At 63.5% G+C, this 54,397-nt stretch carries 58 protein-coding genes, 1 tRNA gene and 1 pseudogene (1 of these 60 cut by a window edge); 34 read left to right on the top strand and 26 right to left on the bottom strand.

All coding sequences use genetic code 11. The features are described from left to right. Positions 1-381, top strand: partial view of an alpha/beta fold hydrolase gene (locus FHX11_RS28680; protein ID WP_246781190.1) — the final stretch only. It extends 531 nt beyond the left edge of the window; only the last 381 of its 912 coding nucleotides appear in the window; its start codon lies off the left edge, out of view; the stop codon is at positions 379-381. A gap of 29 nt (positions 382-410) precedes the next feature. Here FHX11_RS28680 and FHX11_RS28675 read toward each other — a convergent pair whose 3' ends face one another. Continuing rightward, positions 411-1,301: a LysR family transcriptional regulator gene (locus tag FHX11_RS28675; RefSeq protein WP_184364380.1), complete on the bottom strand. Its 891-nt coding sequence runs from the start codon at positions 1,299-1,301 to the stop codon at positions 411-413. A gap of 98 nt (positions 1,302-1,399) precedes the next feature. Between FHX11_RS28675 and FHX11_RS28670 the strand changes: the two genes are divergently transcribed. Next, positions 1,400-2,149 (top strand): sulfite exporter TauE/SafE family protein, encoded by a 750-nt coding sequence (locus FHX11_RS28670; RefSeq protein ID WP_184364378.1) that lies wholly within the window; start codon positions 1,400-1,402, stop codon positions 2,147-2,149. 9 nt (positions 2,150-2,158) lie between these two features. Here the strand turns inward: FHX11_RS28670 and FHX11_RS28665 are convergent, their stop codons facing one another. After that, positions 2,159-3,466: an MFS transporter gene (locus tag FHX11_RS28665; RefSeq protein ID WP_184364376.1), complete on the bottom strand. Its 1,308-nt coding sequence runs from the start codon at positions 3,464-3,466 to the stop codon at positions 2,159-2,161. Between the two features lie 105 nt (positions 3,467-3,571). On the opposite strand from FHX11_RS28665, the gene FHX11_RS28660 reads away from it, so the two are divergent. Further along, complete coding sequence (locus FHX11_RS28660; RefSeq protein WP_184364374.1) at positions 3,572-4,030, top strand: helix-turn-helix domain-containing protein; 459 nt, start codon at positions 3,572-3,574, stop codon at positions 4,028-4,030. A 378-nt stretch (positions 4,031-4,408) separates the two neighbouring features. Here FHX11_RS28660 and FHX11_RS28655 read toward each other — a convergent pair whose 3' ends face one another. Continuing rightward, the gene (locus FHX11_RS28655; RefSeq protein ID WP_184364372.1) at positions 4,409-4,783 is read right to left on the bottom strand and encodes an ArsR family transcriptional regulator; all 375 of its coding nucleotides are present in this window, start codon (positions 4,781-4,783) and stop codon (positions 4,409-4,411) included. 107 nt (positions 4,784-4,890) lie between these two features. On the opposite strand from FHX11_RS28655, the gene FHX11_RS28650 reads away from it, so the two are divergent. Continuing rightward, positions 4,891-6,114, top strand: a complete 1,224-nt coding sequence (locus tag FHX11_RS28650; protein ID WP_246781189.1) for an MFS transporter — start codon at positions 4,891-4,893, stop codon at positions 6,112-6,114. Between the two features lie 82 nt (positions 6,115-6,196). Here FHX11_RS28650 and FHX11_RS28645 read toward each other — a convergent pair whose 3' ends face one another. After that, on the bottom strand, positions 6,197-7,303 hold the full coding sequence (locus FHX11_RS28645) for an aldo/keto reductase (protein ID WP_184364371.1): 1,107 nt from the start codon (positions 7,301-7,303) through the stop codon (positions 6,197-6,199). Between the two features lie 135 nt (positions 7,304-7,438). Here FHX11_RS28645 and FHX11_RS28640 point away from each other — a divergent pair, with 135 nt between their 5' ends. Further along, the gene (locus FHX11_RS28640; RefSeq protein ID WP_184364368.1) at positions 7,439-8,353 is read left to right on the top strand and encodes a LysR family transcriptional regulator; all 915 of its coding nucleotides are present in this window, start codon (positions 7,439-7,441) and stop codon (positions 8,351-8,353) included. Positions 8,354-8,423: 70 nt separating this feature from the next. Here FHX11_RS28640 and FHX11_RS28635 read toward each other — a convergent pair whose 3' ends face one another. Next, the gene (locus FHX11_RS28635) at positions 8,424-9,152 is read right to left on the bottom strand and encodes an NIPSNAP family protein (RefSeq protein WP_184364366.1); all 729 of its coding nucleotides are present in this window, start codon (positions 9,150-9,152) and stop codon (positions 8,424-8,426) included. A 95-nt stretch (positions 9,153-9,247) separates the two neighbouring features. Between FHX11_RS28635 and FHX11_RS28630 the strand changes: the two genes are divergently transcribed. Further along, positions 9,248-9,874 (top strand): TetR/AcrR family transcriptional regulator, encoded by a 627-nt coding sequence (locus tag FHX11_RS28630; protein WP_184364364.1) that lies wholly within the window; start codon positions 9,248-9,250, stop codon positions 9,872-9,874. A gap of 34 nt (positions 9,875-9,908) precedes the next feature. On the opposite strand, the gene FHX11_RS28625 is transcribed toward FHX11_RS28630, so the two are convergent. Beyond that, on the bottom strand, positions 9,909-10,370 hold the full coding sequence (locus FHX11_RS28625) for a MarR family transcriptional regulator (RefSeq protein ID WP_184364362.1): 462 nt from the start codon (positions 10,368-10,370) through the stop codon (positions 9,909-9,911). A 91-nt stretch (positions 10,371-10,461) separates the two neighbouring features. Between FHX11_RS28625 and FHX11_RS28620 the strand changes: the two genes are divergently transcribed. From FHX11_RS28620 to FHX11_RS28595, 6 genes are all read left to right on the top strand, one after another. Further along, positions 10,462-10,875: a hypothetical protein gene (locus tag FHX11_RS28620; RefSeq protein ID WP_246781188.1), complete on the top strand. Its 414-nt coding sequence runs from the start codon at positions 10,462-10,464 to the stop codon at positions 10,873-10,875. Between the two features lie 158 nt (positions 10,876-11,033). Next, complete coding sequence (blh, locus tag FHX11_RS28615) at positions 11,034-12,329, top strand: bifunctional sulfur transferase/dioxygenase Blh (protein WP_184364358.1); 1,296 nt, start codon at positions 11,034-11,036, stop codon at positions 12,327-12,329. Beyond that, positions 12,329-12,664, top strand: a complete 336-nt coding sequence (gene bigR / locus FHX11_RS28610) for a sulfite-sensing transcriptional repressor BigR (protein ID WP_184364681.1) — start codon at positions 12,329-12,331, stop codon at positions 12,662-12,664. Before blh ends, bigR begins: the two co-directional genes overlap by 1 nt. After that, on the top strand, positions 12,661-13,068 hold the full coding sequence (locus FHX11_RS28605) for a YeeE/YedE family protein (RefSeq protein ID WP_184364356.1): 408 nt from the start codon (positions 12,661-12,663) through the stop codon (positions 13,066-13,068). The genes bigR and FHX11_RS28605 overlap by 4 nt, the downstream gene beginning before the upstream one ends. Beyond that, entirely contained in the window at positions 13,065-13,505 is a 441-nt protein-coding gene (locus FHX11_RS28600; RefSeq protein ID WP_184364354.1) for a YeeE/YedE family protein, read from the top strand. Before FHX11_RS28605 ends, FHX11_RS28600 begins: the two co-directional genes overlap by 4 nt. Further along, entirely contained in the window at positions 13,505-14,278 is a 774-nt protein-coding gene (locus tag FHX11_RS28595) for a sulfite exporter TauE/SafE family protein (protein WP_184364679.1), read from the top strand. The genes FHX11_RS28600 and FHX11_RS28595 overlap by 1 nt, the downstream gene beginning before the upstream one ends. Before the next feature lie 117 nt (positions 14,279-14,395). On the opposite strand, the gene FHX11_RS28590 is transcribed toward FHX11_RS28595, so the two are convergent. Further along, positions 14,396-14,485, bottom strand: a tRNA-Ser gene (locus tag FHX11_RS28590). Between the two features lie 231 nt (positions 14,486-14,716). Here FHX11_RS28590 and FHX11_RS28585 point away from each other — a divergent pair. After that, the gene (locus FHX11_RS28585) at positions 14,717-15,034 is read left to right on the top strand and encodes a hypothetical protein (RefSeq protein ID WP_184364352.1); all 318 of its coding nucleotides are present in this window, start codon (positions 14,717-14,719) and stop codon (positions 15,032-15,034) included. Between the two features lie 17 nt (positions 15,035-15,051). On the opposite strand, the gene FHX11_RS28580 is transcribed toward FHX11_RS28585, so the two are convergent. Then, a complete protein-coding gene (locus FHX11_RS28580) occupies positions 15,052-15,357 on the bottom strand; it encodes a hypothetical protein (RefSeq protein WP_184364350.1) in 306 nt (101 codons plus the stop codon). Between the two features lie 59 nt (positions 15,358-15,416). Here FHX11_RS28580 and FHX11_RS28575 point away from each other — a divergent pair, with 59 nt between their 5' ends. The 8 genes from FHX11_RS28575 to deoA all read left to right on the top strand — a co-directional run bounded on the left by FHX11_RS28575 (position 15,417) and on the right by deoA (position 23,380). Further along, entirely contained in the window at positions 15,417-16,412 is a 996-nt protein-coding gene (locus tag FHX11_RS28575) for a BMP family ABC transporter substrate-binding protein (RefSeq protein ID WP_184364348.1), read from the top strand. A gap of 82 nt (positions 16,413-16,494) precedes the next feature. Next, positions 16,495-18,006: an ABC transporter ATP-binding protein gene (locus tag FHX11_RS28570; RefSeq protein ID WP_184364346.1), complete on the top strand. Its 1,512-nt coding sequence runs from the start codon at positions 16,495-16,497 to the stop codon at positions 18,004-18,006. Between the two features lie 7 nt (positions 18,007-18,013). Continuing rightward, complete coding sequence (locus FHX11_RS28565) at positions 18,014-19,117, top strand: ABC transporter permease (RefSeq protein WP_184364344.1); 1,104 nt, start codon at positions 18,014-18,016, stop codon at positions 19,115-19,117. Positions 19,118-19,127: 10 nt separating this feature from the next. Next, entirely contained in the window at positions 19,128-20,099 is a 972-nt protein-coding gene (locus FHX11_RS28560; protein WP_184364342.1) for an ABC transporter permease, read from the top strand. Positions 20,100-20,102: 3 nt separating this feature from the next. Then, the gene (locus FHX11_RS28555) at positions 20,103-20,495 is read left to right on the top strand and encodes a cytidine deaminase (protein ID WP_184364340.1); all 393 of its coding nucleotides are present in this window, start codon (positions 20,103-20,105) and stop codon (positions 20,493-20,495) included. Further along, positions 20,492-21,292 carry a purine-nucleoside phosphorylase gene (locus FHX11_RS28550; RefSeq protein ID WP_184364338.1) on the top strand — a complete coding sequence of 267 codons (801 nt, stop codon included), beginning with the start codon at positions 20,492-20,494 and terminating at the stop codon, positions 21,290-21,292. The genes FHX11_RS28555 and FHX11_RS28550 overlap by 4 nt, the downstream gene beginning before the upstream one ends. Positions 21,293-21,294: 2 nt before the next feature. Further along, a complete protein-coding gene (gene deoC / locus FHX11_RS28545; protein ID WP_184364337.1) occupies positions 21,295-22,068 on the top strand; it encodes a deoxyribose-phosphate aldolase in 774 nt (257 codons plus the stop codon). Positions 22,069-22,072: 4 nt separating this feature from the next. Beyond that, positions 22,073-23,380, top strand: coding sequence for a thymidine phosphorylase (gene deoA / locus FHX11_RS28540; protein ID WP_184364334.1), 1,308 nt, complete (start codon positions 22,073-22,075; stop codon positions 23,378-23,380). A gap of 5 nt (positions 23,381-23,385) precedes the next feature. Here the strand turns inward: deoA and FHX11_RS28535 are convergent, their stop codons facing one another. The 7 genes from FHX11_RS28535 to FHX11_RS28505 all read right to left on the bottom strand — a co-directional run bounded on the left by FHX11_RS28535 (position 23,386) and on the right by FHX11_RS28505 (position 28,862). After that, complete coding sequence (locus FHX11_RS28535) at positions 23,386-23,916, bottom strand: TIGR02281 family clan AA aspartic protease (RefSeq protein WP_184364332.1); 531 nt, start codon at positions 23,914-23,916, stop codon at positions 23,386-23,388. 127 nt (positions 23,917-24,043) lie between these two features. Beyond that, on the bottom strand, positions 24,044-24,673 hold the full coding sequence (upp, locus tag FHX11_RS28530) for a uracil phosphoribosyltransferase (protein WP_184364330.1): 630 nt from the start codon (positions 24,671-24,673) through the stop codon (positions 24,044-24,046). A gap of 122 nt (positions 24,674-24,795) precedes the next feature. Continuing rightward, positions 24,796-25,764, bottom strand: a complete 969-nt coding sequence (locus FHX11_RS28525; RefSeq protein ID WP_184364328.1) for an adenosine deaminase — start codon at positions 25,762-25,764, stop codon at positions 24,796-24,798. Further along, a complete protein-coding gene (locus tag FHX11_RS28520) occupies positions 25,761-26,981 on the bottom strand; it encodes a phosphopentomutase (RefSeq protein WP_184364326.1) in 1,221 nt (406 codons plus the stop codon). The genes FHX11_RS28525 and FHX11_RS28520 overlap by 4 nt, the downstream gene beginning before the upstream one ends. A gap of 136 nt (positions 26,982-27,117) precedes the next feature. Further along, complete coding sequence (locus FHX11_RS28515) at positions 27,118-27,696, bottom strand: TadE/TadG family type IV pilus assembly protein (RefSeq protein ID WP_184364676.1); 579 nt, start codon at positions 27,694-27,696, stop codon at positions 27,118-27,120. Positions 27,697-27,710: 14 nt separating this feature from the next. After that, positions 27,711-28,331, bottom strand: a complete 621-nt coding sequence (locus FHX11_RS28510; RefSeq protein WP_184364324.1) for a TadE/TadG family type IV pilus assembly protein — start codon at positions 28,329-28,331, stop codon at positions 27,711-27,713. A 153-nt stretch (positions 28,332-28,484) separates the two neighbouring features. Next, positions 28,485-28,862, bottom strand: a complete 378-nt coding sequence (locus FHX11_RS28505) for a pilus assembly protein N-terminal domain-containing protein (RefSeq protein WP_246781196.1) — start codon at positions 28,860-28,862, stop codon at positions 28,485-28,487. Between the two features lie 452 nt (positions 28,863-29,314). Between FHX11_RS28505 and FHX11_RS28500 the strand changes: the two genes are divergently transcribed. From FHX11_RS28500 to FHX11_RS28455, 10 genes are all read left to right on the top strand, one after another. Next, positions 29,315-29,506, top strand: a complete 192-nt coding sequence (locus FHX11_RS28500; protein WP_184364320.1) for a Flp family type IVb pilin — start codon at positions 29,315-29,317, stop codon at positions 29,504-29,506. Positions 29,507-29,597: 91 nt separating this feature from the next. Then, on the top strand, positions 29,598-30,098 hold the full coding sequence (locus FHX11_RS28495; RefSeq protein WP_184364318.1) for a prepilin peptidase: 501 nt from the start codon (positions 29,598-29,600) through the stop codon (positions 30,096-30,098). Between the two features lie 178 nt (positions 30,099-30,276). After that, positions 30,277-31,089 carry a Flp pilus assembly protein CpaB gene (gene cpaB / locus FHX11_RS28490; protein WP_184364316.1) on the top strand — a complete coding sequence of 271 codons (813 nt, stop codon included), beginning with the start codon at positions 30,277-30,279 and terminating at the stop codon, positions 31,087-31,089. A gap of 14 nt (positions 31,090-31,103) precedes the next feature. Beyond that, positions 31,104-32,603: a type II and III secretion system protein family protein gene (locus tag FHX11_RS28485; RefSeq protein ID WP_184364314.1), complete on the top strand. Its 1,500-nt coding sequence runs from the start codon at positions 31,104-31,106 to the stop codon at positions 32,601-32,603. Between the two features lie 52 nt (positions 32,604-32,655). Further along, positions 32,656-33,369: a CpaD family pilus assembly protein gene (locus FHX11_RS28480; RefSeq protein WP_184364311.1), complete on the top strand. Its 714-nt coding sequence runs from the start codon at positions 32,656-32,658 to the stop codon at positions 33,367-33,369. 37 nt (positions 33,370-33,406) lie between these two features. Next, positions 33,407-34,678, top strand: coding sequence for a CpaE family protein (locus tag FHX11_RS28475; protein ID WP_184364309.1), 1,272 nt, complete (start codon positions 33,407-33,409; stop codon positions 34,676-34,678). Between the two features lie 81 nt (positions 34,679-34,759). Beyond that, the gene (locus tag FHX11_RS28470) at positions 34,760-36,238 is read left to right on the top strand and encodes a CpaF family protein (RefSeq protein ID WP_184364307.1); all 1,479 of its coding nucleotides are present in this window, start codon (positions 34,760-34,762) and stop codon (positions 36,236-36,238) included. Between the two features lie 10 nt (positions 36,239-36,248). Continuing rightward, positions 36,249-37,256 carry a type II secretion system F family protein gene (locus FHX11_RS28465; RefSeq protein ID WP_184364305.1) on the top strand — a complete coding sequence of 336 codons (1,008 nt, stop codon included), beginning with the start codon at positions 36,249-36,251 and terminating at the stop codon, positions 37,254-37,256. A gap of 19 nt (positions 37,257-37,275) precedes the next feature. Continuing rightward, complete coding sequence (locus tag FHX11_RS28460; protein WP_184364303.1) at positions 37,276-38,259, top strand: type II secretion system F family protein; 984 nt, start codon at positions 37,276-37,278, stop codon at positions 38,257-38,259. A gap of 144 nt (positions 38,260-38,403) precedes the next feature. Then, positions 38,404-39,048 (top strand): LysE family translocator, encoded by a 645-nt coding sequence (locus FHX11_RS28455; protein ID WP_184364301.1) that lies wholly within the window; start codon positions 38,404-38,406, stop codon positions 39,046-39,048. Positions 39,049-39,052: 4 nt separating this feature from the next. On the opposite strand, the gene FHX11_RS28450 is transcribed toward FHX11_RS28455, so the two are convergent. After that, positions 39,053-39,880 (bottom strand): tetratricopeptide repeat protein, encoded by an 828-nt coding sequence (locus FHX11_RS28450; RefSeq protein ID WP_184364298.1) that lies wholly within the window; start codon positions 39,878-39,880, stop codon positions 39,053-39,055. A 146-nt stretch (positions 39,881-40,026) separates the two neighbouring features. On the opposite strand from FHX11_RS28450, the gene FHX11_RS28445 reads away from it, so the two are divergent. The 3 genes from FHX11_RS28445 (at position 40,027) to FHX11_RS28435 (ending at position 42,753) form a co-directional block, all read left to right on the top strand. Next, positions 40,027-41,418, top strand: a complete 1,392-nt coding sequence (locus tag FHX11_RS28445; RefSeq protein WP_184364296.1) for a M17 family metallopeptidase — start codon at positions 40,027-40,029, stop codon at positions 41,416-41,418. Positions 41,419-41,536: 118 nt separating this feature from the next. Then, complete coding sequence (locus tag FHX11_RS28440) at positions 41,537-41,887, top strand: MarR family winged helix-turn-helix transcriptional regulator (protein ID WP_184364294.1); 351 nt, start codon at positions 41,537-41,539, stop codon at positions 41,885-41,887. Between the two features lie 11 nt (positions 41,888-41,898). Next, positions 41,899-42,753 carry an NlpC/P60 family protein gene (locus FHX11_RS28435; RefSeq protein ID WP_184364293.1) on the top strand — a complete coding sequence of 285 codons (855 nt, stop codon included), beginning with the start codon at positions 41,899-41,901 and terminating at the stop codon, positions 42,751-42,753. 14 nt (positions 42,754-42,767) lie between these two features. On the opposite strand, the gene FHX11_RS28430 is transcribed toward FHX11_RS28435, so the two are convergent. The 10 genes and pseudogenes from FHX11_RS28430 to purU all read right to left on the bottom strand — a co-directional run. Beyond that, positions 42,768-44,162, bottom strand: a complete 1,395-nt coding sequence (locus FHX11_RS28430) for an amidase (protein WP_184364291.1) — start codon at positions 44,160-44,162, stop codon at positions 42,768-42,770. Positions 44,163-44,187: 25 nt separating this feature from the next. Next, positions 44,188-45,048, bottom strand: coding sequence for an ABC transporter permease (locus tag FHX11_RS28425; RefSeq protein ID WP_184364674.1), 861 nt, complete (start codon positions 45,046-45,048; stop codon positions 44,188-44,190). A gap of 2 nt (positions 45,049-45,050) precedes the next feature. Then, a complete protein-coding gene (locus FHX11_RS28420) occupies positions 45,051-46,004 on the bottom strand; it encodes an ABC transporter permease (protein WP_184364289.1) in 954 nt (317 codons plus the stop codon). Between the two features lie 48 nt (positions 46,005-46,052). Continuing rightward, positions 46,053-47,582: an ABC transporter substrate-binding protein gene (locus FHX11_RS28415; protein ID WP_184364287.1), complete on the bottom strand. Its 1,530-nt coding sequence runs from the start codon at positions 47,580-47,582 to the stop codon at positions 46,053-46,055. Between the two features lie 164 nt (positions 47,583-47,746). Further along, positions 47,747-48,664, bottom strand: coding sequence for a LysR family transcriptional regulator (locus FHX11_RS28410; protein WP_184364285.1), 918 nt, complete (start codon positions 48,662-48,664; stop codon positions 47,747-47,749). Between the two features lie 15 nt (positions 48,665-48,679). Beyond that, positions 48,680-49,678 (bottom strand): P1 family peptidase, encoded by a 999-nt coding sequence (locus FHX11_RS28405; RefSeq protein WP_184364283.1) that lies wholly within the window; start codon positions 49,676-49,678, stop codon positions 48,680-48,682. 206 nt (positions 49,679-49,884) lie between these two features. After that, entirely contained in the window at positions 49,885-50,079 is a 195-nt protein-coding gene (locus FHX11_RS28400; protein ID WP_184364280.1) for a hypothetical protein, read from the bottom strand. Positions 50,080-50,589: 510 nt separating this feature from the next. Further along, the gene (locus tag FHX11_RS28395) at positions 50,590-53,517 is read right to left on the bottom strand and encodes an aminotransferase (protein WP_184364278.1); all 2,928 of its coding nucleotides are present in this window, start codon (positions 53,515-53,517) and stop codon (positions 50,590-50,592) included. 134 nt (positions 53,518-53,651) lie between these two features. After that, entirely contained in the window at positions 53,652-54,203 is a 552-nt protein-coding gene (locus FHX11_RS28390) for a hypothetical protein (protein WP_184364276.1), read from the bottom strand. 95 nt (positions 54,204-54,298) lie between these two features. Beyond that, positions 54,299-54,397, bottom strand: a pseudogene (gene purU, locus FHX11_RS28385) (formyltetrahydrofolate deformylase); the annotation flags it as partial.

Raw genomic sequence — 54,397 nt, 5'->3', positions numbered from 1 at the left:
CACAGGCTCGGATGGCTGGAGGACCTGCCGGCCGGCGTCGCCCATGAATGGAGTTTTCGCGGGCGGCGTTTCGAGCGCAGCCATCCGCGCGGCGAACGTCAGACCGTGCTCTCGCGCATGGCCGCGGTGCACGCACCGATCCTCGCCATCGCCGTTTCCGACGATGAACTCGGCACCGTGCCGGCCGTTCGCCGCACGCTCGACTATTACGGCGGCGCACCCCGGACGGCCGTGCTGCTTCGGCCGGCTGACTACGGCCGGCAATCCATCGACCACTTCAACCTCTTCCATGACAGCCATGCCGCCGGCTTCTGGATTGACACGCTTTCCTGGCTTTCCGACGGTCGCAATCCCTGGCCAGGCCATGTCGTCGGCTCCTAAGCTGGAGCGCCGGCTATCGATCCATCATTCTATTGTCCGCGCGGCGCCGCCAGATGCTCGAAAAGATCACGCATGGGCGCCGCCAGCACCTCTCCCGAGCGGATGCAGACCGCCAGTCGGCGTGTCGCCCAATCGTCGCCAAGGCGAACGGCGGCGATCTTCGCGAACCTGCCGCAGCGGCGCGCGGCGGTTTCCGGCACGATGCCAAGACCGGCCCCTTCGGCCGCCATGCGGCAGATGCCGTCGAAACTGCGCATGCGCATGCGCAGTTTCAGCCGAATGCCCATTCTCGCCGCCTGGATATCGATGTGATCCTGCAGCGCGCCGCCCGCAAGCCCGATGAAGGGATCATGCGCGATGTCGGCGAAGGAGACGCGCTTCTGACCGGCAAGCGCATGATCGCGCGGGCCGACCATCACCAGCCGGTCGACGGCGAAGGGCCGCAGCTCCAGGCCGGTGGTGTCGACCGCGTCGGAGAGAATGCCGATATCCGCCAGCCGGGCGGCAATGGCCCTGGCGATCTCGGTGCTCTGCCGCTCCTTCAGATCGATATCGATGCGCGGATGCGCCGCCATCCAGGCCGCCAGCCGTTCGGGCAGGAATTCGGTGATCGCCGCCGTATTCGCCGCCAGCCGGACGGTGGCGCGCAGGCCGCTGGCATGTTCGCCGAGCTCGCCCTGCATCTGCGCCACCTGCCGTTGGATCAGGCGGGCATGATGCGCCAGCGCTTCGCCCGCTGGCGTTGGCCGCACGCCGCGCCGGCCGCGCTCGAGCAGCTTGATGTCGCCGGCAGCCTCCATGTCGCGCAGGCGCTCGCTGGCGGCCGGCAGCGAAAGTCCGACATCGGCTGCTCCATGGGTGATGCTGCCGGCATCCACCACGGCGAGGAACAGGCGAAGATCGGTGAGGTCGAAACGCATGCGAGGAAGCATAACCGATATTAAGCCTTCGGAATAGCCGAAGCCTGACTGCGGATCATCCGCATTGCGCCCGTTGCCGAAACCTCTATGTCAACGGCATGGTGGATCATTCGCTATTCTTCGTGGTCGCGATCGCCGCGACCTTCTTTGCCGCCGGCCTCGTCAAGGGCGTTACCGGCATGGGCCTTCCAACGGTCGCCATGGGCGTGCTCGGCGCGCTGATCTCGCCGCTTGCGGCCGCCGGCCTGCTGATCGCCCCGTCCTTCGTCACCAATGTCTGGCAGCTCTTCGCCGGTCCGACATTCGCGCCGCTGCTGCGCCGGCTGTGGCCGATGATGCTGGCCGTCATCGTCGGTACGCTTATCGGTTCGTCGCTGCTGACGAGCGGCGACACCGTGCTGGCGACGGCGACGCTCGGCGCCGCGCTGGTCGTCTATGCCGCCTATACGCTGCTTGCGCGCCAGCTGCGCGTGCCGATGCGGCTGGAAGCGTGGCTGTCGCCCGTTGTCGGTGCGGCGACGGGAGTGGTCACCGGCGGCACCGGTGTCTTCGTCATCCCCGCCGTGCCCTATCTTCAGGCGCTCGGTCTGGAAAAGGACGATCTGGTACAGGCGCTCGGCCTGTCCTTCACCATCTCCACCGTCGCCCTCGCGGCTGGGCTTGCCTGGCGCGGCGCCTTTCAGCTCGACAATCTCGCCATGTCGGGGCTGGCGATCGTGCCGGCGCTCGCCGGCATGTGGGCCGGGCAACTCGTCCGCCGCCGGGTCAGCCCGGCGACGTTCCGTCTCTGGTTCCTGATCTGCCTGCTTCTGCTTGGCGCCGAAATGCTTGCGCGGCCGTTTGTCTAGCGGATGCCTTTAGGAGAGGGCTCTGGTCGCGGCCGCCGGCATGATGCGCAAGGTCGCGGCCCAGAAGAGAAGGGCAAGACCGCTGATACCGGCGCCGAGCAGGCAGACGCCTGGCCAGCCGGCATGGGCATAGGCGAGCGTCGATAGCGACGAGCCCAGCGCACTGCCGATGGAATAGAAGACCATGTAGCCCGCCGTCAGCCGGCTCTGCGCATCGGGCCGCACACGGTAGATCATCGCCTGATTGGTGACGTGCACGGCCTGCAGGCCGAAATCGATGACGACAACGCCGATGACCAGCCAGAGGATCGAATGCGGCAGCAGGGAGATCGGTCCCCAGGCGAGCAGCATCAACGCCAGCGAAATACCGGTGACGCGCTGGCCCGATCCCCGGTCCGTCCATCGCCCGGCCCTTGCCGCTCCCAGCGCGCCGGCCGCGCCTGCGAGACCGAACAGGCCGATTGCCGCATGCGACAGCGAGAACGGCGGTGCGCTCAGCGGCAGGACCAGCGGTGTCAGCAGCGTCGTGATGTTGGCGAAGATCAGCATGCAGAGGATGCCGCGGATGAGAAGGGCCGGTTCGGAGACCAGCAGTGCGAACAGCGAGCCGATCAGGCGCGGATAGGGCATCGGCGCGGGCCGGCCCTCCTGCGAGGGCAAGGCCTTCCAGAGCAGCGCGACGATGACGAGGGTTGCCAGCGCCGAAGCGAGATAGACGGTGCGCCAGCCCGAGAGATCGGTGAGTGTGCCGGCAATGGTGCGCGCCAGCAGAATGCCGAGCACGATCCCGCTGGTCACCACCCCGACCACATGGCCGCGTTCGGCCGGCCGCGCCAGGCTTGCCGCATAGGCGACGAAGGCCTGTGTCACCACCGCCAGCAATCCCATGACCCCCAGCGCCGTGAGCAGCATTGCGGCGCTCGGCGCGAGAGCAATGGAAACCAGCGCCGCGACCGAGAGCAGCGATTGCACGATGACCAGCCGGCGCCGGTCGATGAGATCGCCGGCCGGAACCAGCAGAATGAGCCCCAATCCGTAGCCGACCTGCGTCGCCCCGACGATCAGGCCGGCATGGGCGCGCGACAGGCCGAGATCGTCGGCCATCACGTCGAGCATCGGATGCGCGAAATAGGCATTGGCCACCGCCAGGCCGCTTGCCGCCGCAAACAGCAGCATGAGGGGGCGGGGGAGCGGCGGCGCCTTGCGCGGCTCTCCGTGATCCGCCGTCCCGTCGTCCCGTCGCCGTCCTGTCCCGCCCAGGCGGCTCTGCTCCAGCGCCCGGTCCGGGTCCAGCATCATCTCATCGTCGGGTCGCATCGCGGCGTCTCCATTGATTCGGTTTTATAATGAAACCATTTGATCAATAGCGGATCGGTTTTATAATGCAACCCCTGTCGATGCCCTTGGATTGAAGGAAGACGGATGGTCGGGCGAAAGAGCCTCAGCGGAGATTATTGCCCGAGCGCGCGCTCGCTGGATGTGATCGGCGACTGGTGGTCGCTGCTCATCGTCCGCGATGCCTTCGACGGGATGACACGTTTCGGTGAGTTCCAGAAGAGCCTCGGCATCGCCAAGAACATCCTGGCGCAGCGGCTGCGCACGCTTGTCGAGCGCGGCATTCTTGCGCCCGTCCCGGCCGCCAATGGCGGCGCGCATCAGGAATATCATCTGACGGAGATGGGCCGCGATCTCTTCCCGGTCATGGTGGCGCTGCGGCAATGGGGAGAGCGCTATCTGTTCGAGCCGGGCGAGCCGCATTCGAAGCTGGTGGATCGCGATACCGGCCGACCCATCCGCCTCGATGTGCGAACGGATGACGGCAGCGCGGTCACGGCCGACCGGGCCTTGATTCTCAAGGTGCCTGTCGCGGACGAGGATTGACAGGTCGAGCCGCAACCAGCCTTTGGCGCCCGCATTCTTGTTAGCCGACGTCCGATTGCTCAAGAGGCCTCGTGAAAAGACGCGGTTTCATGAAATCGACGACGCTCCCGAGTTTCGGCGGGGGATCGCTTGCCGGCCAAGGAAGCCGCATCGTGGCGGGTATGGTCTCGGTACCCTAGTGATGGCGCCGGTGCTTCATCCATTCGTCATCGGATACCATTCCGCGCCGGGTAACTCGACAGGGCGCTCGCCTGTATCGCCTCCCATGAGGGTGTTTGGCTGACCACGAGCGACGAGATTGCCGCGCGCTATCTCGAGCGCTCAGATGTGCCGGCCGCATGGCGCGACAGGGCGCGACATACGGGAGCGCCCGATGGATCAGGCAATGGGCGCGGCGGGCTCCCATGCCTTTACCAGATCGATCAGGCCGGGAAAGCGCGCGTCGAGATCCTCCAGCCGCACCCGGCTGCGCCGCTCGAGCCCATATTGTCTCTGGCGGATGAGGCCTGCTTCCCGCAGTGCCTTGAAGTGATGCGTCAGCGAGGATTTCGGCCGGTCGAAGCCGAACCAGCCGCAACTGTGGTCATAGGCCTCCGATTCCAGCAGCAGCTTGCGGATAATGATCAGCCGCAGCGGATCGGCAAGCGCGCCCATGACGGCTTCGAGCCGCAATTCGTCCACCGCCGGCTCGGGCAGTGGCGGCGGCAGGTCGTCGGGCAATCGAATATCGGCAAGGGCGGTCGAGGTGCTCATGGGCGAGTCCATAGCATACCAGTACGGTTTTTGTCGAACTGATATGTACGAGTTTTATCGAACTATGATAAGTACGATTTTATTCGTACTAATCGATGGAGCTTGCCATGACCTCTTCGTCCCCCGCCGATCCCGCCGTTTGCCTGAATTCCGTTGCCGCCGCGCAGCCCTGGCGCATGTGGGCGGCGGCCTGGATCGTCACCGCCGTTTTCATTCTTTCCAACGCTTCGACGCCGCTCTATGTGCGCTGGCAGGCCGAGATCGGCTTCTCGTCGGCCACACTCACGATAATCTTCTCCGCCTATATTCTCGGGCTGCTGCTGACGCTTCTGCTCGCGGGCCAGCTCTCCGACCGTTTCGGGCGCCGGCCTGTGCTTTTGCCGGGCCTTGCGGTGGCGATCGTTGCTTGCCTTCTGTTTGCGGGGGCTCATTCGGTCGCGATGCTGGTTATGGCCCGCTTCCTTTCGGGTATCGCCGTGGGCGTTGCCGTCTCGGCCGGCATGGCTGCCGTCGTCGATCTCGGCGGGGCGGAGCGCAGGAGACAGGCGGCGCTGCTTGCTTCCGTGGCCATGGTCGTGGGTGCCGGCCTTGGTCCTTTGCTCGCCGGCGGTCTCGCGCTCCTGTTGCCGCGGCCGGTCATGCCGATCTTCGCGATCGAACTTGCAATCCTGGCAAGCGCCATGTTGATCGCCTCTCTTCTGCCGCTGAAGCCCGGTGCGAAGACGGGCGCAGGCTTTCGCCTCGCGCTGCCCGCAGTGCCGCGCCTCAATCGCGTGCACATCGTCTCCGGCATGGCCGTCTTCGGACCGGGCATCACGGCGACCTCTTTCGTTCTCTCACTCGGGCCGTCGCTGCTCTCCCGGCTGCTCGACGTGACGAATCCGCTGATCGCGGGCGGCATGGCCTGCGCCATGTTCTTGGCGGCGACCTGCGTGCAGTTCCTGTTCAGGGGATGTTCCGTGAGGACGATTCTTCTTGCCGGAGCCGCCGCGACCGTCCTGTCCATGACCGGCATTGCCGTTGCGGTTGCGACGTCGAGCGTGATCTTGCTGATCGTTGCCTCACTCCTGGCGGGCAGTGGCCAGGGGCTCGGCCAGCTTGGCGGCTTGACGCTGATCGGCCTGCTTGTGCCGGGAGATCGGCGCGCCGAAGCCAATGCCGTGCTCAATATCGGCGGCTATACTCCGGCCGGCCTCATGCCGATCGCCACCGGCTTCGTCATCGACAGGGCCGGACTTTTGGTCGGCGCGACGGGTTTTGCCGCCGCTCTGGCACTTGCCGCGATCCTGGGCGGGCTCGCCGTGTCCAAAGCGGCTGCCGATCGCTCGTGATGCCCTGTGCGCGGGACCGGCAATCGGCTGAAGGCGACGATTGCCGGTCTCGCATCGTTATTTCATCTCGATTGCCGGCCGGTCAGCTTACGCCGGCGAAACTCCCGGATAGCGTCAGCTCGGGGAAATAGCCTTCCGGCTTGTATCCGACCGTCTTTCCGCCGGTCAGCCCTCCCTGGATCTCCGGGCCGAAGAAGGAGTAGGGGAAGGTTGAGGGCAGGGCGCTCACCGCGTCCAGCCGCCGGCGCAGGTCGGATGGGATTGTGAAGTCGAGCGCGCCGAGATTGTCCCTGAGCTGGTCCGGTCGCGTCGCGCCGAGGATGACGGAGGCGACGCCCGGCTGCGTCATCACCCAGTTCACCGCCACTTGCGCCATGCTGCGGCCGAGTTCGGCCGATACTGTTTCAAGCTCCGCGACGATCGCCCAGTTTCGCTCGGTGAATTTCTGGAAGCCGGGATTGCTTGAGCCGCGCATCGTCTCGAGCCGTCCGTTCGCCTGATCCCCGGCATCGGACCGGTATTTTCCGCTGAGCAGGCCGCTGGCCAGCGGGCTCCACACCATGATGCCGGCGCCATAGCGCGTGCCGAAGGGGACGAATTCCTGTTCGATATTGCGTTCCGCCAGGGAATATTCGAGCTGCAATGCCGAGACCGGCTCGTAGCCGCGCTGCTCCGCCACGGCTTGCGCGCGGCTGGCGTACCAGGCCGGCACGTCGGACAGTCCGACATGCCGCACTTTCCCGGAGCGCACCAGATCGTCGAGCGTGCGCATCACCTCTTCCGGCGGCGTCAGCCGGTCCCAGCAATGCAGCAGATAAAGGTCGATATGATCGGTGTTGAGGCGCTTCAGCGAGCCTTCGACGGCGCGCAGGATGTTCTTGCGGCCGTTGCCGGCGGTGTTCGGGTTGCCGCCGGAGATATTCATGCTGAACTTGGTGGCAATCACGGCCTCGTCGCGCAGCCCGCGCTCGGCGATGAATTCGCCAAGCCATGTCTCCGATGTCCCGCCCGTATAGGCGTCGGCCGTGTCGAAGAAATTGCCGCCGGCCTCGACATAGGCATCGAACATGGCGCGTGCGGTGTCCTTGTCCGCACCCCAGCCCCATTCCGTGCCGAAGGTCATGGTGCCGAGTGCAAGCCGCGGCACCTTCAGGCCGCTATTGCCGAGCGTGTAGTAGGTCATGCCCATAGTCCGATCCTCGCTTGTCGATCTCTCCGCTGGCCAGGCTCTTCCTGCGTCGCGGTTCGCCAGAACAAGATGCGCGAGCGGCATCTATTCGATAAGGCCGTTTATTCCGCATGCATCATGCGATATCATGCATGAATGGATCGCGATCTGCTTGTTCACTTGCCCGTTGTCGTCGCCGTGGCGCGCCGTGGCGGCTTTGCCGCTGCGGCGGCGGAACTCGGCATGAGTGCCTCGGCGGTCAGCCACGCCATCCGGCTGGTGGAAGAGCGGCTCGGCCAGCCGCTGTTTGCGCGCACGACCCGCAGCGTGGCGCTGACGGATGCGGGCCAAAGCCTCGTCGCCACCCTGGCGCCGGCCCTGCAGGATATTCGCGAGCGGATGGAGCGCATCCGCGCGGTCAAGGGGCGCCCGAGCGGCTTGCTGCGCATCAATGCGGCGCGCATCTGCCTGCCGCTTGCCGTAACTCCGATCATCGCGGCGATGGCGGAGCGATATCCCGACGTCGAAGTCGAGATATTCTCCGACGAGCGGCTGACGGATATCGTCTCCGAAGGCTTCGACGCCGGCATCCGCATCGGCGAGATGATCGCGCAGGACATGGTGGCGGTGCGCCTGACGCCTCCCTTCCGCTCCATCGTCGTCGCCTCGCCCGGCTATATCGGTCGAAACGGCCGCCCGGAGGATCTTGCGGATCTTTCCCGACACAATTGCATCGGCTACCGCCTCATCCGGTCCGGCGGTCTCTACCAATGGGATTTCGTCGAGGAGGGTCGCGATATTGCCGTGGCGGTACGCGGCCAGGCGATCGTCACGGAATCGCAGTCGGCCGTCGAACTGGCGCTGGCCGGCGTTGGCCTCGCCTATGTGTTCGAGCCTCTGGTAACGGCGGATATTGCCGCCGGCCGGCTCATTCAGGTGCTGGACCCTTACGCCGTCACCGAGGACGGCCTCTTCCTTTATTTTCCCCGCCGCGCCGAACTGGCGCCGAAGCTCAGAGCCTTCATCGATACCGCCCGGAGCCTTGGCCGCTCCGCCGCGCCGTTGTCCTGACGAACTCCCTTGCCCAGCCGGAATGGGAGCGAATGACCCGACGCGGACTGGACGAGGTTGCCAATCGCAATCACCAGGCGCAAAGCGACCGTGACGTCGGTGTCAAGCGCGCCACCTCGATGTCACGCCAGCACAGCCTATCCATGCGCGGATAGATTTCGTCCGTCCAACGGGTGTTTTGACGCAGACGCTCCCGGTAGCGAGCCACGCCTGCCTCGTCCTCGTGGCATTCGAACCAAACGAAGACGGTCTCGCCCTCGCGAACCGGGAGCCTTCGAAAACCGTTCGGGCTTTGCTCCGTGACAAACGTGGCTTCAACCCGAGCGCCGGCGTCCTGGATGATCGGGAGTGCGTGATCGAAAAAGAACCTCGCGAAATCGCCCTCTGTCGCCGGCGCCAGCGAGCAGGTATTCGCAATGACGAGGCCTCTCGTTTCGAGCCGCTGCATCTCCTGTTTTCTCTGTCGATTGCGCGCGAAGGGTTGCGTCGTGCCCGCCGGTTTCAGGAGCAGTACATTGTCCGAGTTGACCATCGTGGCGTTCGCGTCCGGCCCGTGTTTTTTCCAGACAGGACCCGAATAGAAGGATTGGAGCGCTTCCGTCCGCGCTTCCATGTCTCGGAAGGAGCGCACCCAGACGAAAGCATTGGGATCGTCAAGGTCGCGAAACTCCGCCTCGACATGCATGCCCAGCGCTTCCTGCGGTTCAACGAATTCCTTGTCGAACAGGTCAATCAATGGTTCCCGGCCTCCGGGAAGCAGCCGGTAGCGGCGGAGTTCAAATACGGAGTGCGATTCCATGCTCTCTCCCAACAGGTCAATCATCCTGTTTTAAAAGAGGATGATTGACCTGTTTTGTCAAGGTGCTATTCTCTTGAAAAATTGGTCGGAGTTGCATGATCGGAAACAGAAGAACCAATGATCCGGAGGGTGTCCGTCGCCGGATCGTCGACACGGCCTTTGATGCCTTCGTCAGGCAGGGTTATATCGCAACCGGGATGCTGGAGATCCGTGAAAAGGCTTCGGTGTCTGGCGGGGCGATGGCGCATCATTTTCCGGCAAAGCGCGAACTGGGACTGGCGGTTATTCGCGATCGGGTGAGCCAGGCTGTTCAGCAGACGTGGATCGAGCCACTGGATAGATGTATCGATGCGCCGGCCGCCATCGATCTGATTTTCGGGGACATCATTGGTGAACTGGCGCACAAGGGCTCGGTTTCCGGCTGTCCACTCAACAACATGGCGATGGACGTCTCCCCCCATGATCTGGAAATGCGCCTTGCCCTCGGCGATATTTTCGCTGCTTGGCACGAGGCATTGTCTGCAAAATTTCAGGCGGACCTGGCATCGGGACGCGCCAGCGACATCAACCCAGGCAGTCTCGCGACGCTGGTAATCGCCATTTATTCCGGCGCCATGGCGATGGCAAAAGCACGCCAGGATGTTGGTGCGCTCGTCGAATCCAGGGCGGAGCTGGCAGCGCTTCTGGCGCCGAAATATCACCCAGTAACGTCCGCCGGCTGATACTCCATTTTCAGTTCAGGGCTATCCCTGCACCTCATTCCGCCTGCAGGCTTCGTGCGAAGGTCGCCGAAACCGTCACGGCTCGCTCCATGAAGGCGGCTATCGTGCGCAACTCGTCCTGCGAATAACCTTCATAGAGCGCCTCCATCGCGGCTTGCAGGGGCGCATAAATCTGCCAGAGCGTCTGCATGTGCTCGGCGCGGGTCGTGACGAGGACTCTGCGTCTGTCGTTCGCGTCGTCCTGCCGTTCCGCATAACCGGCGCGCACGAGGCGATCGATCGCGGTCGTCATCGCGCCGGTCGATAGGCCTGTCCTGCGCGCCAGTTCGCCGGCGGTGACGCTTCCGCTCATCTGGATGATGTCGAGGCATTCGAGGTCGGTCATGTTCAAGCCGACCTTCGCTGCAACGCTGTGGCTCACCATCAACGCCTGCGCGCTGGACTTGCGAAGCGCATCCGTCAGCCGGGCGGCGGCTTCGTCGTATTCTCTTGACATTCTGATATCTCGATAATTAAGATATTTGATCACTAGCCTATATTGGACAACCACGCCAATGAATTTTCACGTCGTCATCCTGCAGGCAACCATGATTTTCGGAGCGATCGGGCTGGGCGGTGGTCTGTATGAAGCTCTGTTGATCGATCGCGCCTGGCCGAAACTGCCGCAACTGATCCAGCCGCAAAGAGGCGGCATCGACCGCAAGCTCTTCTGGATTCCGATGCACACGATCTACGAGTTTGCCCTTGTCGCCGCGCTCTGGGCGAATTGGCAGAACCCTTTCGCGCGGTCCTGCATCCTGGCCGCGCTGGCGGCGCACGCGATCACCCGGGCCTGGTCCCTCCTTCACTTCATCCCCGCGGCCCTCCGTTTCGAACAGGCTGATGACCTTAGCCCTCCAGAAACGGCGGCTGCCTGGGCCTGGACGCGGCAGAGCCGCTGGCGGATCGTCATCGAAGCCTGTGCCGTTGTCGCACTTGTTCTTGCTCTCAGCGGCGGCTGATGCCGCAAGCGCGATTGATCCGGGTGGGTGTTCTACTGTCCGGCTTTCATCTGGCCGGCGGTATCGATCGCATCGACGAAAAACACCGGGCGCTTGATTGCGCCATCAATATACATTATACGTAATTGTATATTGATATTTGCCAAGGAGCAGTCGCCATGACTTTCATCAAAATCACGGATAGTCTGGCAATATCCGCCCAACCTGAGCTTACCGCCTTCGGCGCCCTCGCCAAGCAGGGCTTCGCGCACATCGTCAACGCCAGGCCGGACGGCGAAGAGCCGGGCCAGCCGGGCAATGCTGCCGAGGCATCGGCCGCGCAGGCGGCCTCTCTCGGCTATAGTTTCGTTCCGGTCACCGGTCCCGCCATCACCGAGGCGGATGTCGAGGCGTTCCGGAAAGCTCTGTCGGATGCGCACGGACCTGTTCTTGCCCACTGCAAGAGCGGAACCCGCGCTTTGACGCTTTACGCGCTTGGCGAAGTTCTCGACGGGCGGATGAAGCGAGAGGATGTGGAAAGCTTCGGTCGCAATTTCGGTTTCGACCTCTCCGGCGCGGCGCGCTGGCTGGCGCGCGAAAACGTGCGCGTGCCGAAGGTCAAGGGCTTCTACGATCCCCGCAGCGGCAGCATCCAGTATGTCGTCAGCGATCCCTCGACCAAGGCCTGCGTCATCATCGACCCCGTTCTGGATTTTGACGAGAAATCCGGCGCGACGGCGACCGCGCATGCCGACGCCATCCTCGATTATGTGCGGACCGAGGGACTGAGGGTCGAATGGATTCTCGACACGCATCCGCATGCCGACCACTTCTCGGCCGCCGACTATCTCAAGCAGAAGACCGGCGCGCCGACGGCGATCGGCGCCCAAGTCGTCGGCGTGCAGCGGCTGTGGAAGGATATCTACAATCTGCCGGAGTTCGCGGCCGACGGGTCTCAATGGGACCGGTTGTTCGACGATGGCGACAGGTTCGCGATCGGCAGTCTCGAAGGTCGCGTCATGTTCTCGCCCGGCCACACGCTCGCCTCGGTCACCTATGTCATCGGCGATGCCGCCTTCGTCCACGACACGCTCTTCATGCCGGATTCGGGTACGGCCCGTACCGATTTTCCCGGCGGCAGCGCGCGGGTCCTATGGGCATCGATCCAGCGCATCCTGTCGCTGCCCGATGAGACACGACTGTTCACGGGCCACGACTACCAGCCGGGTGGGCGAAACGCCAAATGGGAAAGCACGGTCGGCGAGCAGAAGCGCGCCAACCCGCATATCGCCGGAGCGAGCGAGGAGACTTTCGTGGCGACCCGCGAGGCGCGCGACAAGACGCTGCCGATGCCGAAACTGATCCTCCAAGCGCTGCAGGTGAACATTCGCGGCGGTCGGCTGCCGGAGCCGGAGGATAACGGCCGGCGCTATCTCAAGCTGCCGCTCAACGCATTGGAGGGCGCCGCATGGTGATGAAAGCGAATTCGATACGCGCCGCCGTCCCGCCCGAGGATATGGCGAGCCGGGCCGGCGAAGTCGCTTCATTGCTGAAGACGCTGGCGCATCCTGTCCGCCTGATGCTGGCCTGCACGCTGGCCGAAGGCGAATATTCGGTCGGCGAGCTGGAGGAAAGACTCGATATCCACCAGCCCACGCTGTCCCAGCAGCTCGGCGTGCTGCGCGAGGCGGATGTCGTCGAGACGCGCCGCGAAGCCAAGCAGATCTTCTATCGGCTGACGGAAGAGAAGGCGGCACAGCTCATCCAGGCCCTCTACGGTATCTTCTGCCAGCCGGAGAAGCAGGCATGACACCATATCTTTTTCCGCTTTTCGGCGGCATGCTGCTCGGCCTGTCGGCGGTGCTGCTCTTGCTTCTCAACGGTCGGATTGCCGGCATCAGCGGCATCCTTGGCCGTCTCCTCGGCGGCCATGACATGGCACCTAACGCCGCCTTCATCGCCGGCCTTCTCGCCGGCCCGCTCCTGTATGCCGCAGCCTTCGGCCGCATGCCGGCCATGACGGTCTCCGCCTCATGGCCCATCGTGCTTCTTGCCGGCCTGTTGGTCGGGATAGGCACGCGCCTGGGGTCCGGCTGCACCTCGGGCCATGGCATTCTCGGCCTTGCCCGTTTCTCCAAGCGTTCATTCGCGGCGACGGCCGTCTTCCTTGCCACGGGAATAGTCACGGCGACCGCCATGGGGATATTGCAATGAACCTCTCCGCCCATGCTCGCCTCGCCGGCGCCCTTGCGGCGGGTGCAATCTTCGGCTTCGGCCTGTCGCTGTCCGGCATGGTCGATCCCGCGCGCGTCCTCGGTTTCCTCGATGTCGCGAGTGGCCATTGGGACCCGAGCCTCATATTCGTGCTCGCAGGTGCGGTGTTCGTCGCCGTGCCGGGTGTCCTGCTCCAGCGCCGGATGGCGAAGCCTGCGCTCGACCGGCAGTTCCGTCTGCCTTCGAAGACTGCCATCGACAAACAGGTGCTGATCGGATCGGCGATCTTCGGCGTCGGCTGGGGGCTCGGCGGCTTCTGCCCCGGACCGGTGATCTCGGCGCTTGCGACGGGAGCGCTGCCGGCCTTTCTGTTCGTCACCGCCATGGCCGCCGGCATGGTCATTCACGACCGGCTGATCGCCAGGAGCCTGCGATGATGGCCGCTTCTCTCCTCGCCGCGGTCGGTTCCGGCGGCCTCGTCGGCTTCTCGCTCGGGCTGATCGGCGGCGGATCGATCCTCGCCACGCCGCTGCTTCTCTATGTGGTCGGCGTCGCCAATCCGCATGTCGCGATCGGCACCGGCGCGCTGGCCGTCTCGATCAATGCTTATGCCAATCTCGTCAACCATGCCCGCAAGGGACATGTGTGGTGGCGGTGTGCCATCGTCTTCGCCCTGGTCGGAACTTTGGGCGCGGTGCTGGGTTCCAGTCTCGGCCTTCTGGTGGATGGCAAGAGCCTGCTGTTTCTCTTCGGTCTGGTGATGGTCGCCGTGGGATTGCTCATGCTGCGCCCACGTCGCGACGCCCAGGGACGGCAGCGTCCCGTCGACCGGCGCATGTGCATCGTCACCGCTGGGGCGGCCATAGCCACCGGCGCGGCATCCGGCTTCTTCGGCATCGGCGGCGGGTTTCTTATCGTCCCCGCGCTGATCTTCGCCACGGGCATGCGGACCATCAGCGCCATCGGCTCGTCTTTGCTTGCCGTCGGCACCTTCGGTCTCGCGACGGCATTCAACTATGCCAGCGCCGGTCTGGTGGACTGGCCGCTGGCCGCCGAGTTCATCCTCGGCGGCGTCATCGGCGGCGCGCTCGGCATGTTGCTGGCCACCCGCCTTTCCACAAGCACGAGAGCTCTCAACTGGATATTCGCCGCGCTCGTCCTCGTCGTCGCAGCCTATGTCATCGTCAGGAACGCCCCGCATCTGATCTGACGGAGCTATGGATGATGGGTGAGGGAAGAGCGCGGATGGTGCCGAAACGGAAGCATGAGGCACGGATCGGCGGCCTTTGGCGATAGCCGTTTGCTGAGCTGATTCTTTCGAGAAGAATGGCGGACAAGGTGGGATTCGAACCCACGGTACGCTTTCACGTACACACGCGTTCCAGGCGTGCGCCTTAAACCACTCGGCCACCTGTCCATCTGCACTTCGCATCCTAGGAGGAGCTATCGTGGGAACGGCGCGATATATACCGATGAATTTTCCAGGATCAACCCAAATCTGACAGTTTTTTGACTTCTTGGCAGAAAACTATCCACTTCTCCTCCATTGCACTTGTTTCGCGCGCAACTTATCTAAGGAAAAGGATGGAGAAAAATACGATCGGCCAGCGATGAATGGCCGACGCCAGTTGAGTATCAGGAGGAGTTTATGCGTTTCCTGTTGCGGTTTGCCAGCCTCGTCGCGCTGGTCGTTGCGGTGGTTGCCGGAACCATCGATTCCATTCAGTCGGTCGCGGCATCAGCCGTGGTCATGACGCCGATGGAAGATGCCTGGAAGGACGTCAGCCCCACGTCGCTCGCGAATGTCCAGTCGCTGATTTCCTACTATGTCCATCCCCGCCTCTACGATCTGGTGATGCAATGGCTGCTGTTCCAGCCGGCCTTCGCGGTCTTCCTGGTGATCTCGCTGCTCTTGTGGATGGTCGCCTACAAGAAGCCGGCGGTCGCGGGCCGTTTCAGCGTTTGAGGTTGCGGGCGAGCCCTTCAAGATCGACGGCGGCGCCTGTGCCATTCATGGAATTCGCGGTCGTCAAACACGGCGTCGATGTGCTCCGGAATGCGGATTTCGAGAGCCTCCCTGCGCCGTCGCGCACCGGCTTTTTTCGCGCCGCTGGCTAATAAAATCGCAGTTTGAGAGCGAAATTGTCCAAAAATCAGCGCCTCTGAGCGGGATTTTGGCAATTCCCACAAATCTTTACCAACTGAAAAATTTCTCGTGAATTTTTCGTGCAGCCATGCAAGGATGCGCGCCAGCTTGGCCTCGGGGGAGGCCGGCGGTTCCGCAGACATGTCCGGCCAACGGGCTTGCGGGAGGACCCAACAAGATAGAAACAATAGGGCTGCAACTCATGAAAAAATCCGTTTTGACCCTTTTCGCCTTGGCTGCCATGTCGGCAACGGCGCTTGCGGCCGACATCAAGCCGGCGATCGTCTACGGCACCGGCGGCAAGTTCGACAAATCCTTCAACGAAGCCGCCTATAACGGCGCCGAGAAGTTCAAGAAGGAAACCGGCATCGCCTATCGCGACTTCGAGCCGACGGGCGACACCCAGGGCGAACAGGCGCTGCGCAACTTTGCGAGCAAGGGCTTCAATCCGGTCATCGCCGTCTCCTTTGCCTGGACCTCCGCCCTGCAGAAGGTTGCGGCCGAATATCCCAAGACCCAGTTCGTCCTGATCGACGACAGCCTCGACCTGCCGAACGTCCGTTCCGTCAAGTTCAAGGAAAATGAGGGCTCCTACCTCGCCGGCGTCATGGCTGCCCTGTCGTCCAAGAGCGGCAAGATCGGCTTCGTCGGCGGCATGGACATTCCGCTGATCCGCAAGTTCGAATGTGGTTACGAGCAGGGCGCGCGCGCCACCAATGCCAAGATCGAAGTCTTCCAGAACATGACCGGCACCACGGGTGCAGCCTGGAACGACCCGGTTCGCGGCGGCGAGCTGACCAAGAACCAGATCGACCAGGGCGCGGACGTCGTCTACGCGGCCGCCGGCGCCACCGGCCTCGGCGTGCTGCAGACCGCCGCCGACAACAAGAAGCTCTCGATCGGCGTCGACTCCAACCAGAATTACCTGCATCCGGGCTCGGTCCTGACCTCGGTCGTCAAGCGCGTCGACCTCGCCGTCTACAACGCCTTCACCGACGCCAAGGCCGGCAAGTTCACGGCCGGCACGCAGGAACTCGGCCTCAAGGAAGAGGGTGTTGGCGTTGCTATGGACGACAACAACAAGCCGCTGGTGACGCCGGAAATCAAGGCCGCCGTCGACAAGGCAACGGCCGACATCATTGGCGGCACGGTCAAGGTGCACGACTACACCGTCGACAACGCCTGCCCGAAGAGCTGATATGAAACAAGGGCGTATGGCGGCTTCAATGCGTCATACGCCCTTTTCTTATCCGGAATTCTGATTTCTGGAGCCGCCCATAGTGAGCCAAACGCCTGCCATCGAACTCGTGGGCATCGACAAGAAGTTCGGTGCCGTCCACGCCAATAAAGACATCAACCTGACCGTTTCCAAGGGTTCGATCCACGGGATCATCGGCGAAAACGGTGCCGGGAAATCGACTCTGATGTCGATTATCTACGGCTTCTATCAGGCCGACAGCGGCGAGATCCGCATCAACGGCAATCCCATCGCCATCCGGGACAGCCAGACGGCCATCGCCGCCGGCATCGGCATGGTGCACCAGCATTTCATGCTGGTCGACAATTTCACCGTCTTGGAAAACGTCATGCTGGGCGCCGAAGGCGGAGCCCTTCTGGCCAAGGGCGTCGCGGCGGCTCGCGCCGAGCTCGGGCGTCTGGAGAAGGATTATGGCCTGGATGTCGATCCCGACACGCTGATCGAGGAACTTCCCGTCGGCCAGCAGCAGCGCGTCGAGATCCTGAAGGCCATGTATCGCGGCGCCGAGATCCTCATCCTCGATGAGCCCACCGGCGTTCTGACGCCTGCCGAGGCCGACAATCTGTTCCGCATCCTGCGGGTGCTGCGCGATCAGGGCAAGACAATCATCCTCATCACCCACAAGCTGCGTGAGATCATGGCGATCACCGATACGGTATCGGTCATGCGCCGCGGTGAGATGGTCGCCACCCGTAAGACGGCGGAAACCACGGTCGAGGAATTGGCCGAGCTGATGGTCGGCCGCCGCGTGCTGCTGCGCGTCGAGAAGGGCGCCCCCAGTCCCGGCGAGGTCCTGCTTTCGGTGCGCAACCTCACCGTCAAGGACGGCCGTGGCGTCACGATGGTCGACAATGTCTCCTTCGATGTCCGGGCCGGCGAGATCGTCGGGATCGCCGGCGTCGCCGGCAATGGCCAGTCGGAACTGCTGGAAGCGATCGCCGGCATCCGCAAGCCGGCTTCCGGCGAAATCCATCTGAACGGCAAGCCGATCGGCAGCGCCGATCCGGCGGCCCTGCGTGCCCTCGGCCTTGCCCATATCCCCGAAGACCGCCATCACATGGGCCTCGTCCTCAAATTCGAGGAATATGAGAATTCCATGCTCGGCTATCATCGCGACAGCAAATATGGCCGGGCCGGCATGCTCGATCTCGACGCCATGCGCAAGGATGCCATGGAAAAGATCGAGAAATACGACATCCGCCCGCCGAACGCCCGGCTGAAGACCGCCAATTTCTCCGGCGGCAACCAGCAGAAGATCGTCGTCGCCCGCGAGATCGAGCGCGACCCGAAGACGCTGCTGATCGGCCAGCCGACGCGCGGCGTCGACATCGGCGCCATCGAGTTCATCCATCGCCGCATCATCGAGATGCGCGACGCCGGCAAGGCGATCCTGCTGGTCTCGGTGGAGCTGGACGAGATCCGCGCGCTGTCCGACCGCATCCTCGTCATGTTCGCCGGCCATGTCGTCGGCGAAAAAACGGCTGACGCCGGTGAACAGACCCTCGGCCTGATGATGGCCGGCATTGCCGCGTGAGGCCTTGATGAGTACCGTTTCCGTTCCGCTTCCCAACTGGATCACTTACGGCCTGATCCCGATCCTCAATCTGATCGTCGCCTTCCTGATCTCCGGCCTCGTGGTCTGGCTGATCGGCGAGAGCCCGCTCGACGCGCTGAACCTGCTGCTGCAGGGTGCGCTCGGCAGCGGCGAGGGCATCGGCTTCACGCTCTATTATGCCACGAGCTTCATCTTCACCGGCCTGTCGGTCGCGGTCGCCATCCATGCCGGCCTGTTCAACATCGGCTCGGAAGGCCAGGCCTATGTCGGCGGCCTCGGCTGCGCCCTGGTGGCGCTGACGCTCGACAACTATGTGCCCTGGTATGTGACGATGCCCTTCGCGGTCGTCGGCGCCGCCATCTTCGGCGCGCTCTGGGCTCTCATTCCCGCCTGGCTGCAGGCCAAGCGCGGCAGCCATGTCGTCATCACCACCATCATGTTCAACTTCATCGCCTCGGCGATGATGAACTTCATCCTGGTGCATGTGCTGATCGTGCCGGGCAAGATGGCGCCGGAAACCCGCACCTTCCTCGAGGGCGGTCAGCTTCCGAAGCTCGACTGGCTGATGAGCGTCTTCGGCTCGACCATCGGTGCCGCGCCGCTCAACGTGTCCTTCCTGATCGCGCTGGTCATGTGCTTCCTCGTCTGGGTGCTCGTCTGGCGCACCAAGCTCGGCTATGAAATGCGCACGCTGGGCCTGAGCCCGACGGCGGCCGTCTATGCCGGCATTCCCTATGCCCGCACGGTCATCATCGCCATGCTGATCTCCGGCGGCCTTGCCGGGATGATGGCGCTCAATCCGGTCATGGGCTCTTCTGCCCGCCTGCAGGTCGAATTCGTGCTCGGCGCCGGTTTCGTCGGCATCGCCGTGTCGCTCATGGGCCGCAACCATCCGCTCGGCATCATCCTGGCGGCGATCCTGTTCGGCATTCTCTATCAGGGCGGCGACGCGCTGTCCTTCGACATGCCGAACATCACGCGCGACATGATCGTGGTGATCCAGGGTCTGGTCATCCTGTTCGCCGGCGCTCTCGAATATATGTTCCGCCCCGCGCTGGTGCGCATCTATCAAAAATTCGCCAGGACGTGAGGATCGGACGATGGAATATTATGATCTCCTCATCAGCATATTTGGCTCGACCGTCCGCCTGTCTATTCCACTGATCTTCACGGCGCTCGCCGGGCTGTTCTCCGAACGCGCCGGCATTTTCGACATCGGCCTCGAAGGCAAGATGCTGGCCTCGGCCTTCGCCGCCGCCTGTGTCGCCTCCGTCACCGGTTCGGCCTGGGCCGGGCTTGGCGCCGGCATCGTCATCTCGGTCGCCTTCGGCCTGCTGCACGGCTTCGCCTCGATCACCAATCGCGGCAACCAGATCGTCTCCGGCGTCGCCATCAACTTCCTGACGGCGGGTCTTACCATCGTGCTCGGCCAGGCCTGGTTCGGCCAGGGCGGCCGCACGCCGACGCTGCCGGGCTCGGCGCGCTTTTCCGCAATCACCCTGCCGGGCGTCGATGCCGTCCGCGACGTGCCGTTCATCGGCCCGCTCTATGCCAATGTCATTTCCGGCAACAATATCCTCACCTATCTCGCCTTCATCGCCGTGCCGATCTCCTGGTGGATTCTCTATCGCACCCGTTTCGGCCTGCGGCTGCGCGCCGTCGGCGAAAATCCGGGCGCCGTCGATACCGCCGGCATCTCGGTCGAATGGCTGCGTTACCGCTCGCTGATCGTTGCCGGCATCCTCTGCGGCTTCTCGGGCACCTATCTCGCCATCGCCCAGTCGGCCGCCTTCATCAACAACATGTCGGCGGGCAAGGGCTATATCGCGCTGGCGGCGCTGATCTTCGCCAAGTGGAAGCCGGTGCCGGTCATGTTCACCTGCCTGCTCTTCGGCTTCCTCGATGCCTTCGCCAATTTCATGCAGGGCAAGGCGGTTCCGGGCATCGGCGAAGTGCCGGTGCAGATTTTCCAGGCGCTGCCCTATATCCTGACCTGCATCCTGCTCGCAGGCTTCATCGGCGTCGCCAAGCCGCCAAAGGCAGGTGGCGTGCCCTATACCAAGGAGCGCTAAACTATGTCGCATGATCTGTTCGAGGCCGCCCGCGGGGCGATGGCCTTCGCCCATGCCCCCTATTCCAAATTTCCCGTCGGCGCGGCGATCCGTGCCGAGGACGGCAAGATCTATGCCGGCGCCAATATCGAGAACCTGTCCTTCCCGCAGGGCTGGTGCGCCGAGCCCACGGCGATCAGCCACATGATCATGGGCGGTGCCAAGAAGATCGTCGAAATGGCCGTCATCGCCGAGAAACTGCCGCTCTGCCCGCCCTGCGGCGGCTGCCGGCAGAAGATCGCCGAATTTGCCAACAAGGAGACGCGCATCTATCTTTGCGACGAAACCGGGGTGAGGAAGACCATGACCATGGACGAATTGCTGCCCTTCAGCTTCGAAACCGAGATACTGGGATGAGCGCGGCCGTCGACGTCCTCGCCGAAAAGCTCGGCGATCTCCAGCCGCGCTACGGCATCGTCCTCGGCTCCGGCCTGGGCTCGCTGGTGGATCAGGTGCAGAATGCCGTGCGCATTCCCTATGCGGAGATTCCGGGCTTCCCGATCAGCGCCGTTTCCGGTCATGCCGGTACGCTGGTCGCCGGCACGCTCGGCGATGTCCCGGTCGTCATGCTGTCGGGCCGCGTCCATTATTACGAAAAGGGCGACGCCAACGCCATGCGCGTGCCGATCGAGACGCTGAAGGCGCTCGGCGTCGAAACGCTGATCCTGACCAATTCCGCCGGGTCGCTGCGCGAGGAGATGCCGCCGGGCTCGGTGATGCAGATCACCGACCACATCAATTATTCCGGCATGAACCCGCTGATCGGCGAGGAAAGCGACAGCCGTTTCGTCGGCATGACCAGCGCCTATGACGCCGATCTCATCATCCGCATGCGCAAGGCGGCGGAAAAGGCCGAGATCAAGCTGTCGCATGGCGTCTATATGTGGTTCTCCGGGCCGAGCTTCGAAACGCCGGCGGAGATCCGCATGGCGCGCATCCTCGGCGCCGATGCCGTCGGCATGTCGACGGTGCCGGAGGTCATTCTGGCGCGTCTTTTCGGCCTGAGGGTTGCCGCGGCCTCCGTCATTACTAACTATGGGGCTGGCATGACCGGCGCCGAGCTGACGCATGAGGAGACCAAGGATATGGCTCCGGTCGGCGGCGCCCGACTTGCGGCTATTCTGACGGAAATGATTGCGGATGGAGGAAACTGACGATGACGAGCCATTCCCTGAGAGAAACGGCGGCCGTTGCGCTTTCCCTTCTCGACCTCACCAATCTCAAGGATGATTGTACGCCGGCCCAGATCGAGACGCTCTGCGAACGGGCGCAATCGCCCTATGGCAACACCGCCGCCATCTGCATCTGGCCGCGCTTCGTCGCCCAGGCGCGCGGCATTCTCGGCACCGACCATGCGGTGAAGATCGCGACCGTGGTGAATTTCCCGGCCGGCGATATGGAAGTGGCCGATGTCGCCGCCGAGGCGCGCGAGGCGATCGCCGACGGCGCCGACGAGATCGATCTCGTCATTCCCTATCGCGCGCTTCTGGCCGGCAACGAACGGGCGGTCACCGACATGGTCTCCGCCGTCAAGGCCGAATGCACTGGGCCGGTGATCCTGAAGACCATCTTGGAAACCGGCGAGCTCAAGGACGTGGCGCTGATCCAGCGCGCCTCCGAGCTGGCGATCGCGGCGGGTTCCGATTTCATCAAGACCTCCACCGGCAAGGTCGCCGTCAACGCGACGCTCGAAGCCGCCGACATCATGCTGCGGGCCATTCGAGCCAGTGGTCGCAAGGTCGGTTTCAAGCCGGCCGGCGGTATCGGTTCCGTCGCCGATGCGGCGCTCTATCTGAGCCTTGCCGAAACCATCATGGCGCCGGACTGGGCCATGCCATCCACCTTCCGTTTCGGTGCGTCGAGCCTGCTCGACGATATCCTCAACGTGCTGGCCGGCGGGCAATCCAAGACAGCGTCGTCAGGCTATTGAGGCGATGATCCCACAGGAGATCATCCGGCTGAAGCGCAACGGCGGCACATTGTCGGCCGCCGATATCGATAGCTTCATCGCAGCGCTGGCGCACGGCGAGCTGGCGGAAAGCCAGATCGGCGCCTTTGCCATGGCCGTCTGGTTTCGCGGTATGACGCGCGAGGAGGTGGTGGCGCTGACGCTCGCCATGGCCCGCTCCGGCGACATGCTTTCCTGGGCCGGGATCGACAGGCCGATTGCCGACAAGCATTCGACCGGCGGCGTCGGCGACAATGTCTCGCTGATGCTCGCCCCGATCGCCGCCGCCTGCGGTCTTGCCGTGCCGATGATCTCCGGCCGCGGTCTTGGCCATACCGGCGGCACGCTCGACAAGCTGGAATCGATCCCCGGTTATGGCATCACCCCGGATGCGGCGCGTTTCCGCAAGGTGGTGGACGACGTAGGCTGCGCCATCATCGGCCAGACCGGCGCCCTGGCGCCCGCCGACGGCGAGCTCTATGCGGTGCGCGATGTCACGGCGACCGTCGATTCCGTGCCGCTGATCACCGCCTCCATCCTGTCGAAGAAACTGGCCGCCGGGCTTCAGACGCTGGTGCTCGACGTCAAGATCGGCTCTGGCGCCTTCATGACCTCGGCCGAAGAGGCCGAAACGCTCGCCGGCTCGCTGGTCGAGGTGGCGAATGGCGCGGGGCTGAAGACCTCGGCCCTGATTACCGACATGAACCAGCCGCTCGCCGACGCCGTCGGCAATGTCGTCGAAATCCACAATTGCCTGGATTTCCTGAAGGGCGGCAAGGCGGGCACGCGGCTGGAGCAGGTGGTGCTGGCCTTTGCGGCCAAGATGCTGGTTCAGGCGGGGACTGCGAAGACACTTGTCGAGGCCATAGCCGATGCGCGCAGGGCACTCGCCTCCGGCAAGGCGGCAGAGCTGTTCGGCCGCATGGTCCATGGTCTCGGCGGCCCTGTCGATCTTCTGGAGAATCCGGCTAAATATCTGGTCGCGGCGCCGGTGCAAAGGCCGGTTCTCGCGTCTTCGGACGGTTGGCTTGCAGCCTGCGATGCCCGCGCCATCGGCATTGGTGTCATCGATCTGGGTGGCGGCCGCCGTCGTCCGCCGGACAAGATCGACCATAGCGTCGGCTTCAGCGATATCCTGCCGCTCGGAACGAAGGTGAGCAAGGGCGATCGCATCGCGACGGTCCACGCCGCCGATGAGGCAGGCGCGGAGAGGGCGGTGGCCGATCTCGCGGGCAATTATCGGATCGCAGATACTGCTCCCACTCTGCCACCGGTGATCGTCTCGCGCATCTGACGCGGTTACTGTGTCAGCCGCAGCGAGCCGTTCTCGACGCCGTAGGAATTGAGTTTTTTCAGGAAACTCATGCCGATCAGCGTCGTGCTCAAGGCGCCGTCCTTCGCCACCACGGCATCGACGTCCCGAACCCTGATCGTGCCGATTTCCAGGCGGTCGAGCTTGACGAGCGCCACCTTGGACGTGCCGTTGGCCGTCTGCGTGGTGTAGCGATAGTCGAGCTCGCTACCGCTGATGCCGAGGCGCCGCGCTGTGCTCTCGTTGATCGCCACATAGGTTGCGCCGGTGTCGATCATGCCTTGCACCGGCCGGCCGTTGATCTTGAAATCGCCCTGATAGTGACCACCCGCTCCGGCGGGCAGCAGCATGCTGCCATGCGGCAGGCTGACCGTCGAGACCTGTTGCCGCTCCGCAGACGCGGTGCCGATGGCAGGCGTCGGGCTTTCGTCCGTGGCGGTCTGCATGGTCAATAGCGACGGCACCTGCGTGGCCGCGGCGGCGACGATACCGGCAAAGACAAGGACGCGAACGAACATCGACAAAGCCCCTCCTGCGGGCTTTGTCATGTCTAGACCGATTTTGCTGACAGGCCGCTAAACAGATCAATAAAAAGCCCGGCAGTTCGGAAACCGCCGGGCCAAGAGACGATAGAGAGGTGGCTCTTTACTTCGTGCCGTACATGCGGTCGCCGGCATCGCCGAGGCCGGGAACGATATAGCCTTTCTCGTTCAGGTGGCTGTCGATGGCCGCGGTGAAGACCGGCACGTCCGGATGCGCGGCGCGGAAATTGGCGATGCCCTCGGGGGCGGCAAGCAGGCAGAGGAAGCGGATATTGTGGGCGCCACGCTCCTTCAGCTTGTCGATCGCCGCGATCGAGGAATTGCCGGTGGCCAGCATCGGGTCGACGACGATGATTAGACGCTCGGCAATGTCCTCCGGCGCCTTGAAGTAATATTCGACCGGCTGCAGGGTCTCATGATCGCGATAGACGCCGATATGCGAGACGCGGGCGGACGGCACGAGGTCGAGCATGCCTTCGAGCAGGCCGTTGCCGGCGCGCAGGATCGAGGCGAAGACCAGCTTCTTGCCCTCGAGGATCGGCGCGTCCATCGGCTGCAGCGGTGTATCGATGGTCTCGATGGTCAGTTCGAGGTCGCGCGTCACTTCGTAACAGAGCAGCGTCGAGATCTCGCGCAGTAGCCGACGGAAACTCCCTGTCGACGTCTCCTTCTTGCGCATGATTGTGAGCTTGTGTTGCACAAGCGGGTGATCGATGACAGTGACGCCGTCCATGGTTTCAGCCTTCCAGTAATTCCGCGATATGAGATGTTTCTTTCACGGAAATCGTCTCTGGTGCAAGGAAATAGGGCGAAAGGCCCGATATCATCCCCAATCTGCGCCCTAAAATCCGGCCTCTACAATCGTGTCAGCAACGCCGCCCGTGTCACCTCATCCACGAAAGCCGCCTCGATCGCCGTGCGGGTCATGGCATCGATCTCGTCGTCGCTGAAGCCGAAGGCGGTGGAGGCCAGTTCGTATTCGCGCTTGAGCGAGGTGTGGAAGAAGGGCGGGTCGTCCGAACTGATCGTTACGCGCACGCCGGCGTCGCGCAGCTTGCGCAGCGGGTGCGAGGGGAAATCCGGGAAGACGTTGAGGGCGATGTTCGAGCCGGGGCAGACCTCCAGCACCGTGCCGAGATCGGCGAGACGCTTGACCAGATCGGCATCCTCGATGGCGCGCACACCATGGCCGATGCGCGCCGGACGGACGAGGTCGACCGCGTCGGCGACGGAAAAGGCGCCGCAGACTTCGCCGGCATGGATCGTGAGCCCGAGGCCGGCCTCGCGGGCGATGTCGAAGGCGCGGGCATAATCCGCCACGCGGCCCATGCGCTCCTCGCCGGCCATGTTGAAGCCCGTGATCAGCGGATTGTCGCTTTTCGCCGCGTATTCGGCTGCTTTCACCACCCGATCCGGCCCGAAATGACGCTCGCCGGTGACGATCAGCCGCGCCTCGATGCCGGTCTTTTCCCTGGCGGTGCGGATGCCGGCTGACACACCCTGCATATAGGCCTCGGCGCCGAGGCCGATACGGTCGCCATGATCGGGGGAGACGATCAGCTCGCTATAGATCGTGCCGATGCCGGCAAGCTCTTCGAGATAGGTCTCGGTCAGCAGCGCATAGTCTTCCTCGGTGCGGTAGACCTCGGAAACCTTGTCGTAGCAGACGAGGAATTCGGCGAAATCCTTCCAGAGATAGACGCCGTCGCGCAGGAAGGCGCTGGTATCGACATTATATTTCCGCGCCTGGGCGAGCGTCAGCGCCGGGGGAGCCGCACCTTCCAGATGGCAGTGCAGCTCGACCTTCTTCAAATGCGATGTCACAGAAAACTCCTTCCATGCGGCCCCGCCGCAATTCCCAGATGGCGCGCCACGGTCTCGCCGATATCGGCATAGCTCTGGCGCACGCCGATCGAGCGCGGGCGGATGCCCGGCCCGTAGGCCATGACCGGCACGCGCTCGCGCGTATGGTCGGTGCCGCGCCAGGTCGGATCGCAGCCGTGATCGGCGGTCAGGATGACGAGATCGCCGGGTTTCAGCTTCTCGTTCACCTCGGGTAGGCGCGCGTCGAAAGCCTCAAGCGCGGCGGCATAGCCCGGCACGTCGCGGCGGTGGCCGTAGACCATGTCGAAATCGACGAAATTGGTGAAGACGAGATCGCCGTCGGCTGCCTCGTCCATGGTCCTCAGCGTCGCGTCCATCAGCTTCATGTTGCCGTTGGCCTTGATGACCCTGGAAATGCCCTGATGGGCGAAGATGTCGCCGATCTTGCCGACCGCATGCACGCTGCGCTCGGCTTTGATCAGCCGGTCGAGCAGCGTCGGTTCCGGCGGCAGCACCGAGAAATCGCGGCGGTTGCCGGTGCGCTCGAAGTCCGCCGGCGTCTCGCCGATGAAGGGGCGGGCGATGACACGGCCGATATTATAGGGATCGAGCAGGGTGCGGACGATCTGACAGAGGGCGATCAGCCGGTCCAGGCCGAAATGCCGCTCATGCGCGGCGATCTGGAAGACGGAATCGGAGGATGTGTAGCAGATCGGCTTGCCGCTGCGGATGTGCTCCTCGCCATGTCTTGCGATGATCTCGGTTCCCGAGGCATGGCAATTGCCGAGAATGCCGGGCAGATCGGCCGCCTTGCAGATGGCCTCCACAAGTTCGGGCGGGAAGGCATCGCCTTCGGTGGGGAAATAGCCCCAGTCGAACGCAACGGGCGTGCCGGCGATTTCCCAATGGCCGGATGGCGTGTCCTTGCCGCGCGAGACCTCGCTGGCGCAGCCATAGAGGCCATGGATCTTTTCCGGCCGCGGCATGCCGTCGGGATAGTGTCCCGTCGCCGACTTGGCGATTTCCAACAGGCCGAGGGCGGACATGTTCGGCAGCCGCAGCGCACCGGAACGCAGGCCCTCGCGATCGCCGGCGCCTGCGGCGCAGAATTCAGCGATGTGGCCGAGCGTGTCGGCACCTTCGTCGCCATAGGCGGCCGCATCCGGGCCGCCGCCGACGCCGAAGGAGTCCAGAACGAAGAGAAATGCGCGTGCCATGGGTCACCCGATAAGATTGCTGAGGGTGCGATATTCTAAGTCCGGCGCCCTTGGACGTCACCCATATAACGCAGGCGCCAACTTGGCAATTTTATCGCGGGATAGGTCGCCGCACGTCGATTTTCGACGCGTCCGCTCAGCAATCGCTGCAGGTGATCGCATCCGCGGTGCGCGGGCGGTAATAATATTGGCGGCTGATGGTGATCTCATTGCTGCCGGCCGGCAGGAAGTCGGCACCGAAGCTCAAAAGCTGGTAGGGCAGGGCGAGTTCGGTGCGGATGAGAAAGGTGCTCGGCTGGCTGAGATCGCTGGGTACGCTGACGGCGCTGCCGGTCGTGTAGGGCTTGCTGCCATCCTGCGCCCAGGACCAGGTGACCGTGCCGTTGCCGCCGGCGTCGAGCTGCACGCCGGTGATCTTCAATGTCAGGCCAGTGGTCGTATAGGGCGCGAGAATCGCGCTGGCGACGGAAGGCATGGGAGTGAGTGTCGACTTGGTGACGCTGGTTTGCTGGGTCACGATATCGGCGATCGAGCCCGCGGCGCGGGTGGCGCGCTTGGCGACGCTGAGGCCGATCGTGAGTTCGAAGGCGCCGAGATAGAGCATCAGCAGCACCGGGAACAGGATGGCGAATTCGATCGCGCCGATGCCGCGCTCGTCGCCTGCGAAGCGCCGCAGACACACGCGCAGGCTTGCCCCCACACCCTTGCCCGATATGCCGCGCCGCCGCCTCACGGATAGTTCTCGTTCTGGAAGGCCGACGTCGCGACGATCAGATAGGTGCTCGGCATCGAGCCGTCGGAGGGGCGTATGTTGGTCAGATAGGGTCGCAGCAGATCGACGATCACCTGCCAGCGGTAATAGGCGCGCACCATATTGTCCGTTTTGGCGCCGCCGGGTGCGAATGTGAAGCCGGTGGTATTGAGATCGGAATAGGGGTCGGACGTAGCGCGCGGGATGGTCGTCGGCATGTCCGCGAAGGTCGAATAGCTCTTGACGTCGAGATAGAGGCTCGCCGGCGTTTTCAGCTCCGCCGCCGAGCAGGCGATGAGCACCGAGATCTCATTGCAGAAGGCCTGGCGGAACTGCTGCTCGGTCGTATTGGCCGCGGTGATCTGTCCGGTCCTGATCTGGCGCGACAGCGTATCGACGGCATTGGAGACCACTTGTTCGGCCATGAAGGCGACGAAGGTCTCCAGGATCGCGAAGATGATCATGAAATAGGGAATGGCCAGCAGCGCGAACTCGATGGCTGCCGCGCCGTCGCGGGCGCGCACGAAGGCGCGCAATTTGCCCCTGGCGCGCTGCCGTGCAGGATCGTTGCCCCCGAAAAGATCGTCGTCTGGCGTCATGATGGAATCCGCGGCGATGAATCGGGGCGAGACTAGAAGTGCTTCCTTGATAATCCGTTTCCCTTCTCTCTTCATATTTAGAGGAAATCCGGATTATTCAGAAAAGTCCGCATCTATACAGTATAGTCGAATAGAGCGACGGATAGGCTCCCGTCAGGGAGTGGTGCTCGCGGTGGCGTTGTTATTGTTCTGCTGGGCATGCTGCTCGCAATTGGGCGTGCAGGACAGCACGGCGCGGTCGGTCTGGCGATAGACGCGCACGGTATTGCCTTCGTCGATCGACACCAGGATGCGTTCGTCGACGATGGCGTTGCCGTCGGCGTCGAGCAGGACGATGTTCGTCGTGCCGAAACTGCGGCCGGTGAGGACGATCGTCTTTGGATCGGCCACGGTGGCGTCCGCGACCTGCGAATTGCCGACGATGACCTTGCTGACGGGCCGATCGAGCTTCAGCACGCGCGCATGGTCCATATAGACCCGCAGCATGTCACGATCGGCGGCATGGGAAAGTTGCGGCATCAGGCACGCCATGGCGGCAGCGCAGGCAAGGAATGCGGTTCTGCCTGGGATCGGCATGATCTGGCCTCGTGAAATCAATGGCTGAAATAGGTTCTCGATAGAATGGGAAATATTGGTGAATAAAGCACTAATAGTGAAGCCACCCGCTTTGTTATGATACGCCCGTCACCTGTTTTGGGTCCATTTTTGGACTCTCGTGCCGGATTCGCAATATTTTGAGACGATGAGCATATTGTTCTAATGTATTAAGATCTAAACTTTGTTCAATGGTTGAAGATTTTCTTTAAAAACGCTCGAAGAGACATCGATCGATTGTTAACTATTCTTTTTTCACTACAGAATTGGCGATCTGTTAACCCACTTCCTTAAAGCGATGGAAACGGCAGCCCGTTACCGTGCAGTCATCCGATCAACGGCAAACAGTTGGCGGACGTGCTGTCAACAAATCGAGTGGAGTTAACTTAATGACCAAGCTTTTTTCGCGCTTCCTGAAGGACGAATCCGGCGCGACCGCCATCGAATACGGCCTGATTGCCGCCCTGATCTCCGTCGCCATCATCGCTGGTGCGAGCACCCTGGGCAATACGCTCAGCCTCACTTTCAATAAGATCTCCGACCAGATGAATACGTCTGCTACCGGCGTCGGCTCAAAGTAATTGCGTCGTCTGCAAATCATAGTACTTTCTTCGAAAACCGCTCAGTATCATGAGCGGTTTTTACTTTTATAGTTCGAGGTGGAGGTGCCCGATGCTTGAAGCCGTGACATTGCTGATCTTTCCGCTCTGCCTCTCGGTTGCGGCCATCTCCGATCTCTTGACGATGACGATCCCCAACCGGATATCGCTCATTCTCGCCGGCGCTTTCATCGTGCTCGCGCCACTCGTCGGCCTAACTTTGCCCGACATCGGCATGCATCTCGCCGGCGCAGCACTTGTTTTCTGCGTCTGCTTCGCGCTCTTCGCCCTGAACGTCATGGGCGGCGGCGATGCCAAGCTTCTGGCCGCATCGGCGCTCTGGTTCGGCTTCGATGCATCGCTTCTGGTTTTTCTCGTCTATGTGGCTTTCCTCGGGGGCGTGGTGACCATAGCCATCCTGATGATACGCTCGCAATCGAATACGATCATGGCCATGGGGCTGCCGCTGCCGAACTCGCTGCTGATCGCCCGGAAGATCCCTTACGGCATTGCCATCGCGATTGGCGGCTTTCTGGCGTTTCCCTCATCGCCGCTGGTGATTGCTGTCGCTTAATTGAATTGTCTAAATTAGAATTTACTAAGTATTCAACGGCGGCCAGCCACGAGTATATATTGTATCGCTTAAATAATTATAGTGAAACAATAGTATATGTAAGACACCATTAACCATAATTACACCAATTGCTGAGCATTCTGCGGGGCGAAGAATCGTATTCCCCAAGGAATGGTCAATGAAACCCGCTCGCATAATGATACTCGCAGTGGCAGTCGTCGCGGCAGGGCTTGCCGGACTGCTGGCGATGCATCTGGCCAGCTCGCGCAATATCGTGCAGCAAGTCGAGACGGTGGTGCAGAAGGAGGCGACGGTCAACGTGCTGGTCGCCGGCGCCAATCTTCCGGTAGGGTCGCGCCTGAACGAGAAATCGGTCCACTGGATGGCCTGGCCGCAGAGCGGCGTCGTCAAGGGTCTCATCACCGAAGCCGAACGTCCGGAGGCGCTGAAGGATCTTTCCGGGGCTGTGGTCCGTCTGCCGATCTTCGAGGGCGAGCCGATCCGCGAAGAGAAGATCGCCGACGCCAACAGCCGCATCCTCTCCTCGCTTCTGCCGTCCGGCAAGCGCGCCGTCGCCACGGAAATCTCCGTCGCCACCGGCGCCGGCGGTTTCATTCTCCCGAATGACCGCGTTGATGTCATCATGGTGCGCAAGGGCGACACGCAGAAATTCGTGACCGAGACGGTGCTGAGCAATGTCCGCGTGCTCGCGGTCGATCAGCAGATCGAGGAAAAGCAGGACGGCAGCAAGGCGGTGATCGGCACCACCGCGACGCTCGAACTGACGCCGGACCAGACGAAGGTGCTCGCGGTTGCCCAGCAGATGGCGGACCGGTTGACGCTGGCGCTGCGCTCCGTCGCCGACGCCCAGCAGCCGGACACGATCGCCGCCGACTATCTGCTGACCGGAGACAATGGTGGCGCCGTCGTGCAGGTCATCAAGTCGGGCTCGATCATCGCCAACGGCACGGCCGCGGCCAAGACGCAATGAGAAGGGGCGGGACCATGTTCAACATCCATAAGACAAGCGCCCTGCCGCTGCTGGCGGCCCTTTCCTTTTCCGTTGCCTTTACCGGTGTTCCTTTCGGACAGGCGCCGGCCTTTCTCCAGACGTCGAGCGCCAGGGCCGAAGGCTCGGACAGCATCGTCACCATCGCCGGCATCGGCACCAAGCGCACGCTGAAGCTCGGCCTCAACAAGGCGCTGGTGGTCGACCTGCCGGCAGACGCGCACGATATCCTCGTCTCCGATCCGAAAATGGCGGATGCGGTGACGCGCACCTCGCGCCGCATCTATCTGTTCGGCAAGACGGTCGGCCAGACGAATATTTTCGTCTTCGGTGCCAACGGCCAGGAAATCGTCAGCCTTGATCTGCAGATCGAGCGCGACATTGCCGGCCTCCAGTCCAATCTCAAGCGTTTCATTCCGGATTCCGATATCAATGTCGAGATCGTATCGGACAATATCGTGCTCACCGGCACCGTGCGTACACCGCAGGATGCGTCGCGGGCGCAGCAGCTCGCCCAGGCCTTCCTGAAGGGCGGTGAGGCGACGACCCGCACGGAGACCGCCACGGGCACGGGTGGCACCAACTCCGTTGCCTTGTTCGCCGAAAATCGGCAGAGCTCGCAGATCGTCAATCTGCTGCAGATCGAGGGCGAGGATCAGGTGACGCTCAAGGTGACCGTCGCCGAAATCAAGCGCAGCGTGCTGAAGCAGATCGGTTTCGACAATCTCGTCAGCAACTCCTCGGGCCTCACGGTTGCTCAGCTGGGCAGCGTCAGCAGCGATTCGGCGTCAGCCACGGCTGGCGGCGGTATCAGTGCCTTGTTCAAGACCGCTCTCGGCAAATACAATATCAGCAGCTATATGAATGCCATGGAACAGGCCGGTGCGATCCGCACGCTGGCGGAGCCGACGCTGACGGCGATCTCCGGCCAGGCCGCGACCTTCAATTCCGGCGGACAGACGCTCTATTCCACCACGGACAGCGATGGCAACGTGACGATCACGCCGTATACCTACGGCATCAGTCTCGCCTTCACGCCGGTCGTTCTTTCCGCCGGCCGCATCAGCCTGCATGTCCAGACCCAGGTTTCCGAACCGACAAGCAGCTCCGGAACGGCGACCTACAACCGTCGCGCCGCCGACACGTCGATCGAACTGCCGTCCGGCGGATCCATCGCGCTTGCCGGCCTTTTGAGCGACAACGTGCAGCAATCGACCACCGGAACGCCCGGCGCTTCCAAGATCCCGATCCTCGGCGCCCTGTTCCGCCAGAAGACCTTCCAGCGCGACGAGAGCGAGCTGGTGATCATCGCGACGCCCTATCTGGTACGGCCGGTGGCCCGCAATCAGATCGCCCGTCCGGACGATAATTTCTCGCCGAGCAACGATGCCGGCGTCTTTTTCATGAACCGTGTCAACAAGATCTACGGCCGCAAGGATGCGCCGCCTGTCGCCGACGCCGATTTCCACGGCACGGTCGGCTTCATCTACAAGTGAGGAAGCGGACATGAAGAGCCCGTTTTCAACCGCATCAACGAGAGACCCCAAGATGGCTTGCCTCGATCGTCGTGCATCCCGCACCAGCAGGCCGCGCTTTGCCGCGCTGGCCGTGATCGCCATCGCCGCCGCTGTCAGCGGTTGCGCCGGCTCCCGCGACGGAATGACCACCAGCGCTATTTCCGACGACTACCGCCAGCGGCATCCGATCGTGCTGACCGACAAGGAACACCGCGTCGACATTCCGGTTGCCGTCAGCGATCGTCGTCTGACCCCCGGCATGCGCGACACGGTGCGTGGCTTTGTCCAGGACTACCGCACGCATGCAACGGGCACGGTGGAGATCGTCACCCCTCGGGAATCGGCGAATTCAGGAGCCGCCTCCGCCCTGCGCCGGCAAATCCGCCAGGAGCTGGTGGCAAGCGGCATTCCCGCAGCCCGGATCGTCGACAGCTATTATCCGGCCGGCGGCCCCGGCGACGCCGCCCCGATCCGTCTCCGCTTCGTGGCGACGGCGGCGGTCACCAATGCCTGCGGCCAATGGCCGGAAGATCTGGCGGATAAGCCCTTCGACAACCAGAACTACTATAATTTCGGCTGCGCCACCCAGAACAACCTCGCCGCGCAGGTCGCCAATCCGACGGATCTCATCGCGCCACGCGCCATGACGCCGGCTGACGCCGATCAGCGCGCCAAGGTGATCGACGACTATCGCAGCGGCTCGACCGCAACCAGCACCGCGACGATCAGCGGCTTTGGGTCCTGATGATGGGAACGAGCCGCCGCCGAAACAGGATAAAGTCATGAGCGCCATCGATTACGACATCAGATCGACCGCGGCGGAGGCCGAGGATGCGCCGCGCATGGGCGATCTCGAGAACATGCGGCCGTTGCCGCGCATTTCCGTACATGCCTTCTGCGAGAGCGAGCAGCTGCAGCAGGTGATGGACCGCTGCGCCAACGACCGGCGCATGTCCAAGGTCAATCTCAGGATCACCGGCGGCAGCACGGCGGCGGCGGCGAACATGTTCGCCTCGGCCCCGACGCCGAACCTGATCATCCTGGAAACCCGCGCCAGTCCGAAGAACCTCCTGTCGGAACTGGCGCCGCTCGCCGCCGTCTGCGATCCCAGCACCAAGGTGGTGATCGTCGGTCATCACAACGATATCGGCCTCTACCGCGAACTGATCCGCAACGGCATCTCCGAATATATCGTCCAGCCGGTCGGCATGGCCGACATCATGGCGGCGATGGCGACGATCTTCATCGATCCCGATGCCGAACCGCTCGGCCGCAGCGTCGCCTTCATCGGTGCCAAGGGCGGGGTTGGGGCATCCACCATCGCGCATAATTGCGCCTTCGGCATCTCGAGCCTGTTCTCGGTCGAGACTATTCTCGCCGATCTCGATCTGCCCTACGGCACCGCCAATATCGATTTCGACCAGGACCCGGCCCAGGGCATCGCCGAGGCCGTTTTCGCGCCGGAGCGGCTCGATGAGGTCTTCCTCGACCGCCTGCTGACCAAATGCTCGCAGCATCTGTCGCTGCTCGCGGCGCCGTCGATGCTCGACCGCGCCTATGATTTCGACGGCCAGGCCTTCCAGCCGGTGCTCGACGTCCTGCAGCGCAGCGCGCCGGTGAGTGTCCTCGACATGCCGCATCTATGGACGGAATGGACGCGCTCGGTGCTGTCGGCCGTCGACGAGATCGTCATTTGCGCGGTGCCGGACCTTGCCAATCTGCGCAATGCCAAGAACATGCTGGATGCACTGCGCAAGCTGCGTCCGAACGACAAGGCGCCGCATCTCATCCTCAATCAGGTCGGCATGCCCAAGCGCCCCGAAATCGGTCCCGCGGAATTCTGCGAGCCGCTGGAGACCGATCCGATCGCCATCATTCCCTTCGATATCAATTTGTTCGGCAATGCCGCCAACAGCGGCCGGATGATCTCGGAGACCGATCCGAAATCGCCGATCGCCGAGACCTTCTCGCAGATATCGCACATCGTCACGGGACGCGTCGCGCTGAAGAAGGCGAAGAGGGGCGGCCTGCTCGGCCTCCTGAAACGGAAGTAGTTGTTTGGTTTCGCATGACGCTATCGGAAAGGCGGTCCGCATTTTCCAAGTCGTGCTCAAGCTTGGAATTGGATCGACGGCATGTTTGGCAAGCGCGGAAATGAAGGTCCTGCAAAGAGCGGCGGCATAGCTGCCGCGCCGGCGCGCATTCCGCCCGCCGCACCGGCCGCAAGCGCCCCGACGGTGCTGGTCGAGCCGGGACGCGAGGCACCGCAGCAGCGCCAGCAGGTGCCGCCGCCGTCGATGCAGACGCCGGCGCGCCGCCGGCCCGCGCGCACCGAGGAATATTACGATACCAAGTCGCAGGTCTTCTCGGCGCTGATCGACACGATCGACCTCTCGCAGCTCTCCAAGCTCGATGCCGAGGCGGCGCGCGAGGAAATCCGCGACATCGTCAACGACATCATCACCATCAAGAATTTCGCGATGTCGATTTCCGAGCAGGAAGAGCTGCTTGAGGATATCTGCAACGACGTGCTCGGTTACGGTCCGCTCGAGCCGCTGCTGGCCCGCGACGATATCGCCGACATCATGGTCAACGGCGCCGGCCAGACTTTCATCGAAGTCGCCGGCAAGACCATCGAATCCGAGATCCGTTTTCGCGACAATGCCCAGCTTCTGTCCATCTGCCAGCGCATCGTCAGCCAGGTCGGCCGCCGTGTCGACGAATCCAGCCCGATCTGCGACGCACGCCTGCCGGACGGCTCGCGCGTCAACGTCATCGCGCCGCCGCTGTCGATCGACGGCCCGGCGCTCACCATCCGCAAATTCAAGAAGGACAAGCTGACGCTCGACCAGCTCGTCCGCTTCGGCGCTATCACGCCGGAGGGCGCGACACTGCTGCAGATCATCGGCCGCGTCCGTTGCAACGTCGTCATTTCCGGCGGCACCGGCTCGGGCAAGACGACGCTGCTGAACTGCCTCACCAACTATATCGATCGCGACGAGCGCATCATCACCTGCGAGGACACCGCCGAACTGCAATTGCAGCAGCCGCATGTCGTCCGCCTCGAAACCCGCCCGCCCAATATCGAGGGCGAGGGCGAAATCACCATGCGCGATCTCGTCAAGAACTGCCTGCGCATGCGTCCCGAACGCATCATCGTCGGCGAAGTGCGCGGACCGGAGGTCTTCGACCTTCTGCAGGCGATGAACACCGGTCATGACGGTTCCATGGGCACGATCCACGCCAACAATCCGCGCGAATGCCTGAGCCGCATCGAATCGATGATCGCCATGGGCGGCTACAGCCTACCGGCCAAGACGGTGCGTGAGATCATCTCCACTTCCGTCGACGTGATCGTCCAGGCCGCCCGCCTGCGCGACGGCTCGCGCCGCATCACCCAGATCACCGAAGTGGTGGGCATGGAGGGCGATGTGATCATCACCCAGGACCTGATGCGCTACGAGATCGAGGGCGAGGATGCCGGCGGCCGCATCATCGGCCGGCATATGTCGACCGGCATCGGCAAGCCGCATTTCTGGGACCGTGCCCGCTATTACAACGAGGAAAAGCGCCTCGCCGCCGCCCTCGACGAGATGGAAAACAAGTCAAATTAGGACTTTCCCGATGTTCGGTGTCGATCCGATGGTGCTTTTGATAGTCGTGCTCGCAGCCGTTTCGGCGGCGGCGGTCTGCTACGGCATCCTCTATTCGCGGATCGAAACGCAGAAGAAGGCGGAAAGCCGCGTCAATCGCGTCAAGGCGGCGGAGACCGATCGCGCCAAGGTCAAGGCGGCGCGCGATCGCGTGCAGGAAATGTCGAAGCGGCGCAAATCCGTGCAGGATTCGCTGAAGGATCTCGAAAAGCGTCAGGAAGAGAACAACAAGAAGAAGCAGTCGCTGAAGGCGCGCCTTGGGCAGGCCGGCCTGCCGCTGACGCCGGCGCGTTTCTATCTGTTCAGCGTGCTGTTCGGCGTCTTCGTGCTGCTGGTCGTCTTGCTGCTTGGCGCGCCGCTTGCCGTCATCGCCGGCCTGCCCTTCGCCGCCGCCTTCGGCCTGCCGCGCTGGGTCGTCGGCTTCCTCATCAAGCGCCGGCAGAACAAGTTTCTGGAGGAGTTTCCGAACGCGCTCGACCTGATCACCCGCTCCATCCGCTCCGGCCTGCCGCTCAACGATGCGGTGCGTCTGGTGGCGAGCGAGGCGCGCGAACCGGTCAAGTCCGAGTTCCGCCGCGTCGTCGAAACCCAGCAGGTCGGTTTGAGCATGACGGATGCCTGTGGCCGCATGATCAATCACATGCCCCTGCAGGAGGTGAACTTCTTCGCCATCGTCATCGCCATCCAGGCGCAGGCCGGCGGCAATCTTTCCGAAGCGCTGGGCAATCTGGCGAAAGTGCTGCGCGAGCGCAGGAAAATGAAGGCGAAGGTGACGGCACTGTCGATGGAGGCGAAGGCCTCGGCCGTCATCATCGGCGCGCTGCCCTTCGTCGTCATGCTGCTCGTCTATCTGACATCGCCGCAATACATGATGATCCTATTCACCGATCCGCGCGGCCATCTGATCATGTTGCTTGCCGGCATCTGGATGTCGTTCGGCGTCTACATCATGCGCAACATGGTCAATTTCGAGATCTGACCGGAAGGAGAGGCTGCCCATGTCATCCGCCGATTTCGCCGCCAAACTGACCGATCCCGGCACGGTATTGGCCGTCTTCGTGGCGATTGCCGTCTTCGCCACCTTCTATACGATTGCCGTGCCTTTTCTTGAGCGCGGCGACCTCGCCAAGCGCATGAAGGCGGTTTCAACCGAGCGCGAGCAGATCCGCGCCCGAGAGCGCGCCCGGTTGAACGCCGACGGTGGCAAGGCGTCCCTGCGCAGCCAGAACAATCAGAGCGTCCGCCAGATCGTCGAGCGCTTCAATCTTCGCAATGCGCTGGTCGACGCCAATACCGTCAATCGCCTGCGCGCCGCCGGCCTGCGCTCCGAAAATGCGCTGAACATGTTCCTGGTGGCGCGTTTCCTGCTGCCCTTCCTGTTCCTGGCCGTCGCCGTCTTCCTGGTTTTCGGCCTTGGCTACTTTGCCGCCAAGCCCTTCGCCATGCGCCTGCTCGGCGTCATCGGCACCGCCTATTTCGGTTTCTATTCCCCGAATATCTACATCTCCAACCGGGTAACGAAGCGCCAGAAATCCATCAAGCGCGCCTGGCCGGATGCGCTCGACCTGATGCTGATCTGCGTGGAATCCGGTATCTCCATCGAGGCGGGCATGCGCCGCGTCTCGGAGGAAATGGCCGAACAGTCACCGCCGCTTGCCGAGGAAATGGTCCTGACCACGGCGGAATTGTCCTTCCTGCAGGATCGCCGCACAGCCTTCGACAATCTCGCCGCCCGCACCCAGATCGAGATCGTCAAATCGGTGACGCAGGCACTGATCCAGGCGGAGCGCTACGGTACGCCCGTCTCTCAGGCCCTGCGGGTGCTGGCGCAGGAAGGCCGTGACGAGCGCATGAACGAGGCGGAAAAGAAGGCCGCCGCCCTGCCGCCGAAACTGACGGTGCCGATGATCATCTTCTTCCTGCCGGTTCTGATGGCCGTCATCCTCGGCCCGGCGATCATCCAGGTGATGGACAAATTCTGAGCGGGGTGACTTGCGGCCGGCGCGGGGCGGGCTTAGTCTCCGGCTCCGCGCAACTGGCAAGGTAAGATGGACGACCATCGGGGAACGCGGGAAGAACAGCGCCGCTTGCCTGGGCAGATCTCCAACCGAAACGGGAGTTGCCGCATGACATCCATAGCCATCTTGTTCAGCATTCTCGCCGCCGTCCTGATCGGGGCGGTCAGTCCCGGACCGAGCTTCGTTCTCGTCTCCCGCATCGCCGTTTCGCGTTCGCGCCGGGCCGGTCTTGCCGCGGCCTTCGGCATGGGCACCGGCAGCGTCATCTTCGCGACGCTCGCCTTGTTTGGCCTGAGCGCGCTGCTGATGCAGGTCGAATGGCTCTATCTTGCCCTCAAGGTCGCCGGCGGCTTGTATCTGATCTATATCGGCATCCGCATCTGGCGCAGTGCCGCCGAGGATCTCGCCATCGATGCGCCGGCCTCGCCGGATGGCGGCAGCGTCTGGCGCAATTACGGCTTCGCGCTCGGCACGCAGCTCAGCAATCCGAAGACCGCGATCTTCTATGGCAGTATCTTCGTGGCCCTGCTGCCGGCACAGCCGGCTTTCTGGCTGCTGGTCGCCTTGCCGCCGGCCGTCTTCGCCGTCGAAGTGGGCTGGTATACGATCGTGACGATCGCCTTCTCGTCGAACCGCCCGCGTGCGCTTTATCTCGGCTCCAAGCTCTGGATCGACAGGGTGGCGGGTGTCGTCATGGGCGCGCTCGGCGCCCGGCTGGTGGCCGAGGGCTTGCCGCGGCACCTCTGGCGCTGAAGCGTCAGTTCACCGCCTTTTTCGCATTGTCGCTGGCGGCGAGTTTCTGCCAGGAGTTCTGCTGGGACAGCATCGCGCGCAGATAGGCCACATTGGCGTCGGCCTGCTGCGGCGTCAGTTCCTGCCGGGCGATTTGCTCGGCCTCGGGGAAGCGGCCCTGCAGGCCGACGACAAGTGCCAGGTTCTGGCGCACGCGGCTGTCCGCCGTCGGCTGCGCGGCGGCGCTGCGCAGATAGGCTTCCGCCGTCTTCAGGTCGCCGGTCAGCACATAGGACATGCCGAGATTGGACTGGACGGATGGCTCGTTCGGGGCGAGCACCAGGGCGTCGCGATATTTGCCGCGCGCTTCCGTGGAGCGGCCGAGCTGATCGAGGATCGCGCCTTCGGCCGAAACCAGCCGCCAGTCCGGCCGGTCCGGCAGCTGCGCGCGGTCGATGGTCGTCAATGCGTCCTGGAGCTGGCCCGCCGCGGCCTGTGCCTTGCCATAGGCCGCGAGCACGCCGCGATCCTCCGGATGGGCGATCGCCACCTGCTGCATCACCGCCAGCGCCTGATCGTTACGGCCGCTCATGCGCAGTACATTGGCATAGTTGATGCCGGTATCGCGGTCCTTCGGATTGGCGTCGTAGGCTTTGCCGAGGCTCACGGTCGCCTGGGCGAGGTCCGCGCCGGTCATATCTTCGACCGGCTTCGACACGGTCGGGATAGAACCCGTCGTCATCCTGTCCTTGCCCGTCGTCGAGCAGCCTGCAAGTGCAAGAGCCAAAAGGGTCGCCGATGCGCCACGGAAAAGGAAAGTCTTGAGTGAAGACGTGGAGGCGGCGGCGGACATGTCCCTATCCCTGAATGTCGGAGTCCTGCGTCTGGCCTCGAATCGGAACAGGGAAGGTTTGACGCAATGTTCGCTCCAGCAATAATCTGTTAACCCTAACAGAGAGTTAACCAGCGATTCCCTGAAATCATCGCCAAAGGATAGTCATGGCCCCCTATCAGTACATCGAGCGCCCGACGCCCTTCAATTCGAAGGGGGGCGCGACGCTGCCGATCTTTGCCGTCACGCCGGCACATATCGAGACCGGCACCATCGATCCCATCGCCCTCGATTGGGCGCGAAAGGCCGGCTACAAGGCCGACAGCGGCTCGCTGCTGCTGATCCCGACGGACGAGGGCCATCTCGGCGGCGCACTGTTCGGGCTCGGCTCCAATCCCTCTGAACAGCCGTTCCTGACCGGCAAGCTGGCGCGCAGCCTGCCGGCCGGCGAGTGGCATATCGAGACCGCGCCGCTGACGGCGAACCGGCTCTCGCTCGGCTTCGGCCTCGGCAGCTACCGCTTCGACCGCTACAAGTCGGAAAAGGCGGCCGGGCCGACGCTGATGATCCCGCGCGATGCCGATGCCGCCGACATCAAGCGCCAGCTCGCCGGTGTCTTTCTCGCCCGCGACCTCATCAACACGCCGACCAACGACATGGGGCCGGAGCAGCTCGAAGCCGCCTTCCGGGCGCTCGCCGAGCATTACAAGGCGGAGATGTCCGTCATCATCGGCGACGACCTACTGAAGGAGAATTTCCCGCTGGTTCATACGGTCGGCCGCGCCAGCGCCGATGCGCCGCGCCTCCTGGAACTGCGCTGGGGCAAAAAGGGCCATCGCCGCATCACGCTGGTCGGCAAGGGCGTCTGCTTCGACACCGGTGGTCTCGACATCAAGCCGGCCTCCTCGATGCTCTTGATGAAGAAGGACATGGGCGGTGCCGCCAATGTCATGGGTCTGGCGCTGATGATCATGGACGCCAAGCTCAAGGTCGACCTGCGCGTCATCGTGCCGGTGGTCGAAAATTCGATCTCCGCCAACGCCTTCCGCCCCGGTGATATCTATCGCAGCCGCAAGGGCCTGACGGTGCAGATCGACAATACCGACGCCGAGGGCCGGCTGATCCTCGCCGACGCGCTCGCCTATGCAGACGAGGACGCGCCGGACCTGATGATCGACATGGCGACGTTGACCGGGGCTGCCCGCGTCGCGCTCGGCCCGGACCTGCCACCCTTCTTCACCGACGACAACGATCTCGCCCGCGACCTCACCGAAGCCAGCCTCGAGACCGACGATCCGCTCTGGCGCATGCCGCTCTATTCGGGCTACGACAAGGATATCCGCGCCAAATTCGCCGATATCACCAACGCCCCCTCCGGCGGCATGGCCGGCTCGATCACCGCGGCGCTGTTCCTCAAACGCTTTGTCACCAACACACCGAGCTGGGTGCATTTCGACATCTACGGTTGGGCACAGAGCGAACGCCCCCATTCGCCCGGCGGCGGCGAGGCGCAGGCGATCCGGGCGCTGTATCATCATATCCGGCAGAGTGTGCGGTAGGACACTATAACCCCCTTCTCCCCGCATTGCGGGGCGAAGGGGTTGTTGAATCCCCCTTGAATCCGCCACGATCTTGGCCGAAACTGAAACGGTAGCGTAACGATCTTCGGGGTTGCCCTTGCCGCTGGAATTCACAGCCTCGCAGGCTCTTGGCCTCTGGCATGGCGTGGTGCTCGAGCAGGTGCGCCGCGAGGATCATGATCTGACGCTGCGGCAGACGGCGATCCTGCTGCAAATCTATCTCGTGCCGCCGCCGCATACGGTGCGCGGGCTTGCCGCCACCCTCGGCGTTACTAAGCCGGTCATCACCCGCGCGCTCGACACCATGGGCGAGATGGGGCTGGTCGACCGCGTGCGCGACGACCGTGACCGTCGCAATGTCATCATCAAGCGCACGGTCAGCGGTGCGCTCTATCTGGAAAAGCTCGGTGATCTCGTCATCGCGCAAGGCCGCAAACTCTCAGTCTAGGAACAATTTTCATGACGCTCGACCGCCGCCTCCATGCCTTCCGGCCGGACCTTGCCGAAGCCTCCCTTCGCGGTCAGGTCGAGGCCGAACGCTTCGTCGAGGGCGTGAGAGCGCAGGTCGTGGTCCCTGTCGTCGCACTGCGCCCGCAGCCGGATCTGGCGCGGGGTATCGATACCGAGCTGCTGCTCGGCGAAGAGGTCGATGTCTTCGAACGCAGGGATGGCTGGGCCTGGGTGAAGGCGGTGTCGGACGGCTATGTCGGTTATCTGCCGCAAGGTGCGGTGAAGGAGGGGCTGGCGGCGCCGACCCATATCGTCGTGCCGCAGCGAACCTTCCTTTATCCGGAACCGGAACTGCGCAAGCCGTATGCGGCTGTGCTGTCCATGGGCAGCCGCATTCGCGTCGCCGGCACGGCGGAGGCGCGCGGCAATCATTACGTCGTGCTTGCAGACGGCACTGCCATCTTCGCCAAGCATGTGCAGCCGATCGGTTACAATGATGGCGGCGACTATGTCGATGTCGCCGCGAAATTCATGGAAACGCCCTATCTCTGGGGCGGCCGTTCCGGTCTTGGCGTCGATTGCTCCAGCCTCATCCAGCTTGCGCTCCTGATGACCGGCCGCTCAGCGCCGCGCGATTCCGACATGCAGGCGGCCGGGCTCGGCGAGCCGATCGCCCGCGAGGAGCTGCGCCGCGGCGATTTCGTCTTTTGGAAGGGCCACGCGGCGGTGATGGAAGACGCGGAAACCATCATCCACGCCAACGGCAACACCATGACCGTCGCCCGCGAGAATTTCGCCGCCGCCGTCGAGCGTATCGGCTGGCTCTACGAATATCCCACCGGCTATCGCCGTTTGGCCGGCTGAGCCTGTCGAAGGAATTACGCCGCGGGTGGCTTCGGCCAGTTCGCCACGCCGCCGGTCCAGGTCTCAAAAGCCTTCGAAAGCTTCAGCACCAGCATGTCGTTGAAACGCGGGCCGACGATCTGCAGGCCGATCGGCATGCCGGAGCGGGAGAAGCCGCAATTGATCGAGGAGGCCGGCTGTTCCGACATGTTCCAGGGCACGGTGAAGCCGATATGCTCGAAGGGTAGGGCCGGATCGTTGGTGGGCGAGGCCCATTCGGCCGGATAGGAGACGACCGGATTGGTCGGCGACAACACGGCGTCGACCTCGGTGAACAGCCTGCCGCAGCTCTTGCGCATCTCGATCGTCTGGTTGAAGCCGCGCACGGCATCGACGCCGCTGACATCGGCGCCGCCCTTCGCCCATGTGTGGATATAGGGCAGGATCATCTCGCGGCGCTCCTCGCTCAGATTGACGATATCGCCCCAGAAGCGCGCCCGCCAGAAGACATCCAGCCCATCCAGCATCTGCCGCGTCAGCACCGGCGCGACATCGACGATGATGGCGCCGGCCTCCTCGAAGCGCCGGGCGGCGGCAATCACCGCATCGCGCACTTCGTCATCGACCGGCAGGCCGCAGCCGGCGTCGAGCATCAGCCCAATCTTCAGCCCGCGCACGTCGATATCGAGATCCATCCAGTCGATATCATCGGGCGGCAGGCTGGTGCCGTCGCGCCAGTCTGGGCGGGAGAGCGTCGCCATGGAAAAGGCGGCATCCTCGACCGTGCGGGTCATCGGCCCGGCGCAGCGCCCGACATAATAAGGGTCGACGGGGATGCGGCCATGACTCGGCTTGAAGCCAAAAATGCCGGTCCAGCCCGCCGGCAGGCGCACCGATCCGCCGATATCCGTGCCGATATGCAGCGGCCCGTAGCCGGCGGCGGCGGCAGCCGAAGCACCGGCACTGGAGCCGCCCGGATTTTGCGTGGTGTCCCAGGGGTTGCGGCTGAGCTTATGGAAGCTGGAGAGACCGGAAGACAGCATGCCGTAATCGGGGCAGGTGGTCTTGGCGAAGATCACGGCGCCATCCTCGCGCATCCGCGCCGCGATCGGTGCGTCCTCGGCGGCGGGAACGAGTTCGACGGCGGCTGTGCCGAGCGGCACCGGCTGGCCCCTGGTGGCGATGAGTTCCTTCAGCGTCACCGGAATGCCGTCGAGCGGCCCGAGCGGCGCACCCTTGGCCCAGCGTTCGGTCGAGGCCGCGGCCTGCTTTCGTGCCTCCTCCGGATCATAGGCGTAGAGGGCGGCGATGGTCGGCTCCCAGGCCGCGATATGCGTTTCCAGCGCCTGCCAGTATTCGCTGGGCGAGAGGCTTTTTGCGGAAAATTTCTCGAGGAGCTCGCGGATGGAAAGGTCGGTCGTTTCGGTCATGGTCTATACTCTTTGTGATCTGAAATCAGCGGCTGGCTTCGCGCGGATCGAGGAGATCGCGCAGGCCGTCGCCGAGCATGTTGAAGCCGAGGACGGAGAGCGCGATGGCGAGACCCGGCAGGATGGCGAGCCAGGGCGCCAGCCCGAGATAGGTCTGCGCATCCGCCAGCATCCGCCCCCAGGTCGGCGCCGGCGGCGGCACGCCGAGGCCGAGGAAGCTCAAGCCCGCTTCGGTGAGGATCGCCAGCCCGAGCTGGATCGTCGCCTGCACGATGATCACGCTCAGGATGTTCGGCAGCACATGCCGCGTAGTGATCGAGAAGGCTGTGTTGCCGAGGGCGCGCGCCGCCATCACGTAATCGCGGCTCCAGGCCTGCAGGGCGGCACCCAGCGACACGCGGGCGAAGACCGGAACCATGAAGGTGGCGATGGCGATGATGGCTGTCAGCCGCCCGGTGCCGAGGAAGGCGCCGAGGATCATCGCCGACAGGATCGGCGGCAGCGCGAAGATGACGTCGCAGGCGCGCATGACCAGGGCCTCGAACAGCCCGCGCCGGGCAGCAGCGGCAACGCCGATCATGGTGCCGATCGTTCCGCCGATCGCCACCGCCGATACCGAGATCGACAGCGAGTTCCAGCAGCCGACCATCAGCATCGACAACACGTCGCGGCCGAGCTGATCGGTGCCGAGAAGTCCGAAGCCGAAGGGTGGCTGCAGCTTGTGGATGATCTGCATCTTCGCCGGCGGCACCGGCGTCCAGAACAGCGACAGGATGGCGACGCCGATGAGCGCGAGGATGATGATCGCGCCGGCGACGAGATTGGCGCGGCGCAACGTGCGGAACCGCATGCGGCGAAACCTGGCGGAAGCGGCGGTATCGGCCATGGTCATCGCGCCCCTCCGCTGCGAAGCCTCGGATCGATGACGAGATAGGAGAGATCGACCAGGAAATTCATGACGATGACGAGGGCGGCGAAGAACAGCACGACATCCTGCATGACGATGATGTCGCGCTGGCTGAGCGCCTGATAGGCGAGGCGGCCGAGGCCGGGCAGGTTGAAGACGTTCTCGATCAGCACCGCGCCGGCGACGAGGAAGGTGAATTGCAGGCCGAGAATGGTGAGGACCGGCACCAGCGCATTCGGCACGACATGGCGCCAGAGCACGCTGCCTCGCGATAGGCCCTTGGCCACGGCGGTGCGGGCAAAATCCTCGTGCAGCGTGTCGAGCACGGCCGAGCGGGTGACGCGGGTCAGCACGCCCGCCTGCGGCAGGGCCAGCGCCACCGCCGGCAGGATGAGCGCGCGCAGCGCCGGCCAAAGGCCGTTACCCCAGCCGGGAAAGCCGCCGGCCGGCATCCAGCCGAGCGCGGTGGAAAACAGCAAGATCAGCAGCAGCGCCACCCAGAATCCGGGCACGGCGATGCTCATCTGCGAAAACAGGGTGGCGACGATGTCGAAGACGCCGCCGCGCCGGGCAGCGGCGGCAACGCCGAGCGGCACGGCGATCAGGACGGACAGGAGGATGGCGAGGACCGCCAGCGGCAGAGTCACGGCCAGCCGCTCGACGATCAGCCCGGCGACGGGCACGCCGTAAGTATACGAGTTGCCCAGATCGCCGGTCAGCGCGCCGGCGAGCCACTGGCCGTAGCGGATGATCAGCGGCTGGTCGAGCCCCATCGCCTGCCGGAGCGCGGCGAGCGTCTCCGGCGTCGCCGACGTGCCGAGCGTGATGGCTGCCGGGTCTCCCGGCAACAGCGCCATCACCACGAAGACCAGCAGCGAAACGGCGATCAGGGTCAGGATGAGGCCCACGATCCGGCGGGTGAAAAGTATGATCATCGCATGTCCATAGCCGGATCACGCCCGGCTGCGCCGAGCCGACAGCACTCAGTCTTCCCAGGAAACATTGGTCAAAACGTTCGACGGGATCGGCTCGTTCTCCCAGAGCCCTTTCAGCTTCCTGTCCCAGACTCCGAGCTTCGGCATGACGAAGAGGAAGAGTGCGGGTGCATCCTCGGCAAGGATCGTCTGCGCCTCGCCGTAGAGCTTGTCCTGCTCGGCCGGATCGGCGGTCAGCTGCACCTTCTTCATGAGCTCGTTGAAATCAGGGTTCTTATAGTTGAAATAATAGGGATCGCGCGAATAGATGTCGATGTCGCGCGGCTCGGCATGGGCGACGATGGTCATGTCGTAATCGCGGCCGGTCAGGACGTCCTGCACCCATTTCGCCGGAAATTCCGTCGGCTCGATGTTCATGGTGACGCCGATCTCGGCGAACATCGCCTGCATCACCTGCGCGCTTCTGGGCGCATAGGCCATTTGCGGCGTCTTGATGGTGAAGGTGAAGCCGTTCGGATAGCCGGCTTCGGCAAGCAGCGCCTTGGCCTTGGCGGTGTCGTAGGGCAGCGTGCCCGTCAGGTCCTTGTAGCCGGGGTCGTTCGGCGTGTAGTGGCTGCCGATCGGCGTGCCGAAGCCGGACCAGGCGCCCTCGATGATCGTCTTGCGGTCGAGCGCCATCATCAGCGCCTGGCGCACCCGCTTGTCGTCGAAGGGCTTGCGGGCATTGTTCATGCCGGCGACGACCTTGAGCTCGGTATTGCCGACCTTGGTGATCAGCCTGGTATCGCCGTCGAAGGAGCTCATCAGCTCCGGCGCGCCGAATTCGGGAAAGGCGTCGATATCGCCGGCCTTCAGCGCGGCGGCTTCGGCCTGTGGGTCAGGGATGAAGCGGAAGGTCACCTTCTCGAGCTTCACGTCGACGGATTTGTTCCAGTAGTCGGGGTTCCTGGCGAGTTCCACCCGGTCGCCCTTGGCCCAGGCGGAGAATTTGAACGGGCCGGTGCCGACGGGCGCCGTCTTGTCGTTGGCGGAGGATTTCGGTCCGACCATGACCGAGCAGGGCCAGCCGAGCCAATAGAGCAGGCTGCCGGTCGGCGAGGACAGATGCAGCACCAGCGTCTCGGGGTCCGGCGTATCGATCGAGGCGATGGAGGCGAAGAAGCGCTTCTGCGGATTGACGGACTTGGCGTCGCGGGCGCGGTCGAGCGTGAATTTCGCCGCCGCCGAATCGAAGACCTGGCCGTCATGGAATTTGACGCCGGTCTGCAGCTTGAACGTATAGGTCAGCCCGTCGGGAGAAATCTCCCAGTTCTTGGCGAGCTGCGGCACGATCTTGCCGCTCTCGTCGATCGCCACCAGTCCTTCGAAGATGTTCTGCCAGGTGACCTGGCCGATGGCGACCGGCGCGGCAATTGTGGGATCGAGGCCGGCCGGCTCGACGGTCATGCCGATATTCAGCGTCGTCTTGGCGGCCTCGGCGGGGTTTAGCCCCATCAGCAGAAGGCCGGCCGAAAGTGCCGCGCCACAGGCAAGACGACGGGCGAAACCGCCCAGCCCCGGACGTCGATATTTGGTCATCTCAATTCCCCTGCTACGGCGCGCGATGCCGTTTTCTTCCGGCATGCACTCCTTTTTTCAAAATAGTGTCATCTCGTCGGCGCACACACAATTCCGAAAATGTGTGCTCGGTGTAGCCGATATGGCTACACTCTTTCCGTTCGCTTGAAATTCATTGTTTGCGATCACGCGCCTCTCCTTTTGCCGGAGACCTGCTCGCGCATGAAGCGTTCGATGAAGTCGAGCAGCTTGCCGGCGGCGAAGGACAGTTGCCGGTCGGGCGCGACGCAGAGATCGATCGGCGTCGTGATCCCCTTGCCATCGGCAATCGGCACGGCCATGAGCTGACCGGCCTGGATTTCCCGCTGCACGGTCAGGGCCGGCAGTAGCGTGATTGCGGCGCCCCGCAGCACCAGCTCCTTCTGCATCTCCAGCGAGCTGGTCTCGAAAACCGGATCGAGCACCAGTCCCTCGCGCTCGAACAGCATATCGAAAGCCTGGCGCGCGCCGAAGGAGCGATCGGGCAGGGCGAGTGAATGTGCCGCAAGCTCGGCAAGGGAAACCTCCCTGCGCGCCGCCAGTGGATGAGCTGTCGCGGCGATCGCGTCATAGGTGATGTCGGAGCGCAGCCGCACCTTGGTTCCCGACAGCGGCGGCGCGAACAATGTCACGGCGATATCGGCCTCGGCGCTGTTGACCGCCTCGATGGCGGCGCCGGCGCTGGTGATGGTCACCTCGAACCGCAGCTTCGGATAGCGCAGGCTGAATTCGGCGAGCGCCGGCGCCAGCAGGTTGGCGACGGTGGCGCCGCTGGCATAGATGCTGACGCGGCCGCGCCGCAGGCCCTTCAGGTCGTCGATGAGCTGATGCACATGGTCGAGTTCGCGCAGCGTCCGCCCGGCGCGCACCGCCAGAAGCTCGCCGGCGGCGGTCAGCTTGACGCCGCGGGCGCTGCGTTCGACCAGCGGCGTGCCGAAATGATATTCGAGATTCTCGATCTGCCGGCTGATCGCCGTCGGCGCGACGTTCAGGTTTTCCGCGGCCTGGCGCATCGAATTGGTGCGCACCAGCTCGTCGAAATAGATCAGCGCCCGGATCTGCATGGATCGGACCTCCGCTCAGGCGATGCGATCGGCGAAGCGGTCCCGCCAGGCCGGCTGGGCTCCCTCGACCGGCAGTGCCGTCGCCTCATGCACGCCGCGGGCGATGGCGCGCGCCATCACGCTGGCGGCGAGATGACAGAGCTCCATGAAGCTCGCCATGTCATCCCGCTCGCGCTTGGCCGTGGAGGCGGCGAAGACGGTATCGCCGTCGAGCGGCAGATGTGCCGGCAGCAGCGCGCGGGCAAGGCCGTCATGGCCGCAGATCGACAGGCGATGCGCTTCCGCCTTGGTCAGTTGCGCATCGGTGACGATGGCGCCGATGGTGGTTGCTGTGACATTTCCGCCCTTCAGCCGCAGGCGCGTGTCGATGGCCTCTGGCATGCCGAGCCCGCCGAATTCGTCGTTCTCTTCGAAGGGCGCGGCCCAGAAATGCGGTCCGTCGCCGATGGTGGCCGTGCCGAGGGCATTGACCGCGACGATGGCGGCGATGCGATGTCCCTGGCTGCTGACGGCGCTGGCTGAGCCCAGCCCGCCCTTGAGCGTCGCCGTCGTGGCGCCGGTGCCGGCGCCGACCGTGCCGAGCGCGAAGGCGCCCTTGCCGGCAGCCTTGAAGGCGGCGTAGCCCATGTCGCGATAGGGCGAATGGAGGCCCCAATCCTTGTCGCCACCATTGATGAGGTCGAAGAGGATCGCCTGCGGCACCAGCGGCACGCGCGCCGTCCCGACCTGCAGGCCGCGACCGATCTCGCGCAAGCCCGCCTGAACGCCACCCGCCGCATCGAGCCCGAAGGCCGATCCGCCCGACAGCACCAGCCCGTCGACGGCGTCGACCGTCATGGCCGGATCGAGCAAAGCCGTGTCCCGCCCACCCGGCGCGCCGCCGAGCACGGTGCAGGAGGCGACCGCCGGCGCATCGAAAATGATCGCGGTGACGCCGGAGCCGAGCGCAAGATCGGTAGAATGACCGACGGCCACGCCGTCGATATCGGTCAGGAGATTGAGACGATCAGCCAATCAGAAATCCTTCGCCTTCCGCAGCGCTAAGCTGCCATGGCGATAGGATCGCAAAGAGGGGCAAAAGACAAGATGGGTTTGGGGGACCCCGATGGCCGCCTCGCCCTTCGAGGCTCTGACGTTTGCACTGATGCTTCAACGCCAGGGCACCTCGGGGTGAGGGCACGTGATGTGACGATGCAAAAAGTGGCGATGAAGCCGACCCATCAAACGTGGATCGGCTTGGCCTGTTGGCGAATGAGGAGATCGCGGATGGCGAGCTTGACCTCGTCCGTGTTTCTGAAACGCTGCTCATCCAGATCGTGGACGTGGTACTTCACGGCGATGAACTTCAGGCGATCATGATCCGGAATGACGATGCCGACGGGAACGCCGGCGTATTCGATGACTTGCTTCTTCATAAAAGATACTCCCACTGCGCCCTTGCGGCGCAGACATGGCGAATTGACTGTTTGAATCCGATAAGGGGACGAACGTCACATTCGACAGCACGGGCGGGAGAGTGCGCCCGAACGGTCATGGTCAAGCACGGACCGCCCAAGGATCGAAGCGATGACTTTGATATTCAGCATGTCACTTTCCTTAGTTGGCGTTGTGCTTGTTGAGGCTCCTGGAGGGAGCCGGTGATCCGGTGCGTTATTGTCTACAACATTAGTAGATAATAACAATTCCATCTCCAGAAACATATTCCGAAAGATGTCAAAATATCGACGATCGGTAAAATATAATTCCGTACCTGGCTGATTGCTGAGCAGACTGTATCAACCTGCGCGCGACCTCCCGTAGCGGAACGGCATCGCCGATCACCGACAAACAGATAGGAATTACCGCGAGATTCGACAATCCCCCCGAAAGCATTAAATCGTCTCGCCGCCAAATCACCCTAATGGTTAACACCCTGGCCGAAGGGGTTAGACGGCGTCTTCCAAAGCCTTTTCCAGGGCTTGGACGAAGAAATCGGCGCTATCCTGCGAAAGGCAGAGTGGCGGCTTGATCTTCAACACATTCAGGTGATCGCCGGTCGGCTGCATGATGACGCCGAGATCGAGCAGCCGGTCGCAAATGGCGGCCGTCTCTTCCGTGGCCGGCGTCAGCGTCTCGCGGTTGCGGACGAATTCGACGCCGAGATAAAGGCCCGTGCCGTGCACCGCGCCGATCAGCGCAAAGCGCTCCATCAGCGCGATCAGCCCCGCCTTCAGATGATCGCCGACCGTGCGGGCATTTTCCTGCAGGCCCTCGTCCCGGATGATGTCGAGCACGGTAAGGCCGACGACCGAGCTCACCGGGCTGCCGCCGGCCGAGGAGAAGAAATAGCCTTCCTTCTCCAGCGATTCGGCGATGTCCCTGCGGGTGATGACCGCGCCGAGCGGATGGCCGTTGCCCATGCCCTTGGCGATGGTGATGATATCCGGCACGACCTCCTGGCTCTCGAAGCTCCAGAAATGATGGCCGAGCCGGCCGTAGCCCACCTGCACCTCGTCGGCGATGCAGAGGCCGCCGCGTTCGCGCACGGCGGCATAGACCTCGGCGAGATAGCCGCGCGGCAGGGCGATGCCGCCGGCATTGCCGTAGACGGGTTCGGCGATGAAGCCGGCGAGGCCTTCGCCCCTTTCGTCGATGGCTTGCAGCAGCGTCGTGACGCCGGCCACATAGTCCGGACCCGAATGAGGACCCCGGAACGGGCCGCGATAGGTGTTGGGCGAAACGACCGGGTGCACCCAATCGGGCCGCGTCGTCAGCGCCTGCGGATTGTCGGCGATCGAGGTGGAGACCGCGTCGCTCGCCAGCGTCCAGCCATGATAGGCTTCCAGCAGGCACAGCATGTTCCTTTTGCCCGTATGGGCCCAGGCAAGCCGGATGGCGAGATCGTTGGCCTCCGAGCCGCTGTTGACGAGGAAGACGCTGTCGAGCCCCTCCGGCGCCAGCGCCGCCAGCCGCTCGGAAAACTCGGTGACGGCGGCATAGTGGAAGCGGGAATTGGTGTTCAGCCGCGACCATTGCCGCTCGATCGCCGCCGTCAGCCGCGGATGCGCATGGCCGAGCATGGTGACGTTGTTGACCATGTCGAGATAGGCGCGGCCCTCGACGTCGAAGAGGAATTCGCGCCAGCCGCGCTCGATCTGCGGCGGGGTCTGGTAATAATGCTTCTGCGGCCTGGCGAAATGTGCCGCGCGCCGGGCAAGCAGGGCGGCGCCGTCTTCGCGCGGCGCCTCGCAGGTCGGGCTCAGCAGGGCAGCGGGCGAGGGGCAGACCGCCGCCCAGCCCTCGGCCTGGTGGGCGGCGGCAAAGAGCGGCGGCACCAGCGAGGGCAAGCGGCAGAGCTGCACGCGCAGGCCGCCGACCGTGGAGGCTTCGCCGGCGATGGTGCCGATGATTGCACCCTGCTCGATGGCGGCGCCGTCTTCGAGCGCGCAGTCGATGCCGTCGAGATGCAGGCTGACCGCTTCGCTCGTCAGAACCAGATGCTGGCCGTCCCATTGGATATGCCCGGCAAAGGGCGCGGTGACCGTCGTTCCGGCAGGCAGGCAGACATCGCTGTGCAGCGCGAAATTCTGTGGCGGCGCCATGGCGAGCAGCTCGGCGCGCGACAGGCGGAATTCGCCGTAGCGCGTCGCCGCCGTGCCCGAGGCGATGGCTTCCTTGGCAAGCAGCCGCCAGTCCATGTCGGGCTTCAGCCAGTTGCCGTCTGAAAAGAGCGGGCTGGTTGCGGAGAGATCGACGGCGGCGATGGCATCGGGCGCGATATCCGGCAGCAGCGCCGACCAGCCGTCGGTGGCAAGCGGTGGGGTATCGAGGCCGGCGGCGCGAAGGATCGCCGCCTCCATCACCTCCGGATTGGCGCCGGTCGCGACATCGAAGATCTGGCGCTCGTGATCGAGATTGCCGCGCACATAGTCGTTCTCCGGATCGATGGCGAGCTGCCGTTCGCTGCTGGCGGCCAGGATCACCGCGCGGGCGACGATCAGCGGCCAGAGTGCCTTCAGCTCCGCCTCCTCAAGCGGATAAACGGCATGATAGGCGCGGACGGCGGGGAGAATGGCGAAGGGATCGCCTTCGGCATGATGCAGCAGCGAGGCGCAGGTGACGGCGAGATCGCCCACCAGCCAGCCCTGGATGATATCCCCGAAATCGATCACGCCGTCCGGGATCGGCTGTCCATGCGCATCCGGATGGCAGACGACATTGTCGTCGGTGACGTCGTGATGGACAGGCTGGACGCGAAGCGCGCCCGCGAGCGGCTGAATGCGCTTGACGGCCGCAACCATCGCCTTGGCGATGCGGTCGCGCGCCTCGTGATCGGTGATCGCCGACAGCAGCTGCACGGCGACCGGCCCGGCGCGGCGCAGATCCCATTGCAGATTGCGCTGCAGGCCGGGATGCTCGAAATCGGCAAGATCCCTGGCAAGCCTTGCCGAGAGGGCGCCGAGTGCCGAGGTCGAACCGGCGGGTAGATGCTTGCGCCGGGTCAGCGACTGGCCGGGAAGGTAGCTCAGAAGCCGGACGAGATAATCCTGCTCGCGAAGGGTTATGGTCAGAATATCCCGCCCGTTCAGCGCCGGCACGACATTGGGAACGCGCGGCGCATCCGGCTTGGCGAGCAGGTGGCGAATGGCGGCATTCTGCGCCTCCAGCTCGACCGCGTCATATTCCGCCCGGCAGATCTTCAAAACATAACTATTGTCGCCAGCGTCGATGCGATAGTTGCGATCCTGCTGGCTGCCGAGCTCGGAGAGCGTTCCGGCGAGACCGTAATGCGCCTGCAGGATTTCCGCCGCCTCCTCCGGCGTGATGTCCGGTCTTGGCAGTTGCATGCGATTGACGAGCGCGGCGTCGGTCATGGCTCCCCCCGGATGATTCATCTCGGACGACACTAACCCATTCCGTCTTAAAGAAAATTACCCAAAACAGATAGGGTGGTCGCGCAATGAGAAGGAAGATAGGTCGCGCGATGCAGCCGGCTAGGCGTTATCGCTTATTCGACCCCGATGGAATAGCTGCAGCCGGCCAGCGTCTTGCCGGGAAGAGTGTCAACGGTGAAAACCCTAAGGGAAATGCGCCTTGGCAGCGGAGGGTAAGCGTATTCGTGTTGCTCCTTGCTTGACGAGACTTCCTTCTCTCCAAGGAATTTGTCCGGCCGGTCGACCGCCGAAGTGACGCCAAGTGTTTTGGCGAGCGGATGGGGATCAGGCTCGTCGAGCACGGCCAATGGTCCGCTGGAGGTAAAGACGATCCTGTTTGTTTGCCGTCCAAACACGGTGACAGGAGCCGAAAGCTTGAACTCTTGCAAAAATGGGTTGGACGACGGCATTTCGCTGAGACCGAGCTGCTTCATAGCCGTCGCGCTGTCCGGTCCGGTCAGCCACATGGCAAAATCGTAGTAACCCGCGATATCGTAGGTTTTGCATTCGATCAGCTTGGCAAGGTCAATCTTGGAAGGGTCATCTTGCATTGTGGCTGCGTGCGATACTGGCGCGCTCAGAAGGAACGCCGCCAGCAGCAGCGTTCCATCGCGATAGATTGACATGTCCTATCCTTGATCTCCGGGACGATTCGATACCAGCGGTATCAAATCGTGCTTCAAGGCAAAAAGAAAAGGAAATTGGCGAAGTCGCGCGCGCTTCAGCCCATCCGTTCGGATGCATAGCTTCCGGGGCTTGCCGGGAAGACGATGGTGCGGTTGCCGTTGAGGAAGGTGCGGTAGTGGATATGCGCATGGAT

Source organism: Rhizobium sp. BK602 (assembly GCF_014195095.1).
In the GTDB taxonomy this organism is placed as follows: domain Bacteria; phylum Pseudomonadota; class Alphaproteobacteria; order Rhizobiales; family Rhizobiaceae; genus Rhizobium.
This window is presented reverse-complemented; position numbering and strand designations above follow the sequence as displayed.

Excerpts from the sequence above, each read along its gene's own strand:
- FHX11_RS28675 (WP_184364380.1), bottom strand. The coding sequence starts at position 1,301 with ATGCGTTTCGACCTCACCGATCTTCGCCTGTTCCTCGCCGTGGTGGAT.
- FHX11_RS28670 (WP_184364378.1), top strand. The coding sequence starts at position 1,400 with ATGGTGGATCATTCGCTATTCTTCGTGGTCGCGATCGCCGCGACCTTC.
- FHX11_RS28665 (WP_184364376.1), bottom strand. The coding sequence starts at position 3,466 with ATGCGACCCGACGATGAGATGATGCTGGACCCGGACCGGGCGCTGGAG.
- FHX11_RS28660 (WP_184364374.1), top strand. The coding sequence starts at position 3,572 with ATGGTCGGGCGAAAGAGCCTCAGCGGAGATTATTGCCCGAGCGCGCGC.
- FHX11_RS28655 (WP_184364372.1), bottom strand. The coding sequence starts at position 4,783 with ATGAGCACCTCGACCGCCCTTGCCGATATTCGATTGCCCGACGACCTG.
- FHX11_RS28650 (WP_246781189.1), top strand. The coding sequence starts at position 4,891 with ATGACCTCTTCGTCCCCCGCCGATCCCGCCGTTTGCCTGAATTCCGTT.
- FHX11_RS28645 (WP_184364371.1), bottom strand. The coding sequence starts at position 7,303 with ATGGGCATGACCTACTACACGCTCGGCAATAGCGGCCTGAAGGTGCCG.
- FHX11_RS28640 (WP_184364368.1), top strand. The coding sequence starts at position 7,439 with ATGGATCGCGATCTGCTTGTTCACTTGCCCGTTGTCGTCGCCGTGGCG.
- FHX11_RS28635 (WP_184364366.1), bottom strand. The coding sequence starts at position 9,152 with ATGGAATCGCACTCCGTATTTGAACTCCGCCGCTACCGGCTGCTTCCC.
- FHX11_RS28630 (WP_184364364.1), top strand. The coding sequence starts at position 9,248 with ATGATCGGAAACAGAAGAACCAATGATCCGGAGGGTGTCCGTCGCCGG.
- FHX11_RS28625 (WP_184364362.1), bottom strand. The coding sequence starts at position 10,370 with ATGTCAAGAGAATACGACGAAGCCGCCGCCCGGCTGACGGATGCGCTT.
- FHX11_RS28620 (WP_246781188.1), top strand. The coding sequence starts at position 10,462 with ATGATTTTCGGAGCGATCGGGCTGGGCGGTGGTCTGTATGAAGCTCTG.
- blh (WP_184364358.1), top strand. The coding sequence starts at position 11,034 with ATGACTTTCATCAAAATCACGGATAGTCTGGCAATATCCGCCCAACCT.
- bigR (WP_184364681.1), top strand. The coding sequence starts at position 12,329 with ATGAAAGCGAATTCGATACGCGCCGCCGTCCCGCCCGAGGATATGGCG.
- FHX11_RS28605 (WP_184364356.1), top strand. The coding sequence starts at position 12,661 with ATGACACCATATCTTTTTCCGCTTTTCGGCGGCATGCTGCTCGGCCTG.
- FHX11_RS28600 (WP_184364354.1), top strand. The coding sequence starts at position 13,065 with ATGAACCTCTCCGCCCATGCTCGCCTCGCCGGCGCCCTTGCGGCGGGT.
- FHX11_RS28595 (WP_184364679.1), top strand. The coding sequence starts at position 13,505 with ATGGCCGCTTCTCTCCTCGCCGCGGTCGGTTCCGGCGGCCTCGTCGGC.
- FHX11_RS28585 (WP_184364352.1), top strand. The coding sequence starts at position 14,717 with ATGCGTTTCCTGTTGCGGTTTGCCAGCCTCGTCGCGCTGGTCGTTGCG.
- FHX11_RS28580 (WP_184364350.1), bottom strand. The coding sequence starts at position 15,357 with ATGTCTGCGGAACCGCCGGCCTCCCCCGAGGCCAAGCTGGCGCGCATC.
- FHX11_RS28575 (WP_184364348.1), top strand. The coding sequence starts at position 15,417 with ATGAAAAAATCCGTTTTGACCCTTTTCGCCTTGGCTGCCATGTCGGCA.
- FHX11_RS28565 (WP_184364344.1), top strand. The coding sequence starts at position 18,014 with ATGAGTACCGTTTCCGTTCCGCTTCCCAACTGGATCACTTACGGCCTG.
- FHX11_RS28560 (WP_184364342.1), top strand. The coding sequence starts at position 19,128 with ATGGAATATTATGATCTCCTCATCAGCATATTTGGCTCGACCGTCCGC.
- FHX11_RS28555 (WP_184364340.1), top strand. The coding sequence starts at position 20,103 with ATGTCGCATGATCTGTTCGAGGCCGCCCGCGGGGCGATGGCCTTCGCC.
- FHX11_RS28550 (WP_184364338.1), top strand. The coding sequence starts at position 20,492 with ATGAGCGCGGCCGTCGACGTCCTCGCCGAAAAGCTCGGCGATCTCCAG.
- deoC (WP_184364337.1), top strand. The coding sequence starts at position 21,295 with ATGACGAGCCATTCCCTGAGAGAAACGGCGGCCGTTGCGCTTTCCCTT.
- deoA (WP_184364334.1), top strand. The coding sequence starts at position 22,073 with ATGATCCCACAGGAGATCATCCGGCTGAAGCGCAACGGCGGCACATTG.
- FHX11_RS28535 (WP_184364332.1), bottom strand. The coding sequence starts at position 23,916 with ATGTTCGTTCGCGTCCTTGTCTTTGCCGGTATCGTCGCCGCCGCGGCC.
- upp (WP_184364330.1), bottom strand. The coding sequence starts at position 24,673 with ATGGACGGCGTCACTGTCATCGATCACCCGCTTGTGCAACACAAGCTC.
- FHX11_RS28520 (WP_184364326.1), bottom strand. The coding sequence starts at position 26,981 with ATGGCACGCGCATTTCTCTTCGTTCTGGACTCCTTCGGCGTCGGCGGC.
- FHX11_RS28510 (WP_184364324.1), bottom strand. The coding sequence starts at position 28,331 with ATGACGCCAGACGACGATCTTTTCGGGGGCAACGATCCTGCACGGCAG.
- FHX11_RS28505 (WP_246781196.1), bottom strand. The coding sequence starts at position 28,862 with ATGGCGTGCCTGATGCCGCAACTTTCCCATGCCGCCGATCGTGACATG.
- FHX11_RS28500 (WP_184364320.1), top strand. The coding sequence starts at position 29,315 with ATGACCAAGCTTTTTTCGCGCTTCCTGAAGGACGAATCCGGCGCGACC.
- FHX11_RS28495 (WP_184364318.1), top strand. The coding sequence starts at position 29,598 with ATGCTTGAAGCCGTGACATTGCTGATCTTTCCGCTCTGCCTCTCGGTT.
- cpaB (WP_184364316.1), top strand. The coding sequence starts at position 30,277 with ATGAAACCCGCTCGCATAATGATACTCGCAGTGGCAGTCGTCGCGGCA.
- FHX11_RS28485 (WP_184364314.1), top strand. The coding sequence starts at position 31,104 with ATGTTCAACATCCATAAGACAAGCGCCCTGCCGCTGCTGGCGGCCCTT.
- FHX11_RS28480 (WP_184364311.1), top strand. The coding sequence starts at position 32,656 with ATGGCTTGCCTCGATCGTCGTGCATCCCGCACCAGCAGGCCGCGCTTT.
- FHX11_RS28475 (WP_184364309.1), top strand. The coding sequence starts at position 33,407 with ATGAGCGCCATCGATTACGACATCAGATCGACCGCGGCGGAGGCCGAG.
- FHX11_RS28470 (WP_184364307.1), top strand. The coding sequence starts at position 34,760 with ATGTTTGGCAAGCGCGGAAATGAAGGTCCTGCAAAGAGCGGCGGCATA.
- FHX11_RS28465 (WP_184364305.1), top strand. The coding sequence starts at position 36,249 with ATGTTCGGTGTCGATCCGATGGTGCTTTTGATAGTCGTGCTCGCAGCC.
- FHX11_RS28460 (WP_184364303.1), top strand. The coding sequence starts at position 37,276 with ATGTCATCCGCCGATTTCGCCGCCAAACTGACCGATCCCGGCACGGTA.
- FHX11_RS28455 (WP_184364301.1), top strand. The coding sequence starts at position 38,404 with ATGACATCCATAGCCATCTTGTTCAGCATTCTCGCCGCCGTCCTGATC.
- FHX11_RS28450 (WP_184364298.1), bottom strand. The coding sequence starts at position 39,880 with ATGTCCGCCGCCGCCTCCACGTCTTCACTCAAGACTTTCCTTTTCCGT.
- FHX11_RS28445 (WP_184364296.1), top strand. The coding sequence starts at position 40,027 with ATGGCCCCCTATCAGTACATCGAGCGCCCGACGCCCTTCAATTCGAAG.
- FHX11_RS28435 (WP_184364293.1), top strand. The coding sequence starts at position 41,899 with ATGACGCTCGACCGCCGCCTCCATGCCTTCCGGCCGGACCTTGCCGAA.
- FHX11_RS28430 (WP_184364291.1), bottom strand. The coding sequence starts at position 44,162 with ATGACCGAAACGACCGACCTTTCCATCCGCGAGCTCCTCGAGAAATTT.
- FHX11_RS28425 (WP_184364674.1), bottom strand. The coding sequence starts at position 45,048 with ATGGCCGATACCGCCGCTTCCGCCAGGTTTCGCCGCATGCGGTTCCGC.
- FHX11_RS28420 (WP_184364289.1), bottom strand. The coding sequence starts at position 46,004 with ATGATCATACTTTTCACCCGCCGGATCGTGGGCCTCATCCTGACCCTG.
- FHX11_RS28415 (WP_184364287.1), bottom strand. The coding sequence starts at position 47,582 with ATGACCAAATATCGACGTCCGGGGCTGGGCGGTTTCGCCCGTCGTCTT.
- FHX11_RS28410 (WP_184364285.1), bottom strand. The coding sequence starts at position 48,664 with ATGCAGATCCGGGCGCTGATCTATTTCGACGAGCTGGTGCGCACCAAT.
- FHX11_RS28400 (WP_184364280.1), bottom strand. The coding sequence starts at position 50,079 with ATGAAGAAGCAAGTCATCGAATACGCCGGCGTTCCCGTCGGCATCGTC.
- FHX11_RS28395 (WP_184364278.1), bottom strand. The coding sequence starts at position 53,517 with ATGACCGACGCCGCGCTCGTCAATCGCATGCAACTGCCAAGACCGGAC.
- FHX11_RS28390 (WP_184364276.1), bottom strand. The coding sequence starts at position 54,203 with ATGTCAATCTATCGCGATGGAACGCTGCTGCTGGCGGCGTTCCTTCTG.